Raw genomic sequence first — 57,671 nt, forward strand, 5'->3', positions numbered from 1 at the left:
GTGTCAACTACTGCTTGGCAAAAATGTTTAGGTTTGTTGCAAGATGAATTTTCTGCTCAGCAATTTAATACCTGGTTGCGCCCTTTACAAGCTTACATAGACGAGCAACGTTTAATCTTATTAGCACCTAATCGTTTCGTTGTTGATTGGGTTAGAAAACATTTTTTTTCTCGTATTGAAGAGTTGATTAAACAGTTCTCCGGTGATGATATCAAAGCTATTTCTATTGAAGTAGGTAGTAAACCTGTAGAAGTCGTTGAGACACCTGCTGATACAATTGTTGCTTCATCTAATACAGCACCACTAAAATCCGCTCCTAAAAAAGCAGTTGACTATAAAAGCAGTCACTTAAATAAAAAATTTGTTTTTGATAGCTTTGTCGAAGGTAATTCAAACCAACTGGCTAGAGCTGCATCTATGCAGGTAGCTGAGCGTCCCGGGGATGCTTATAATCCTTTATTTATTTATGGAGGGGTAGGCTTAGGTAAAACACATCTAATGCATGCTATTGGCAATAGTATTTTAAAGAATAATCCTGAGGCTAAAGTATTGTATTTGCATTCAGAACGTTTTGTTGCTGATATGGTTAAAGCATTACAAACAAATTCTATTAATGAATTTAAACGTTTTTATCGTTCTTTAAATGCTTTACTTATTGATGATATTCAGTTTTTTGCTGGAAAAGACAGATCACAAGAGGAGTTTTTTCATACTTTTAACGCTTTACTGGAAGGTCAACAGCAAATTATATTGACCAGTGATCGATATCCTAAAGAAATAGAAGGGATGGAGGAGCGTTTAAAATCTCGATTTGGATGGGGGTTGACTGTAGCAGTGGAACCTCCGGAGTTAGAAACGCGTGTAGCAATATTAATTAGTAAAGCAGAGCAGTCAAATATTGAATTGCCCTATGAGGTAGCCTTTTTTATAGCCAAACGCATTCGTTCAAATGTCAGAGAACTCGAAGGTGCCTTGCGTCGAGTTATAGCCAATGCTCACTTTACTGGAAAACCTATAACTATTGAATTTGTACATGAAGCATTGCGTGATCTTCTAGCTTTGCAAGATAAGTTAGTTACTATAGAAAATATCCAAAAAACAGTAGCTGAATATTATAAAGTTAAGGTCGCTGATTTACTTTCCAAACGCAGAAGTCGCTCTATTGCAAGACCAAGGCAAATGGCAATGGCCTTGAGCAAGGAATTGACCAACCATAGTTTACCTGAAATTGGTGATCATTTTGGAGGTAAAGATCATACGACAGTCATACATGCTTGTCGGAAGGTTAAAGAGTTAATCCAGGATGATAGCGATTTTGCTGAAGATTACAAAAATTTAATGCGAATATTATCTTCTTGATACGGAGTCTATCTTGTTTGAGCTAACCATTAAAAAAGAAGATCTGCTTACTCCATTGCTTACTGTTTCCGGAGCTGTTGATAAGAAGCAGTCTTTGGCTATTTTATCCCATTTTTTATTGAAACTATCAGATGGACTATTATTTATTACTGCTACAGATTTGGAAATTGAAATGTCCGCACAAGTGGCATGTGACTCCAAGCAGACTAATGGTTCTATTACAGTACCAGCTAAGAAATTCATTGATATTATCCGGTCATTGGATGAAAACGCTACTCCATCTATTGTTTTTGATAAAGCTTTAGTGACGATAAAACAAAACCGAAGTACATTTAAACTGGCTACTTTACCTGCTGAAAATTATCCCAGTAGTGAAGATGAATGTAATGATGTTGAGTTGACTATCCCACGTTTAGTCTTATTGCAGCTGTTGCAATCTACTCATTTTGCTATGTCTCAGCAGGATGTTCGTATATTTTTGAATGGATTATTGCTAGAGTTTGACAGTAATCTTATTTCAGCAGTTGCTACTGATGGACACAGAATGGCGATATCGAGATATTCTTGTAATAATGTTGCGCAAGCAAAGTTGCTTATACCCAAAAAGGGAGTGCAGGAATTATTAAGATTATTGAACTGTATTAATGACGAACAAGTCCTATTGGCAGCAGGGAAGTCTCATATTAAACTGATTAGTAATCAATTTGTATTTCTGTCTAAATTAATCGAAGCACGCTTTCCTCCTTATGCTAAAGCTATACCAAGAGAGCAGGATAAACATATTATTATTGATTGTGCCACACTCAAGCGTGCATTATCTCGTATTGTCATTTTAGCTCATGAGAAGTCAAAGGCTGTTTTGTTGCATTTACAACAAGGTCAGCTCACTTTAATCGCTAATAATAATGAGCAAGAAGAAGCAATTGAAACATTGAGTGCCGAAACACAAGGCGATGAACTCAAAATCGGACTTAATGCAACCTATTTGCTGGATGTTTTAACTCACTTTTCTGAAGGACAAATCAGGTTATCAATGTCTAATACTGAAAGCAGTATTTTAATTGAGTCATTGGCCAATGATAATTATCAATACATCATTATGCCTATGAAAATATGATTTTATCTGAAGTAAGAATTCATAATTTTCGCAATATCGCTTCGACTAATTTAATCCTAAACCCAAGTTTTAATTGTATTACAGGACCTAATGGCAGTGGTAAAACCTCGCTATTAGAAGCTCTTTACATGTTGAGCTGCGGGCACTCTTTCCGGTCTCGTGAAGTAGCGCCTATTATTTCTTATGGACAAAACCAGCTTAATGTTTTTGCCCGGGCTTACGATGAAAGCACTATTAGCGTTCAGAAATCTATTGCTAATGGCACACAAATTAAATTGAATAATCAGTTTTGTTGTACTACAAGTCAGCTGGCCTATGCGCTTCCTTGCCAAGTTATTTACTCAGATATTTTTGAAATTATTGATGCAGGTCCCTCGGTAAGAAGAAGTTTGCTTGATTGGGGATTGTTTCACGTGAAACATGATTATTTAAAAATCTGGAAGGAATATAAACGCATTCTTAGCCAAAGAAACGCCCTATTAAAGTCCAGAGCCACTTACGAACATTTTATTCCTTGGGATCAACAGCTAGGTCAATTGGCAAATCAACTGGATAAATTTCGGAATGATTACTTTTTGCAATGGCAACCTAAATTTAATCAAGTGTTAAGTGAGTTAACCAACATATCCTGTACAATACAGTATTATAAAGGCTGGGATAGAAGGAATACAGGGCAAAGTTTGAATGAAATACTTCACAAATCATTTGAAAGTGATAGGAATAAACTATATACACAATTTGGACCGCATCAAGCTGATTTGATAATAAGTATTGAACAGTATAGAGTAAAGTATACACTCTCTCGTGGACAACAAAAAATAATTCTAATCTCGCTTAAATTGGCTCAAGGTCAATTACTGGACAAGGATTGTTTGTACCTTATTGATGATTTGGCTGCTGAGCTAGATGACTATCACCAGAGAAATTTAATTAAGTATCTGACGCAGCAACGCGGTCAGTTTGTCATAACAAATTTAATTAAAGGTAACAATTGCGATATCCTCCCAATTAACACGGGTTTGCTTGAAGTGAACTGCGGCGCAATTAAAATGCTATAGTATGGAATGTTTCACGTGGAACAGGAATTAATTGAATGCAAAGTTATCGCTATTGAATAATAACATCTTAATATTGCATGAAATTCTAGAGATAAACATATGATGATCTAAAAATTGCTGTTCAAATGTGCTGGTATGGGAATCAAATAGACAAACCGATATCCATAAAAATCAACACGACTAATTCAGAATACTCAAACGTAAAGTTCTCTACTTAAGATATAAACCAAATATAAAAGATGATATAATACATTCATTTTAATACCATAATACGGCAAGAGGGCAGCTGATGAGCGTAGACGCCAGTTATGATTCAAATAATATTAAAGTCCTAAAAGGTTTAGACGCGGTAAGAAAACGACCAGGCATGTACATTGGGGATACAGATGATGGAACTGGGTTGCATCATATGGTTTTTGAGGTTGTAGATAATTCAATAGATGAATCCCTGGCAGGATATTGCAAGGAAATTTTTGTTACTATCCATAGCGATGAGTCAATTACAGTTAAGGATGATGGTCGTGGTATTCCAGTCGATATTCATAAGGAAGAAGGAAAATCAGCTGCCGAAGTCATTATGACAGTCCTGCATGCCGGAGGTAAATTTGATGATAACTCTTACAAGGTATCTGGTGGTCTACATGGAGTAGGGGTGTCTGTGGTGAATGCCCTTTCAGAAGAGCTGCATTTGCTAGTGCGTAGGCATGGAAAGGTGTATGAACAGCACTACAGGCACGGTGTTCCTGAATCTCCTATTGCTGAAACTGGGGAAGCTAACTCTACTGGTACGCAAATATGGTTTAAACCAAGCGCTGAAACCTTTTCTAATATTGAGTTCCATTACGATATTCTAGCCAAAAGATTACGGGAATTGTCTTATCTAAATTCAGGTGTATGTATTCATTTATTTGATGAAAGAACACAAAAAAAAGACACATTTCACTATGAAGGCGGTATCAAGGCTTTTGTGGAGCACCTGAATAAAAATAAAACACCAGTTCATCCAGTTGTTTTCTCAATGACATCGGAAAAAGATGGCATCGTCATTGAACTGGCAATGCAGTGGAATGATGGTTATCAAGAAACCATATTTTGCTTTACTAACAACATACCGCAAAGGGATGGTGGAACACATATGGCTGGCTTTAGAGCAGCATTAACTCGCACCTTGAATAATTACATAGAAAACGAAGGGTATGCTAAAAAAGCAAAAGTCTCTCCAACAGGAGATGATGCTCGTGAAGGATTAACAGCTGTTCTTTCAGTAAAAGTACCTGATCCCAAATTTTCATCGCAAACGAAAGATAAACTGGTTTCATCTGAAGTTAAACCAGCAGTAGAATCTTGTGTTGCAGAAAAATTTAACGATTTCCTTTTAGAAAATCCCACTGCAGCGAAAGCCATCGTAGCAAAAATTATTGATGCAGCCAGAGCTAGGGAGGCAGCGCGGCGTGCCCGGGAAATGACTCGACGTAAAGGTGCTTTGGATATTGCCGGATTACCAGGTAAATTAGCTGATTGCCAAGAAAAAGACCCATCACTTTCTGAGTTGTATTTGGTTGAGGGTGATTCCGCAGGAGGATCAGCAAAACAAGCGCGAGACAGGAAATTTCAAGCCATTTTACCACTCAAAGGTAAGATTCTTAATGTTGAAAAAGCCCGGTTTGATAAGATGCTTTCCTCTCAAGAAGTAGCCACTTTGATTACTGCTCTAGGCTGTGGAATTGGTCCTGATGAATATGATCCAGACAAAGTACGTTACCATAGAATCATCATTATGACAGATGCTGATGTGGATGGATCTCACATAAGAACATTACTTCTGACCTTTTTCTATAGACAAACCAGAGAGTTATTAGAGAGAGGATATATTTATATAGCACAACCACCTTTGTACAAGGTAAAGCGTGGAAAGCAGGAGCAATATGTTAAAGACGACGAAGCTTTGTTTGATTATTTGACTCAGTGCGCTCTGGATGGAGCGACATTTTATCCTGCTAAAGAGGCTCCGCCCATATCAGCCAAATCGCTGGAAGAATTGGTTCAGCACTTCAGGAGAGTTGAGAAGATTATAAAGCGGTACAAGAGAAGATACCCCAGCGATATACTCAAGCGAGTAGCTTATATGCCGATGCTCCATCAAGAAGATTTTAACAATCAGCCAAAAATTGAAAATTGGTGTAGACAATTACACTTAAGCTTACAACAAGTAGATAGCAAAACAGAACAATACAAAGTAGATATCCAAAAACTGACAGAGGGCAATCAATTCACCCCAAAAATTACCGTGTATCAGCATGGCCTGGAAAATGATATTCCAATGCAGGTTGAATTTTTCTTCTCTAAAGATTACAAAGAGATGGTTGATTTAGGACATAAATTGTCGAATTTAATAGAGGAAGGTGCATATATTCAACGTGGGGATAAAGCTTTGCCAGTGGAAAATTTTGAACAAGTACTTAATTGGCTAATGGATGAAGCAAAAAAAGGACAAACAATTCAACGCTACAAAGGTCTTGGAGAAATGAACCCTGAGCAGCTATGGGAAACCACTATGGATCCCGAGGTTAGACGGATGCTACAAGTGAGCATTGAAGATGCAGTGGCTGCAGATGAAATCTTTACCACTTTAATGGGTGACAATGTAGAGCCAAGAAGAGATTTTATTGAAACGAATGCCTTAGACGCTGAAAACATTGATATTTAAACAAATATTCTTGATGGTTGGAGTGAAGGTTGCCCCACTAATGGCAACTGTCCTCTAACTCACAGCATATTCACGCAATAATTTAACTTATTTTCCTATGAAGATTATGAATCTCAATAACATGGCTTCTTGATTGCTTTAAAGAAAAATTAGAAGAGGTAAACTACCCAATCGAATAATAAGTGCTGCGTCCTTGCAGCGAAGTACATCCTTTGTACTGGTCCCTTAGTTGACTTCCTGTCAGACATATCCTTGTCATCCCTGTATGCTTTAAGTATAACCAATTGGTGATTTATGTCATTGAGTATAATGAGCAGTGATATGTAAGAAATTTCTCAATTCAGAAGTGGTATTATCTTCCTCATTGAAAGCAGCACTATCCTGCAATGCCAATGGATTTAGGTTGCTGTTGAGTAATACAGTGTATACCGCCGCCACCAGAAAATACATCGAGCGCATCAATTTGTGTAATTTTATATCCTGGAAATATCTGTAGAAATAGCTGATAAGCCAATCTGTCAAAAGACTCATATCCAAAAGCAGGCATCACAATACCTTGATTAGCCATGTAAAAATTTATGTACGAGAGAGTGAGCCTTTCCCCATCAAGGTAAGTTGGAGGAGGTTGTTCAACAGTATACACCTCAAGTGTTCTCCCTCTAGAATCCTTAGATGATTTAAGAATTTCAAAGTTCTCTTGCAGACGATGATAATTAGGATCTTCTTTATCATTGGTAATAAGGCATAATACCTTTCCAGGAGCAATAAATGTAGCTATTTCATCAACATGACCATCTGTTTCATCGCCTATCAATCCCATATTCAGCCAAATAATGTGCTCGGCTCCCAGGTAATTCAAAAGGTATTGCTCGATTTCCTGCTGAGTTAAATGAGGGTTTCTATTGGTATTTAATAAACATTCTTTGCTTGTTAATATTGTCCCCTCACCATCGACATGAAAGGATCCTCCTTCCATAACCAACTGTGCATAGAAGTATTGAGCACCAGTGTATTTTATTAATTGAGAAGCTATTAAATTATCTAAAGCGCAGTCAGCGTAATTACCACCCCAGGCATTATGTATCCAATCTATTCCAGCAAGTTGTTTTGCTTCATTAATTAAAAAAGTAGCACCCGTATCACGGGTCCATGAGTCGTTAATTGGTAAAGAGATAATTTCAATATTAGGGCCATTGCATAATTTTTTAGCTGAATCTTCATCACCTGGATTGACTAATAAAGTGACAGGCTCAAATTGAGAAATAGCATTTGCAACCCGAGCATAGGCAATTTTTGCTTTATCTAATCCGATTTTAGACCAAGTGTTTTGATGACAAGGCCATGCCATCCAGCATCGCTCATGAGGATACCATTCAGCAGGCATATAAAAACCATTTTGTTTCGGAGTTGTATTCATAATCACTGTGCTATATTTCCATCAAGGTAAGTTAATTGAGAAAAAATACTTCTTAATTCATTTAGGTAAGAGAGAGCCTTTTCCTTAGGAAGTTCAGATTTTATTAATTGCTTTTCATAAGATTGAATTAATTTCTTGGTATCGAAATGGGCTAAATTCAACACGTTTGTGACAGTGTCACCACTGACTAAATCATCCAGCTCAAAATGCCCATCATCAGAAAGTTTTACATCCAAAGAATTGGTATCTCCAAACAAGTTATGAAGATTACCTAATATTTCCTGATAGGCGCCAACCAGGAAAAATCCCATATTATAAGGGTTGTTGACATCATAAGAAGGGAGCATCAATGTGGTTGTAACACAGGAACTACCAGGATATTGTTTAATTGTACCATCTGAATCGCAGGTTAAATCTTGCAGAATGCTATGCATGCTAAGCGTTCTATCAAGCTGAGAGATAGGGGCTACCGGGAAAATCTGGCCAATGGCCCATGCATCAGGAATAGATTGGAAAAAAGAAATATTACAAAATATCTTGGCAGCCATGCATTCATTGATTCGCATCAGTAAAGCTTTTTCACTTGGATTTTCTTCATCCAGTTTATCTTTTATCTCCATACAAATGTTTGTGTAAAAAGCTTCCACTTTGGCTTTTTCCTGCAGACTGATTACCCCATGTTTAAAAAGGGAGTGTGCTTCATTAAGCGAATGTGCTGCATAATTATATATTTCAGTAGGTGAGCTGTCTGTTATTGCTTGGTAAGTATCGTAAATATCGCGAATGACATGTGAGTCATCCTCCGATATTTCAGGAAGGACAGGCGCCTTATTGATGATTTCTATATCCGTAATATTGGAAATTAATACAGCATGATGAGCTGTTAATGCTCGTCCTGATTCGGAGATAAGATCAGGTTCTGGTATCTCAGCTTCCTGACATAAGTGTTTTAAAGCTAACATGATGTGCGTAGCATACTCAACAAGACTGTAGTTCATTGAGCATCCTTTATTAGATCGAGTTCCCTCATAATCCACACTCAGACCTCCACCAACATCAATTGTGCTTATTGGAGCATTGAGCTGACGTAACTCAATATAGTATCTCGCTACTTCCTGCATGCAATGGCGTATGTCATGGATGTTGGCAATTTGAGAGCCTAAATGGCAGTGCATTAACTGTAGACAATCCAGCATATCATTGGCTTTTAATTGTAAAATCAGTTCAAGTACCTGTTTGGCATTCAATCCAAATTTTGACTTAACCCCACCTGTATTTTCCCACTTGCCAGCACTCTTGCTGACTAGCCGAATTCGTACGCCTAATGTCGGTTTTACTTGAAGGCGCGCAGATTCCTTTAAAATAATGTCCAATTCGGATTTTTTTTCAATAACAATAAAAACCTTATGACCCATTTGTTGAGCAATTAGCGCTGTACGAATGTAGCTTGTATCTTTATAGCCGTTACAAACGATGGTACTTTGATGATCACCCAGCATACCTATAACCGCCATCAATTCAGGTTTGCTGCCTGCTTCAAGACCTATCCGATTATCAGGCGATTTTAACAATTCCCGCACCACACTTTGTTCCTGGTTAACTTTAATCGGATAAACCAGTTGATAATTACCGGCATAATAGGTATCTTCTCGAGCCTGGGTGAACGCCTGATAAATTCTATGGACTCTATCATGCAGAATATCACTACAACGGATCAATAAAGGCAAATGCAATCCCGCACGGTCAGCTGCGTCAACTATAGTTTGCAGTTCAACACCTTGTTTACCTGGTTTTTTACTAATCTCAATATTTCCCTTGGAGTTAATTCGGAAATATCCTTCACCCCAATTTTCTATGTTATAAAGATTTCCATCTGATAGGGTATTATTGTTCATTCTAACATTCCAAAGAGGATTAACGGGATTTAACTAATTCATGATAAGTCTCGGGCTCCCGTTGTTGGGGAAATGGGAATAATCGTCCCCACAATTCGCGTTGACTGAAATCCAGTTCTGCAACCAATACAGCGGGTTCATTGCGCGGTGCCTGAATTAAAACTTCACCCATAGGGTTACTGATAAAGCTGCTTCCGTAAAAAGTTAAACCATCTTCGCAGCCAATCCGGTTGACAGCAATAATGAAAGTGTTACTCATAATTCCCTGTGCTACCATAACTTTTTGCCACATGGGTTGGCTATCAAATCCTGGTGCTGTCGGTTCCCCTCCAATAGCCGTGGGATAAACCAAAATTTCAGCTCCCTTCAATCCATAAATCCTTGATAATTCCGGGAACCATTGGTCATAGCATGTCGGTAATCCCAAACGGTGATCAGCAATGCTATGGACGGGGTAATTGGAATCGCCTGGTTTGAAGTAAAAGTTTTCATGATATTTTTCACCGCTAGGGATATGTTGCTTTCTGGTAACAGCAATCAATTCTCCTTGGGGATTAAAAGCGACTGCGGTATTATAACCTTCCTTTTCAAAAAGTGACGCGGTAATATGAATTTGATTTGCCTTTGCCATTTGACCAACAAATTGAGCAGTAGGGCCTGTGGCAATATCCTCCATATAGGGAGCAGGGTCAACATCATAGCGGGTACAGAAATAAGGGCTTAATGTAAGTTCTTGTAAACAAACAAGCTTTGCTCCTTGCTGGGCAGCTGAAAATATTCCGGAAGCCAATCTATCTTGATGCTCTTTAGGATTTTCATACCATTGTTCCTGAACCAGTGCTACCGTTAGTTTGTTTTCTTTCATTAGAGTTCCCAATAAATGCTGTTAAGTAATTTTTTATCTCGAATTCAAATCGCCTATTCTTGCTTAAATTAAATCATCAATACAGATTAAAAATATGGCTATGTTATCAAAAAAAGCTCTCATTGTACTAGCATTAATTTCAATTCAATGCTCATTTTTGCTGCTATTAACTGCTAATGAAAATCGATAACTGCAGCTGTTCTGAAGATATTGAAGTATTCCGACTATTGATTAGAAGCAGAACTTTCTCTTCATTTAAGACAGCATACTCTGTTTTCCTTAGGTTTTTGCGAGGTAAGGGTCTTGCTTATTTGTTTTAAAACTAAAATAAACCTGTTCAATAGCATTCTGTTCGAATCCTATTAATTTTAAAGTGCTGTTTTATTCCTAATTCATTGCTTTAACCTGAGCAGATTGCAATAAGTGAATGAATTTATGGGAAAATACTAACATGAATTGTCGCTTCATGATGTGTAAAGAATGGGTAAAAAAGTGTAAAGTTGCCCTTAGCTAAGTAAGGGCAAGGATATTGATCCTTTATCTGCCAAATAATCCGCAAAAATTAGTCCAGCAATTACTTTTCTCTTCTTCCTCTTCAGAATCTGAGGCAATGGGTTCTCTCTGAGAGTTTTTCTTCTTTTGTTCTTCTGATTGCTCTTTAAATAAAACGTTTCTGTTGCGTAAACTGGTTGGTGTTTCTTGCTTTGGTAAAATTTCCTCTGTAGATGGTAAGGCAATGGGTGTGGGCTTTATCAGGCAAAGCTCTTCTTTAGGCACCATAGCACTGGCTATCATCCTGAAAGGGCTTGATTGCTCGTGAGCTGCTCCATTGATCATTTCCAGTTTTCTACTGATATCTGAACGTACTTTAGCATCCAGTTTAGCTAATTTTTCTCCGATAGCTTGCTCATGCCCTTTTAATAACTCCGGGAATAAAACTGCAAATTCAAGGCATAAATCAACGCTAAAATCACGGCTATTGAAAAATTGCTCTGGATTATCACCTAATAAGTTACGGTCTATATCCCTTCTTAATGCAAAAGCAGATTGGACTTTTATTGCAAGCTCACTATCTTCGGCACAGAAACCCTTAATTTTCCTTAATACATCCATGCGATTTTCAGCAGGGGTTCTCAGTGCAAGTTTTCCGGCAATTGAAGATTCTTTATCTTTAATTACACTGAATAAACTTGCAAATTCAATACAAGAGTCGATTGTGAATTCACGGCTTGAGAAGAATTGATCGGGCCTGTCACCTAACAATAATCGTTCTATGTCCCTGCGAACGGCAAAAGCGTGGCCAACTTTAGCGGCAAACAGAGATTGTGGGAAAATATTGTTAATATTTTGAGATACCCGGGAACGATCTTGAGCAGGAGTGGTTTCAGCCAGCCTCAATGCAATGGCTACTTCATTGTTATTTAATACATCGATAGCCAACTTATTAAAATTATTAAATAGCTCATCATCAAATTCTTTTTCCAATATCATGGAATGAGGGTTTTTATTGCGCGGATCGAGTAAGGAAATGATTCTTTTTTTTACTTGATAAGCTTGGAATAAAACAGAATGAAAGGTATCGCTATCATCTTGTGGCATTCTTGCTGCTTCAATGGCATGTGCAAAATCTTTTAATTCATTAACGGGGCATTCCAAAACCAGGCGGCAGGCTAAAACTAATTTTTCATCATTGGTTAATTTGTTTAGCTCTTCACGGTTTTCTGCCAGTGCGTCACCATTGCCAAGTACTTCATAGGGATGCTCTAATCCTTTTAATTCATCGCAAGTAAACGTCATTAAAATCTCCTTATTAACTCATCAGTAGCCTGATTCTAGATGTGCAAAAATATTTTGATTGACTATATTAACGAATTCAAACCACGCTGTCATGAAAATATACTAAAGTTTTATTATGGGGTGTCGAATAAATAGTTAGATACCCGTTTTTGCCTTTAAAAATTACAATAACAACAAGGAGTAGGCAATGTCTAAAAATCATTTACTACAAGACCCTTTCCTAAATGAATTGCGCAAGGAAAAGGTACCTGTTTCAGTGTTCCTGGTCAATGGTATTAAATTGCATGGGATAATCGATTCTTTTGATCAGTATGTTGTGATGCTTAAAAACTCTATAACCCAGATGGTTTATAAGCATGCCATTTCAACAGTTGTGCCTTCTCGAATGATCAAAGTTCCTACTGAGGAAAGCTCTGGTGGGGAAGAGGGAACTGTGGCAGACTAATCAATTTCTTGTTTGGGGATTAGGGTAGTGTTTGAACGTCCACAAGGCGGTGAGCGAGCTGTTCTGGTGCAGTTGGCTCTCCCCGGGGTTGATGCAGATAAGGCATTGGCTGAGTTTGAAGAATTAGCGCTTTCAGCGAAGGCTGAGGTGTTGGATTGTGTATTAGGTGCCCGTGCTACTCCTGATGCCAAATATTATGTAGGGAAAGGCAAGGCTGAGGAAATAGCCCATTTGGTAAACGTACTCGATGCGGATTTAGTGTTAGTCAATCATGAACTGTCTCCTTCTCAAGAGAGAAATCTCGAACGATTATTTGGATGTCGAGTAGTTGATAGAAGTGGTTTAATTCTTGATATTTTTGCTCAGAGAGCCCGTACTTTTGAGGGTAAACTTCAAGTTGAGTTGGCTCAATTGCAACATTTATCAACAAGGCTTATTCGTGGATGGACCCATTTGGAAAGACAAAAAGGAGGGATTGGTTTAAGAGGCCCGGGAGAAACCCAATTGGAAACGGATCGGCGTTTGTTAAGAGAGCGCATTCGGTATATCAATAAGCGATTGGAAAAAGTACGCTGCAGCCGCGATCAAAACAGGCAGGCCAGACGAAAGGCGTCTATGCCTACTGTTTCTTTAGTAGGTTACACTAATGCCGGAAAATCCACCTTATTTAATGCCTTAACAGGGGAAAGCATTTATGTGGCTGATCAATTGTTTGCAACCCTGGATCCGACGATGCGCAAATTGGAATTGCCGGGGTCATCAGCCGCAATTTTAGCCGATACAGTCGGGTTTATTCGAGATCTTCCTCATCACTTGGTAGAAGCATTCCGCGCTACTTTAGAGGAAACCCAACAGGCTGACCTTTTACTGCATGTTATTGATATTTCTGACCCAAATTGGCGCGAGACTGTGTTTGAAGTACAAAAGGTGTTAGATGAGCTAGAAGTGAGTAATATCCCGGTAATTCAAGTGTTTAATAAAATTGATTTGCAGGAAGGTTGGCAACCAAAAGTTGATTATGCTGAGGGTTCTAGCAAGGTGTGGTTATCAGCAACAACAGGAGCAGGTCTGGATCTTTTAAAAGAGGCAATAGCAACTCAATTGCACGGTACGATTTTAATAGAGAATATTGTAATTAAACCTGGCCAGGCAAAATTACGTGCTCAATTATACCAATTGGGTGCTGTACTTAAAGAGTCTGTAGATGAAAACGGCGATTGGTTAATGAAAATTAGAATAACGGTTGATCAAAAACGACGATTGCTTTCATGAACAAACAAATCAGGATGCGGGCGAAAGTATCGATTCAAGATTTGATTAGTTGCGAGAAAATATTTAATGTATTGATTAAAAAATAATTTTTATTTATTTTTTAGGAGGTCCTATACTTTTCGATGATTTTCTCTAATGTTTCTGCCGTTTGTCCTCCGTATAATTTTTTAATTAATTGCCCTTTTGGGTTAAATACAAAAGTTACAGGGACTCCTGTGATATCTCCTAATTGTAAATCCTGGGCGGGATCCTTTAACAAATTAGGATAGTTAATATTAAATTTCTTAATTAGTAATTTTTGCTCTGGTAAGGGAAGAGCATCGTAATTGACTGCGTATAAGGCTACTGCATCTTTTTTATGATTTTTGTAAAAGCGATTAAACTCAGGGATTTCATCAACGCAGGTTTCACACCAGCTTGCCCAATAGTTGATAAAAACCCATTTCCCTTTAAGTGATGAAAAAGGAATATTGTGTCCAAAGTTATCTTTCAAAAGCGCCTCTGCATGAGTAGAGAAGGGGGTAATTGCTAAAATCAGCAGGTATATGAAAATGGGTATTAAGCGCTTCATGATCACCTCTTGAATAATTAAAGTTGCCTATGGTTATTATTGCTAGCCAAGTTGAACATAAGAAAATGATTGTATTTGCTTATGTCCAACTTACTAAGTTTAAGACAGATTAAATGGGTTACTAAAATTTAAACAGTAACAATAGGCCACTAGTTTATCAGGAAACAATCAGACTCCCAAATTCAACTGAATCTCTTCTTCCTCTTGAATGGTCGAGGGAGCTTGTTTTGCTCCCAAAATGCTGTGTTTCTTTAACCCATCCAAAATATCCAGTGAGTCTTTATTATTACGCCAACTCGCTTTTGTTCGCCAATCGAATACAGTTGGATCGCTTTCCGGAAGGCATGTTGGTGTGGGGATGGGGGCTCGTTGCGGGTTTCTGCGTTTTTCATCTGCGATAATTTCGGCGAGCTTTTCATCAGAAACAGGCATAACCGAGCCGTCATAAACATAAGGAAAGAGGCGAAGTTTGGTAACTAATTTAAACGCAGCCCATTTATTGGTTAGCTCCCTATACCCATGTTTTTCAGGATTTTGTCTGAGCTCCTCATATTCTGTAGGAGAAAGTATTTCAATTTTACTGAGATTGTTGCGGTAATATACTTTTCCTTTACTTAAAACCAGCAGTGGTTGATGTTGTCTTGAGTTAAAATCAACATCGGGCATATGCACCAAACCGCCAAAATCTTTTTGCTCCGGTATTTCACTTCCAGATAATACTTGATTGATGTCTTTTAGTGATGCGGTCATACCATTTAAGCAAGCTAAACGGTTAAATTGATTAAGGCATGTATCAAATTTTCCATCCCCACGAGCTCGAGAAGGGGCTTCTGTCGTATTAGGGGTTGGGTCATAGGGCCTTACTGTATAAACTCCAACTCGATTTACCTCATCATGAAGATTATTAGCCAGAATATTGCCCCATACTCCAAAACGCTCTTTTAATACGACACGTAAATCACCAATCATGGACATATGGCCTGTAGCAAAATGATCAGAATAGTAATGAAAAGTAAATAACTCTATAGAATAAGATTGGGCATGATAGCGATTCGCCAAATCAAGCAGGGTATTACTTGAAAGAGGTGCATTTTTATTTTGTAAGGAGATTTTTAAAGTACTCAAATCAGGGTTATCTGATTGATAGTTTTTGTCAGTAGCTAATTGTTTTAATTCATAGGATAAGCGAGCATATCTTAAGGCAATAGCGTGACCCAGGATATAAACTCGAATAGACCAAGGTGTAAAATGGGTTTGATTGCGAACAAGCATTTCCCCGTAATCTTTGACACGAAAATAATACATCAGCTGTTGAACATAGAAATTCAAGGTAGGCGAAAAGGGTACATAGTTAGCATTATTAATTGAATAAATACGGTCAATTTCCTTTCGAGTTACATCAGGAGCAGCCAGGTTATTGTACGCTGTAATTAAAGCGCTTTCTTCTTTAGGACCTATAGGCTTGCGAATGAGGTGTTTTCCCAATTCTGTCGGGGAATTAAAGAACTCGCATTTGGGTAGATCCAAATCCATAGTCCAATCAGCCTGAGTAAAGTAATCACCCGCCATGGCAATAATTTCGCCAGCGGACATCTCTAACTCCATTGGTTCAGGCAGGTTGTCTTCACCGAATCGTTGGAGTCGCAGATGGAGCACACCAAACTCATCTATTCGTAAGTAAGGATTGCCTTCGATTTTATCCATGAGCAAACCATTGCCCAGCTCTGTATGTTCCGTTGTGTTCATAAGTTCCGCTCCTATCCCTAGAGTCTATTTTCATCATATCCTTGATAACCGAACCTGCCAATAGGTTAAATAATAGTAATTCCATTAGGAAACCATACTATTTTGAACTATCTTATATAGAATGGTAATAATGAGTAGTTCATATGAAAGCAATAGAAGTAGAGCGGTTAATCCAGGGAACATTAATACGGGAAGGTGGAGGTGTTAAGTTACGTCGGTATATAGGTGCTGATAAAACCAATCATTTTGAACCTATACTGCTTTTTGATTATTTTGACAGCTCAGATCCATTGGATTATCTTGCCGGATTTCCGCCTCATCCACATCGCGGATTTGAAACAATTACTTACCTTCTGGAGGGAACCATTACCCATGAAGACAATAAAGGCAACAAAGGAGTAATCAATGCAGGTGGTGTGCAGTGGATGACTGCGGGAAAAGGGATTATTCATTCAGAAATGCCTTCCTCTTCAACGGGTCGCTTGCATGGTTTGCAGTTGTGGTTAAATTTGCCTGCTGCAGAAAAATGGCGAGAACCTCGTTATCAGGAAAAATCATCGGATCAACTACCTATTGAAGTCATGGAATCAGGTGCAACCATCAAAGTGATTGCAGGAACAATTGATCAAGGCTTGAGCTCACCCATTGTTGAAATTGCGACGCGACCTTTATTTCTTGATATTATTCTCCCAGCCAATGCAACTATCCAACAAACGATTCCTGATGATTATCAAGCAATTCTTTTTGTCATAGAGGGTGTTGTGAATATAGGAGGACAGCAAGTTACTGCAGGGACTTTAGCTAGCCTTACAAACGGCGAAAGAATACAAATGGAAGGCAAAAACAATCAAAATAGAAATCATTGTTTATTGATAGCTGCGGCTAAACTTCATGAACCTATTGTTCGCTACGGGCCTTTTGTAATGAATACCCAAGAAGAAATTATGCAGGCAATGCATGATTTTCGTACAGGACATTTTTAGTTGTTTGTTGTGTTGATTTTAGCTGGATAGTTAAAATTATTCAGGCCGATCTTCATATATTATCTTGGTTGCTCAAGGGAATATGAGTACAATGTGAATGATTAAACACTTATGATTTCTGCGAAATTTATTTAAAGTGAGTTATGGATACGTTATCTTGAACGTTCGGGCTGAGGAGGCATTTATGCCGTCTCGAAGCCTTGTATGGAATTTAATGTTTCGTGCCAAGGCTTCGAGACGATGCTTACGCATCTCCTCAGCCCGAACGAACCCGGGATATCGACAGCTTCCTATATAGTCCTATCCATAACTCACGTTATTTAATAACAATGTATTCATCAATCTAATTTTGGACAGTGTTATTAAACGGAAGTAAGTATACCCAACATTTCAGCCAGGATGCGATGGCCAACTAAAGTGAAAAAGGAGTTTTTATGAGTTTGGAAGTGGAGTCTAAACCGCACGGTAATAATCCTTATGCCAATCGCTTTGATAACTTACCCCCAAAGGCTCAAGGGCGTTTCCCTAGAGTGGCTTATGTACTGCAAGGCGGCGGATCTTTGGGAGCCTATCAATTTGGTGTGGTTAAAGGACTTCTTGAAGCTGGATATGAACCGGACTGGATTGCAGCAACTTCTATTGGTGCCATACAGGCAGCGATTATTGTAGGAAATCCTCCAGAAAAGCGTATTGAAAAACTCGAAAAATTTTGGGATGAAATTGCGCCGGGTAATTTTTTCGATTTTTTAGGTGAGTCCGATATTACTTTAGATTTTTATAATAAATTAAGCGCCGCTTTTGCTTTATTATTTGGTCAACCTGAGTTTTTTTTTCCAAAATGGTGCACTGGAACAATTCCTTTGTGGGGTGATCCAACGACTCTGAGTTACTATGATACAACCCCTCTTCGCAAAACATTGCTGGATCTTATTGATTTTGAATTACTAAATTCTTGTCCCATTCGCTTGAGTCTTGGTGCTGTTCAAATCAGCAATGGCCATTTAATCTATTTTAATAATATCAATTATCGTATAGAAGTGGATCACATTATGGCAAGCGCCGCTTTACCTCCTGGCTTTCCTGCAGTTAATATCGATGGAGAATTATATTGGGATGGCGGTGTGCATTCTAACACCCCATTAGAAGTTATTCTGGAGGCTATTCCACCAGAAAATACCTTGTGTTTTCTAATTGATTGTTTTGGTGGACGATCGTTTATTCCCAAAAACATTAGTGAAATTGAAGAGAGAAGGAAAGATATTTCATATGGAACCCATGCTCAACGCACTATTTATAATTATTTGCAAAGACAAAAAATGCGAAATTCAATGATGGAATTAAGCCGTATTTTAACGGACGAACAAAAGAAGAAGAGCGCTCATTTATTAGATATTGGCAGCCCTCATCACTGTACTTTGGTACATTTGGCTTACAGTTCAAGAATAGTGAAAGCAGCCTCGAAGGATTACAACTTTGGCCGAGTGGTCATTAAGAAGAGAATGGAGTCAGGATATTTAGATGCCAAGGCTGTACTGGCAGAAGAATCTCAATGGGGTTATTTACCTGAAGATGGAAAAAGCCGATTATATGAGTCACCCAACAATCTTTCCCGATTGTTTCGAAAACAAAAAAAAGAGGTATTTTAGTTTCAATGCCGAAAAAGGGAGAGACCTGGTTGTGGAAACTCTCTCTGTGGAGGATAAACTGATGTTGAATCATAGAGTCATTATCAAAGAGGCGCTGCATTGTGAAAGAGAAGTTTGTCACATGGTATAAAATAGTAACGAAACATATCCGGCTTTTCTTTAGTTATTCTATCCCTATGTTTTTTAAAAAGGGCAAAAATTACATTAATCTTCCCATCATTGTCGTTGGCCTCGCTCTTGTTATTGGCCTTTTTCATTTATTTTCCTATTTGATCCCTTTCACTGACAATGCGTTTGTTGTCACTAATGTGACCCCTGTAGCTGCTGATGTATCTGGTTTTATTACTGAAATCTATGTCAAGAATGGCCAAAAAGTAAAAAAGAATGATCCTATATTCAGTGTTTACAGGGTTCCTTATGAGTTGGCTTATCAACAGGCAACGGCTGACTATAAGGAAGGATTAAAGAAAATAGACGTGTTCCAAAAGCAGATTGAAAGAACTGTTGCTTTGATTAAAGCAACGGATGCTGAACTTGGAAAAGCCCAATTTGCTCTTGGTCTTAAAAAAAATAAGAATGTGGCTGAAGCAGTATCTGTTCTTGAATTAAAAAATCTTGGTTATGATGTTTCTACCTTAACTAACAAAAGAAATGCTCTGCAACAGGAAGTGGCGGTTTTGCAAGCCAAGATTGAGCAACAAAGACATACTGTCGCCAGCCTTAAGGCAAAAATGGATAATGCCAAGGTTAATCTTGATTTAACCATTGTCAGAGCTCCTGGTGATGGAGTGATAGATAATATGTATGTTTCTCCGAATACCCCTATCGAGATCCACAAACCGGTGTTTTCTTTTATAGATACTGCAAATTATTATATCCAGGCTAATTTTAATGAAACGGACTTACGCAATGTTCGCCAAGGTGATAAAGCGTATATCATTTTACGTATGTATTATTTCGACAAAATATTTCATGGGGTTGTTGTCAACTCGTTATGGGCTGCTGAACGACAAACAACCGCCCCCAAGAGCCAAATTCAAGTTGTTGCAAATCAAAATGAATGGTTGTTGCTTCCTCAGCGATTTCCATTACAAATCAAGATATTGGATCCCGATCCTGACTATCCTTTAAATCCTGGTGCCAGTGCTTATGTTTATATCTCAACTAAAAGATAAGCTTGCATCCTACGATAGGTATAAAGAACATCGTATTAATGGATTAAAAGCAGTGTTTGTTTTGGAACTTATGATTTTATTTTACTTTTTTTCTTCCATTGATAATCCGTATTTCTATTATTTTTATGCTCCAATCACCTGCTTTACTGTGGAGGCGGCGGGAACAACATTAAAAGAAAAGTACATGCTTTTACTCTATACTCTTTTAGGAAGCATACTCTCTATATTCTTGTTCGGCGTAATTTCCATATACAACGTACTTTTTATTTTTTTTGTTTTTTTCTATACCTTGGCGCTTTATTTCCTTGTGCTTCACCATTTTAAAAAAATGCTTGTTATTGTTCCATTGATGCTAAGTTTGGCATCCTATTCCCTAATTTATGGTGTGGAGGCAGACAGCAATTTTTATGTCGCTATTAATAATGCTTTATATACATTAGCAGCCATGGCAGTAATATTCGCTGGATTATTTCTTTTTCCCAAAAAATATTATTTTGATATTTGGGAGCGTGCCTTTTTTGAGGTCATTTCCGGCCTGGAGTCTCTATCTGCCAAGATTTGTAAGGGAGAGGTCAAAACCATCGCTATTTTTTCAGGCATTATTGTGATGGAGCGCTACTCCAAAATGCTGCCAAGAAATATTAAGTGCTACAGTATACTAAAGATAACCATTTTATCTTTTGAGTTAATCTTGACCATGTCTTACTTGCTGTCTTTTCAAAAACAACTGCGTAAGGAATACGTTATCGTTTTACATCAATATCTTGAACGTCTTTGCCAAGCATGTAAAGCGAGACAACCGGTGATACTCTCAGACCAGGAGCTGCCTGCATTTAAAGAAACACATGAGCTGGAAGTCTTATATCAATTAATTTTAAGCTGGAATTACTTATGCGCCGATGGCTAGGAGTACAAGCATTTTCCTATCTTGAGCTGCGCTCTATTCAGATCAGTACGGTCTTTGCGTTTACTATTTTTGTCCAGGAATGGCTGCGTTATCCGCGGGCCGGGTGGACGGGCTTTGCTGTGATGATGATTTATGCCGGTTTTGATAATGGAACAACCATATTCAGGACGTATCATCGTTTTTTAGGAGTGCTTTTAGGCTTATTTACCGGATATTTATTGTGGTTTATAGGTCATCTGGATTATCGAACGTTAATTCTGATTATGCCTTTAATGGTTTTTTTCGCGTTTTTTCTGGTAGGAAGAGCATACAGTGTTCCGACTGTATTTACGGTCAATGTGTCAGTACTTGGTTCCGGTTACTTTAGTACGGAAGACACCCTTCCAGTCACCTATTTTATTATCGATTATACTCTTTGTACGTTGATCGCTTTTACTATTATTCTAGGTTTTGAATACTTTTGGTTTAGGCATTATGGACTGATGCAGCGATTTATCAAAATTACTCAGGCTGAAGTGATTGATGATCTTTACAGGCTGGTTCGTTTGTTAAATCAAGGTAAAATAAAAAAAACAGAATGGTTCCAAGCTTGTATCAAGTTGACTGACAGCTTGTTTGAGGTCAATAAGCTCATAACAAATTCCCAGTTTTTAATCAGTTCAGAACATGCTGTTGGGGATGAATTTAATCAGTTTGTGGAACTGACTAATCGTATTTTTATTGGCTTGAAAGCCTTGTATATGGCTTATTATACGAAACATTATCATACGTTTGATTATTATCAACTATTTCAACAGGTTCAAAAAGATTTGGTGCACTTAAAAGATTTTGTTGCAGGGGAGCAAACAATTGACCTTAGCGAGGGAGTAAAGAATGCTACGTCCGGTTAAAATCATTTTATTATCAGTCTTTTTAGTCGGATGTTATAGTGAGCCTTATCACAGACCCAATGTTGAAGTGATTAATAAATGGTCGGTAACGGACAGGAATGTTAAAAATGTTGACAGCAAGAATATTCCTTACATGGCTTGGTGGCGTGATTTTAAAGACCCCACTCTCAACCAACTGATTGAAAGAGGTTTGATTTCCAATACAAGCCTTGGTATGTCAAGAGGGAGCATTGAAGCGGCAGAGGGAGAGCTTAAAAAAATTCGTTATCAGTGGGTGCCTACCCTGGATCTTATGACCGGTTATTCAAGAAATCCGGCAACGGGGTTTCCTGGCGTTCTGATTGTTTTTATTCCTAATTATACAATAAATATCATCAATCAAATCAGAGAGCAAAAAAGAGCAAAATATACTCTTGCTCAGGTAAAAGCAGAAGACGATGCTCTCAAACTCACTATTATTTCACAAATAGCAGCAAGTTATTTCACCTATCTTGCAGAAATAGAGCGCAAAGAATTTTTACAGGCATTAGCTAATGATCTAACTCAGCTGGCAAAGGTTGCCAGCAAAGTTTACCAAGGAGGATTAAGTTCTGAAATTGAGCAGGAAGAGTTGTATAGCCAGGTTAATTTGATACAAGGCGAACTGGAGGTAACAGAGCGTAATATCGTTATAAGTCGCAATGCTCTCCGATATTTACTAAACCAAAATCCAGGTGAAATAAAAACAGTTAAAAAATTATTACAACTTAAAAATCATAATTTAATACCTGGTTCTTTACCATTAACAGTTCTTGAAAATCGGCCTGATATGCAAGTGGCGGAAAACCGTTTGCGTGCTTCCCATGAAGGAATAGGCGTTGCAGAAAGTAATCTTTTACCTACTATACAATTAGATTATATTGGTGGTTTGGCTGCTGGAGATAGCCGCTACGCATTACCGAAAAAAACGGTGAAATTTAATGATCAATTGTTGAAAGCCCCCATTATTGATATGCCTGTTTTAGGTGCAGTAGCTAAGGCTAAAGGCGTAAACAAGGTTTCTTATTATAATTATATTGATACTTTACAAAAAGCATTAAGAGACACGACCAACGCGTTATCAGAGAATGAGCGTTTAACTAACAAGCTCAAACAGACTGCTTCCGCTCAAAAGCATTTGGCAAAAGCCTATAATTTGAATGATAGGTTGTATCAGACGGGTATTCAAAGTTATATAGAAACCTTAAATAGCAAAATTTCGCTCGATAAAATCAATATCAGTTTAAATCAGGATAAACTGCAAGAGTTACTAAGCATTGTCCGCTTATATCAAGAGCTGGCTGGAGGTTATCGCGCCAGACCTGAGTCTGAAGTAAAATCTTCAGGCTGATCAATCATGGTTCTATTATAAATTATTACAAACATGGATGCCTTGCAGCTTTTCTCAGGACACTCAGCTCATAAAAAAGTGACTTATTTCTCACAAGAGCCTTTCTAAAATTGGGTCTTGACATTCACTTGTAATCCATAAGAGGTTGTCAAAAGGGTGAAATAAAAACATGAGCATGAGAACAAATATTGCATAATGTTTAATTTTATGCCATTATTTGCGCCATTGTGTATCCTGTGAGTGTTCTGTATGTCAAAGAAAATAATGTTTTTTATTTTGTCGATGTCTTCTTCAAGTATTTTTGCTGTTGACAATGTAGATTTGTATCAAGCCCCTCTCAATAGCATCAATAAATACCCCATACTGCAAACACCAAAGAATACGATTATATTAAAGAGCTCTTCTGCAGTTATTGATAATTCATTACAAAAATTGAATCAAACAAAAGAAGATAATCAAATGACAGTTCGTTATCAGCAGTTGTATAAAGGAATACCTGTTATTGGCGCTCAAGTGATGATTACTAAAGGAGCTAATCCTGGGGTTCAATCCAATGATGATGTAGAGGTCAACGGGCACTTATTGGAAAATATAGAACTTAATACGAAGCCTGCTATTAGCGCACAACAAGCTAAGGAATATGCAAAAAAGTCCTATTTTCAATTCAGCCCCCAGTCTAACATACAACAGGAAGCCACTGAACTACAGATTCGACCTGATCAGAATAACCAATTAAAGCTGGTTTACTTGGTTTCCTTTAAAAGCGTGCAGCAAGACGGCAAGCCAGATTGGCCTTTTTTTGTTATTGATGCTCAAACTGGAGCTTTGATTAAGCAATGGAACAATATTAAAAATTATTTGGATACAGGGCCTGGTGGCAATGAGAAAGTTCAGGAATATTGGTATGGTAAAGATGGGTTACCCGCTTTGGATGTGACTCAAAATGGCAGTCAATGCGTCATGGAAAACTCAAAGGTTAAGCTGGTTAATCTCCATTCTCAGTGGGATTGGGAAAACAGTATAAGTACCCCTTTTGAATACGTTTGTAACAATAATACAGAAGAGAATATTAATGGAGGATTTTCTCCCAGCAATGATGCGTACTATTTCGGACATGTTATTGTTGGTATGTACAAGGACTGGTATGGAGTTAATGCCTTACAACACTCTAATGGTGCGCCAATGCAATTGGTCATGCGAGTTCATTTTGGGCAAAATTATGATAATGCTTTTTGGGATGGACAAGCTATGTCATTTGGAGATGGGCTGGATTTTTATCCATTAGTTTCTTTAGACGTAGCAGGTCATGAGGTGACTCATGGTTTTACAGAGCAGCATTCTGGTCTTGAGTATCATGATCAATCGGGTGCGCTTAATGAATCTCTATCTGATATGGCAGGACAAGCGTCAAGAGCTTATCTTTTGGAAAAAAATCCTCAGTTGTATAACAAAGCTTACTTACAACCAAATGAAGTAACATGGGGTATTGGTGAAACAATAGTTCGTGATTCTTTTGGCAAAGCTTTGCGGTTCATGGATTACCCTTCTTCTGATGGAAGCTCTGCAGATTGTTTAGACAAAGGTGTTGCGCAAAACAATGGCAGTTATTGTGCTATCAGCTATGATGAGGTAGTAGCTTATGCCAATACACATATCGCACTTCCTCAAGAACGCCAGAGCTTCATAGTTCATACAGCCAGTGGTGTGTTTAATAAGGCTTTTTACTTAATGTCTAAAGATATGGGGATTAAAAACGCTTATCACATCATGGTTGTTGCCAACACAAAATATTGGACCCCTACGACGGACTTTAAAAATGGGGCTTGTGGAGTTATTTATGCTGCCAGGGATTTAAATTCCGATATCAACAAGGTTAAGTCTGCTTTTGGTCAAGTAGGCGTTGACACAGCAGGGTGTGCTATATAGCGGGAACAAAAGCTCCCGGCAAGTTTTTGCTTCGAGCAAATGGGTGATCTCTGGTGATTCATCGCGAGCTATTTTTGCTCGCATTGTTGTTTGCCGTGCATAGAAATTAGTATATAATCAAACAGGACCTATCTTTTAGATTTCTTTGGAATTGAAATCTTAATAAGCTCTGATTTTAAAATCATTAGGATTAAATATTACTTTCGTATTAGGAACAGAATGGCATTTTTTTTAATCACGCTTTGCATACTAATATTGAGTTTTTTCTGCCTGGCCGTAATGGTTTTAAAGTTTATGCAGCAGCCCTCCTTGCCTCTGTCTTTCTCCCAATATGTTAAGTTAATGTGTAGTGGAGTTATTGCTTTTATTGCAGATACAGTAGGCGTTGGCAGTTTCGCTGTTAATGTAGCCTTGGCAAAATTATTAGGTACCTTTCGTGATGATGAGTTACCCGCTGTAAATAATGGCGCTCAAGTTATCCCTGGGGCTATAGAATCTTTATTTTTTATAAACATGGTAGATGTTGATTTAACTACGTTACTTACTTTAGTCACCGGAACCTGTATTGGTGGGTTAGTAGGCGGCTTTGTCGTGAGCCAGTTAAGCAAGCAAGCCATTAGACTGGCAATGATTTGTTCATTTGCTCTGATCATTGTTCTTTTAATCTCCCATCAGCTTCGCATATTACCAGTTGGAGGTGATTTGACAGAATTACATTCCTGGAAACTGGTTATTGGTTTTTTTGCCATGGTAGTTTGTGGTTCTCTTACTTCTGTCGGAGTGGGGCTTTTTGTCATGGTGCAAGGTGTTTTATTTTTAATGAATGTTTCACCAGTTGTGGCTTTTCCAATCATGACAACTGCAGGGGCTATGCAGCAGCCTCTGACCACATTGGTTTTTTTACAAAAAAATAAAATCCCGTTAAAGAAAACATTGATTTTAAGTTTTTCAGGATGTCTGGGTGTTATGATCACCATTCCAATTTTTACAAAATTAACAATAACCTGGCTGCATTTTTTACTTTTATTTATCCTTATCTATAATTTTTTAGCTATTGGCCACACTTATTTACGATCAAGGCCAGTCAAACAATATGTTCAATCTTCTATTAAGCTCGCTGCAGCAGACTGAGTTTCTCAGTTTGGAATTCTTCTTTATTGTTTTTTCAGGTGCAGAGCTTTTAAAGCTATGGCTAACTAATATGATGAACCAGGTTGATTTTTGACGGTGCTGGTATTTGCTTGTTTTCATTCAAATTTGATTAGAGTCTATCCTATCTGGATAGGCACTTATATAGTATAATCGATGTTATTTTAAAAAATATATTGCCCTATGGATGAACAAATCAGTAAATCACAGAGAAAAAGAGATGCTCATTATCTACAAGATCTAGGCGTGAAATTTATTGATCTAAGCCCATTCAAGCTGGATTCTTTACCCCTTCCCGATAATTTACGTCAAGCAATTATTGATGCCAGATCAATCAAAAGCCATGGGGCTAAAAGACGACAGGCGCAATTAATAGGCAAGCTAATGCGTGCAGCCGATTTTGAAGCAATTCTTGCTGCCTATGAAAAAATCCTTGAAGAAGAGAGTTCAATTACTGCCTCCTTTCATGAGATAGAACTATGGCGCGACAGGTTATTGCAAGATGGAAAAGAAGCTTTGACAGAGTTTATTGATGCCTATCAACCTGACGACGTGCAACAATTAAGGCAACTGATTAAAAAAGCACTAGATGATCAGATGAAAGAGAAAAATACTGGCGCTGCTAAAGCACTGTTTCGCTATTTAAGGTCTTTAATAAAATGAATTACTCACTATTCATTAGTTGTTCAAAGGGTTTGGAGTATTTGCTGGAAGACGAACTCAAGGGATTGGGTCTTCATGTGACTCAGGTAAGTCCGCAAGGTGTGTATGGTGAGGCCAGCCTGCCTGTAATTTATAATTTATGTTTATGGTCAAGGCTTGCTAACAGAATACAACTCATTTTATTTAGTGGCCATGCTGCAAAAGAGCAAGCCGTACATCAGTTATGCACAGATTTTCATTGGCAAACTGTTTTTACCCATGACAAAACCATAGCCATTGAATTTCATGGTGCATCAGAGCAAATTCGTAATACTATGTTTGGCGCTCAGATAGTCAAAGATGGAATAGTGGATCATTTTCGCCGATTGAATGGTTCAAGGCCTTCGGTCGACAAAGAAAAACCGCAAATTTTAATTCATGCCCATTTGAAAAATGATATTTTAACGGTGAGCTTTGATCTGGTTGGATATAGCTTGCATCAAAGAGGATATCGTAAAAAAACAGGAAAGGCTCCTTTAAAGGAAAATGTTGCAGCAGCCATGCTACTAAGAGCCAAATGGCCAGAGTTAGCCGCTCAAGGATATGGTTTACATGATCCGTTTTGCGGTTCGGGAACATTAGTTATAGAAGCAGCCATGATGGCAGCTCATATTGCCCCAGGTTTATTACGACAAGATCAATCCTTACAGTATTGGGCTCGGCATCAGAGCTCTTTATGGGAAAAATTGCGAACTCAAGCATTACAGCAAGTTAAACCGCTGGCAGTTAAGCTGGTTGGTACTGACTCTGACAGCAAAGTAATTACTCTTGCGCGTTCCAATGCCGAGAGAGCAGGAGTATTACCTTTGGTTGAATTTAAAACATTATCGCTAAATGCTTGTAGGCCAGCGACAAAAAGAGGATTAGTTGTTTGTAATCCACCTTATGGTGAGCGACTGGGTGAGGTAACTCAACTTGTTCCTTTATATCAACAATTGGGTACTACATTACATACTCATTATCAAGGTTGGCAAGCGGCTATTTTAACTTCCAGTTCCGTTTTGGCTAAAGCATTAGGATTACGAGCTGATAAGCAATATACTTTATATAATGGCCCATTAGAGTGCAAACTCTATTGTTTGGCTCTTTCTGCTGCAAACAAACTTAAAAATACTCCGGATGCCCCGCTTTCTGATAATGCACAAATGTTATTTAACCGATTGGAAAAAAACAGAAATCATTTACAGAAATGGGCTAAAAAAAATCAAATTTCCTGTTATCGAATTTACGATGCGGATTTACCCGAATACGCCTATGCCATAGATATATATAATGACCATGCTGTACTGCAAGAATATGCGCCACCAGCCAGCATCCCGGTTCACAAGGCAGAAAAACGTAGTCTTGAGATATTGCAAGTCGTTCCACGGGTGTTAAATATTCACCCCGAAAAATTAATAGTTAAACAAAGAAAGCAGCAAAAGGGCTCGGAACAATATCAAAAAATAGGGAAAACCAGCCACAGGCTGATAGTGACAGAAGGCAAGGCAAAATTGATAGTGAATTTGTATGATTATCTCGATACAGGGTTATTTCTGGATCATAGACTTATGCGCTTGAAATTCGCTCAATTAGAGCCGGGAACTCGATTTTTGAACTGTTTTTGTTATACCGCCAGTGCAAGTGTCCATGCTGCCTTGGCAGGTGCATTAACCACGAATGTTGATTTATCCAAAACGTATTTACTTTGGGCAGAAGACAATTTTAGATTAAATGATATTAATTTATCCAAACATCAATTTTTGCAATACGATTGTAAAGAATGGATGAAAATTACAAGGGATAAATTTGACGTTATTTTTTTAGATCCGCCCAGCTTTTCAAACTCAAAGCGTATGACTGATATTTTAGACATTCAAAAAGATCATGTTTCTTTGATTAATATGGCAATGCGGTTGCTAAACCCTAATGGTATCTTATATTTCTCAACTAATCTGCGCCAATTCAAGTTAGAGCCAATGCTGAAAGAGAAATATGCAGTACAAGACATTACATCGCAGACCATCGATCAGGATTTTAAACGAAATAGCAAAATTCACCATTGTTTTAAAATTGTAATGCCGCATTTTGCAGATAACTGATTCAGGACTTACGAAAAACCCCAATCTCATCGTTAAAAAATGTTTTTAATTCGGTCATTTAGTTTATCTAAACTCTCTCATTAAAAACATTTTTTGCCTTGACCTTGGGGTTTTTCGTAAGCCCTGTGATTGAAGCAACTGAATAATTCAGTTATTTATTATTTAAGATTTGGATTTTGTTTTGCTTTTGCTTTCTTTTTCAGAATGGATGTTTCCTTCTTCATTCCCATAAATTTGTTCTTTTAGAGAAGTCATGAGTCCTGCCATAAAAAATAATTCTGCTGTTAAATACAAAGGTGCGATAAGGGCTTGGGTAAAATTAACCATAAAGGCAGGTTTTTTTCCCTCAATAAAGTGACCATATAATTGCAATCCCCAACCCACAACAAAAGTAATAATAAATACCCAAAGTCCCAATTTCGTTGGACCATCATAATTAAACCAACTGGCTAGCCATAACAAAAAGAGCAAAATAGGAGTTAATGCCAAGGCAAGTTGCCAATTTAACAGAAAGTAATAAATGAGGGCGGCCAAGGTCGCCAGACAGGCCAGGTTAGTTGCATAAACACCTGGGATAACTATTTTAACAAATCCCAAAAAGATCATGATAGAAAGTATAATTAAGGGGACTCCTGCCATGTGCGTGTAGCGGGTCGCTGTATTTTGATGGTAGCTTGCATAGAATTGAGCTTGCTCAATAAATGATTTCATTTTCTTTTCGTCCTGAAGTTAGGGTTATGAAGAAAACATAGCACATAAAATAAAGAAGTACCAAAAAGAGTGAGAAGTCTTAATTATTCTTGGTTAATAATCATTGAGTTTGATTTGCTCTATTAATTACCAGGATTTTATTTGAATGATAAAATCGAAGGGTGTAATTCCAAATATAGATTGGTTTTGAAATCCCAAAAATTACGGAAGCAAATCATGCTTCCGTATCCGGGCAGTTGTTATACGCTGTTCAGCGGATTGTTCTGAGATATCTCATCATTTTCAATGGAGAGATCATATCATCTGCTTCTATCGCAAATGCTATAATGTCTTTGGATTTGGTCGTATACTGACATATCCAATTGCCTTCTCCATCATCTTCTGGGTGGGGTGATCCTGATATAGTTGAGAGTAATTTATTGCTTTCTGCCAATGCTATATCATCATTTTCAGCTGCTATTGGTCCTACAATAAATACCCAGCTTGAACTGGTATTGTAATGACTTAAATTATAGGTGATATACATGCCCTCCAAAATTTCAGCAGACATGGACATCCCTTCTGTTTGAATAGAGGATACACTGGGACATACCTCAGGTTTTATTGGATTTGCTAAAGAAGAGCCAGCCAAGATTACAGCACCGATAAAAGCAGTCAACTGGGTTTTCAACATCATGTTACTTCTCCTTGTTACCTAGCAGTTAAAAATCTTCAAAAGACTAACAAGTTGAATTTTCAGTTGCAACAGTTTTAAAATGGTGTTGATGGGAATTGTTTCGGATTATCTTTTGCCGCATGACTAATCCATATTTATAAAGATATTTTTCCAAGCATATACAATACATTCCCATTTTCATGTCCTTCACGACTAGACCCAGGGATGTAGGTTGCTGCAATCGTTATTCTTTTGTAGAAAATAGCTGCCCACGGTAATGCTCCAGGGATGGGGACATTATCGTAATCAACGCGAGATGTAACCAATACCGAGTATCCAAGGCCTGCTTTTAAATCTTTGTTTACCGAAGCTGTTTTGAGATAGGCATAACCAACTGCGGGTTCTAAATGGCGATGGGAATCCAGGAAGGCAATCGCGTAAAGCCCATGCCAGTTTCCTTTTTCATCAAAAATACTTTTGCCTAATCCACCACCCCATGCGGTTTCATTGTAGGACTTAATTTTCTCACTACTGTAAACATAGCGGTTATGCCAAGCATACCCTGAAAAATACATATCATCATGGCCTTCTGTCCATGTTTGATGGATACGTTGACACACGGGCTTGAGGAAACTTATCCAGCGAGAACAAGGATTGGATGTCGTTTCGTCTGCAGCGAACGCATTTAAAGAGCAAATGATGGTTAAGCTGGAAATTAATCTTTTCATTCAATTTTTAACCTTTGCAGGGTTTCTCCCAGCTATAATTTAATGATAGAGTTTAAATGTGTAAGGTTTTGTTAGATGGAAGATAACCGGAGTTTATGTTTATTGATAACTTAAATTTCGGAAATAAACAATAAATAATAAACCTGAGAGCATACTATCATGGACTTGTTTCGTAAAAAAGATATAAAGGGATCGTTAGACAATGAATCACATTTAGCTAAATGCCTTAATGTTTTTGACCTTACCTTTTTGGGAGTAGGTGCGATTATAGGTGCTGGTATTTTCGTTCTTACAGGAATAGTCGCTGCTACCATAAGCGGGCCAGCCGTAATATTCTCTTATGTTGTCGCCGGATTTGCTTGTGCTTTTGCAGCCCTATCCTATGCTGAACTGGCTGCCAGCATAGGAGGTTGTGGCAGTGCTTATGGATATGCTTATGCAGGATTTGGTGAGTTAATCGCGTGGATAGTCGGATGGGATTTGTTATTGGAATATTCTATTGCTGTATCGGCTGTTTCTATCGGCTGGAGTGGATATGCTAATGATTTTTTAATGGCTCTGCAAATATTTATCCCAGCTAGTTTGTTACATGGTCCTGCTGACGGTGGCGATCTTAATATATTAGCCATTTTTATCATAGCCGTACTAACTGCATTATTAGTTGTTGGCGTGAAATCCAGTTCTCGATTTAATAATATCATGGTGCTTGTAAAGCTTTTGGTTATTTTTATTTTTATAGTTATCGCATTTGGTGAAGTGAGGGTTGAAAATTGGTCTTCTTTCATGCCATATGGTTGGGCTGGTGTAATGAAAGGTGCTTCAATCATCTTTTTTGCCTACGTGGGGTTTGATGCTGTCTCTACTGCCGCCGAAGAAGCGATTAATCCACAACGGGACTTACCCATAGGGATAATTGCCTCCCTGGCTATTTGTACGGTGATATATATTCTGGTTTCTGGTTTATTAACCGGGATTGCTCATTACACTACTCTTAACGTTTCATCGCCAATTAGTCATGTTCTGCTTGTCTTGGGTTATAAAACAGCAGCTGGACTGGTCGGTGTAGGTGCAATTGCCGGTCTAACCACGGTTATGTTGGTTCTGTTCTATGGATTAACCAGGGTATTTTTAGCTATGTCAAGGGATGGACTACTGCCAAGGTTCTTATCAAAAACGAATGAGCAGACGAAAACACCAATTCGAATTATATTGTTATGTGGCTTATTGATGGCATCTCTCGCCTCAGTGACTCCTATCGGTACTTTAGCGGAGTTAGTTAATATTGGCACCTTGTTTGCCTTTATTATTGTTTGTGCGGGAGTTTTATATTTACGGCGAACGCATCCTGATATGGAAAGACCATTTAAAACTCCACTTATGCCTTATGTTCCTATATTAGGTATAATGAGTTGTTTTTATTTAATTTTGAATTTGCCATGGATAACGATATTGCGTTTTATGATTTGGATGGCGATAGGTATGGCTGTCTATTTTGCATTTAGCAGGGGAAATAGTGCTTTGAGTGTTGAGGGGGATTGTGCCGCTGAGTAAGGCTATAATCTAAACAGTTGGTGGGATGGTCATAATAGCAGCAGCAACTAATGCTGCAGCTGGAATGGTCAGCAACCAGGAGTAGAATATCCTGCGTAACACTTTCCAGTGGGCGCCACCTATTCCACTGATTAGCCCAACTCCGGCAATGGAGCCAGTGACCGTATGGGTGGTTGAGACAGGGACTCCAAATTCTGTTGCAGCGAAAATGGTAATGGCCGCTCCTGTTTCAGCGGCACAACCCTTCAGCGTATTAAGTTTGGTAATTTTAGTTCCCATGGTATGCACAATCCTCCAGCCCCCAGCTAAAGTCCCCAAACTAATTACCCCATGACATGAAATGACGACCCAAAATGGCACATAAAATACACCATCAAGCCAAGATGCGGAAAAAAGTAATACCGCGATGATACCCATCGTTTTCTGCGCGTCATTTCCACCATGAGTGATACTCAATAATGCTGAAGAAATAAGTTGAAAACTTTTAAATAATGTATTCAGTTCTTCTTCGCTCTTATGTCTTAGAAACAAAGTGAAAATATGAGTGAATAATAAGCCAATCAATAATCCTAGAACAGGTGATATGAATATCCCTGCCGCTACTTTGGCAAAACCTGTAATCTTGAGTGAAGACAGGCCGCCCTTGGCTATTGCCGCACCAGCCAATCCACCAATTAAGGCATGAGAGGAGCTTGAGGGCAGTCCATAATACCAAGTCACCAAATTCCAGAATATCGCTCCCATCAGGGCTGCTAAAATAAAATAAGTGTCCACCAGATCCGTATCGATTAGTCCGTAGCCTATTGTTTGGGCTACGGTTAAATTAAAAATCAGGAAGGCAATGAAGTTAAAAAAAGCAGCCCATAGCACAGCTTGTCTTGGCGTTAAAACACCTGTAGTGACTATGGTTGCAATCGAGTTGGCCGCATCATGAAATCCGTTGATAAAATCAAATACGAAAGCAACAAAGATGACAAACAGAATGAATATCGTATTGTAGTCCATATATAATAATACCCTGTTAAATATAATAACTGCTCTGAGTCATTAATTTTGATACAGCATTCATCAATTGTTTAATAATATAGGGAAGTTCAACTGCTCCAGCCTCCATGGCTGTATTTGCATGATGTTCTTCGTCTTCTTGCATTCTTTTTAATATGGCTTTTGTTTTTTTATCTTTTTCCGGGAGATAATGCAGATGTCTTTGTAAATGGGCGGTTACCTGGCGTTCTGTTTCAGCAACAAATCCCAAGCTGATTTTATCGCCAGCCAATCCAGCTAGGGCGCCTAATAGAATCGAACCACAATACCAGATGGGATTTAAAAGGCTGGGTTTGCTGCCTAATTCATACAAGCGTTCTTCGCACCAGGCCAAATGATCGATTTCTTCGGCCGCAGCATTAGCCATTTGTTCTTTGATGTGAGTCAGTCGCGCTGTTAAAGCTTGTCCTTGATAAAGCGCTTGAGCACATACTTCTCCAGTATGATTTACTCTCATTAGTCCTGAAATATGTTTCTTTTCCTGAGGTGACAGTACGGTGTCAATAAGGGTTTCAGCGGGAGATTTGCGCATTGTTGTACGTTTTTGTGGCAAAACAAGGGTTCGAAGCGCACTATCGACTTCACCTATTAACCTATCTAGGAAGCTTGATGTTCGCATGGATGCTTTAAATAAAGTGTTGAAACTCTATGTTAACTTGATTAGTGGGCAGTTTGAAGTCATTAGTCAATTAAATTTTATAAGATTGTTTAATATTGGTGCTTGTGATTTATGAAGTAGTTGTCAAATGATCTGATGTGATGCAGTTATTTTGATTATTACACGATTAGATCCTAAGCTTTATTATACACAAATAATGCGAATAGATTTAAATTGGTACACGATGGATAAAATGAGGAAGATTAAAAAGCCACATTCATTAAATCATCTTGCTTCAGGAGATAATTTTAACCATCTTAACCAGCTGGAACGAAGCTTAATAAGCCAATTGATTGAATTGAGTTGCGATGAAAATACCCTACATACTTTAAGCTCACACGGGTTAAAATTACTCGGTAAGCATCCCTTATTAAAAGATACAATTACCGCTGTTTGGCATCATGATGGCAGCCATATCAATATTCTGGCTTCTAATGGATTAGCATTTGATGGGTCAAAGGAATTAGAGAAATTTGTAACTGTAACCTCGGATTGGCATTTTTTGAAAATACATAAGACAAAGATCAAGGAGCATTCTCAAGAAAAACCAAAACAGCGTATCGATATTTGCCTTGATAAATATCAAGGTAATTTATTTTGTATTAGTTTCTGGTTTGAATTTATTGATTTTAATGTTGAAATACTAATGCCTTTTTTTAAAGATATTCTGGGTGTATTAAAGCTATCTCTAGCCAAATTGATGAATAAAAAAAGGGAAAAACTACTGACCACTATTTTGGAAAAAGCAGGTGATTCTGTCGAAATAACCAATGAAGAGGCGGTCATTCAATATGTTAATCCTGCTTTTGAGCATATCACTTTATATAATGCTCACGAAGCGATGAACAAAACGGTAGCCTCCTTATTGCGTTCACCGGTTGAAGACGTTCATTTATTTGAACAAATAAACCAGACCCTTAAATCAGGGAATACATGGAAGGGGCAAATACGTTCAAGGAAAAAGGATGGTAGTTATTGGATAGCTCAAACCATCATCGTTCCTGTGATGGATGATGAATTAGGGAGAATTACCCAACATATAGCAATTAAACAAGACATTACTGAACAGGTAAATCGATTCAATCAACTAAAAATCAGCGAAGAAAGATATAGAAATCTGATGAACGCTGTATCGGATGGTATTTTTATTCATAATCTGCAGGGAGCATTTCTGGAAGTTAATGAAGCGGCTTGTTTGTCTTTGAATTATAGTCGGGAAGAGCTAATTAATTCCTATGTTTGGGATATTGAGGTGGGATTTTCGCAGGAAAATTTAAATCAGTTGTGGGAGGATGTGCAAAAGGGGCCCCTTAACATAGAGGGGATGCACCGCAGAAAAGACGGTACAATTTTTCCTGTTGACGTGCGTTTAGCAGTTTTTAATGCGACTGGTGAGAAATTGGTTTTGGCTATAGTAAGAGATATTACACTTCAAAAACGCTCCGAAGCGACTATAAGAAAGTTAACACGGGCTTTAGAGCAAAGTCCCGTTTTAGTCATAATAACTGATAAATCGGGAACTATTGAGTATGTCAATGCAAAAGTGATAGAGCAAACCGGTTATCGTAAGGAAGAATTGGTTGGGGGAAATACAAGAATTTTACGATCAGGCCAAACCCCCCATGAAACTTATAAAACCATGTGGGAACAATTAGCCAATGGGGAAGAGTGGCATGGTGAGTTGCTGAATAAAAACAAATCCGGAGAGCATTTTTGGGTATCAGCAATTATTTCTCCAATTCGCAATGAGAATGAAGAGATCACTCACTATCTGGCTGTTATGGAAGATGTGACTCAGAAGAAAAGCTATGAGGAAATGTTAAAATACCAGGCAACATTTGATAATTTAACCAATCTTCCTAATCGTCTCTACGCGTTTAACAAATTGGAACGAGCCATTTCAAAATCCCACATCAACAATCAAAAATTGGCGGTGCTGTTTTTAGATTTGGATGAATTTAAACAGATTAATGATTCCTTGGGACATGCGGTTGGTGATTCACTATTGAAAGCGTTATCAGAACGTTTCCTATCTGTTATACGGCAAACCGATACTATTGCACGGTTAGGTGGTGATGAATTCATGATGATTTTAGAAAACATCACGCAAGATACCGATGCTGAAAGTATCGCAAAAAAATGTCGAGAAGTTTGTTCTCAACCTTTTGTCATTGAATCACAAGAATTACTGGTGTCTACAAGTATAGGAATTGCAATATATCCTTATCATGGCAAGGATGCCAAAACTTTAATGCGTAATGCAGACACAGCCATGTATCAGAGCAAGATGCGGGGTAAAAATAATTGGACAGTATTTCAAAATACCATGGTTGAGGAGGCAAATAACCATATTCGTATTAAGACGGAGCTATATCAGGCGCTAACACGTAATGAGTTATATATTTGTTACCAACCGATCATTGAGCTTAAAGAAAATAAGGTAGTCGCTGCGGAGGCCTTGTTACGTTGGCAAAACACAACCTTAGGTCAAATCACTCCTGACCAGATTATCCCCTTGGCTGAGGAGACCGGGATGATTATTCCATTAGGCTATTGGATTTTGGATAAGGTGTGTACACAAGCGAAAGAGTGGCAATTTATTACCAGCAGCAATATAAAAGTAGCAGTGAATATCTCTACCTTACAATTAAAACAAAAGGATTTTATTAATAAGGTACAACTAATTTTGAAAAGGACGAAATTATCTGCAGATTCTCTAATTTTTGAAATTACAGAATCTGCATTTATTGATGATTCAAAATTCATTTTATCTCAATTAAACAAATTAAGTGATATGGGTATTCATTTTTCTTTGGATGATTTTGGGGTAGGATATTCTTTCCTGCAGTATATTAAATCCTATCCATTCAAAAGTTTAAAAATTGATCGTGTTTTTATTCAAAGTGTAAATACAAATCATAATGAGTTAAGTTTGATTAATAGTATTATAGCCATGGCACGCAATCTGAAACTGTCGGTTATTGCTGAAGGAATAGAAACGGCAGAACAACTGGAATTAATGCGCTCAATGAACTGCGATATGGCACAGGGATGGTATTTTTCCAAACCATTAAGTGGGGATAAGTTTTTGTCGGGACTTACGAAAACCTCTAACCTACTCGTTAAAAAATGGTTTTAATTGAGTCGTTTAGTTTATCTAAACTCCCACAATAAAAAACATTTTTTGCCTTGACCTTTGGGTTTGTCCTGTTTGCTTTATTTAATCAATAAGTAAGAATGCACCAGCTGCCGTGACTAATTTAAAAATTTGGCAGGGATGTCGATGGCTGGTACTACTTATTTGTTTTTACTTCAGGAGCAAAAAACAGAATATCCTTGTTATGATCATTTTAAATGATTAAGAGATGAATTTTGTGCTATCCATTTGTCAAGTTGGTTCACTACGTCTTCTTTCTTATACCGGCTGGCAGGATGCGATATTAATAATCCCTTTTCAGCAAGTGCATCAGCCAGGTAGGATGTGAAGGAATGATGATGATAAGCCCTGGAGGAATGGCCTAAAAAATCTTTTAATTTTTCTATGGTTTCACACAATGAAGCATTCTTTGCGTTGATAGAAGTATATAGATTATTCGCTGTAGTGATTCCAAAGCTTCCATGACGAAAAAAACTGAAAAAGCCATCGCCTTGTCCTCTGTTGTATTTGGGATTATTTTTATTTTCGGATTTCGTGTGATAATTCGTATAATTTTGAACCGCGTTGTAAACAGCAGATTGTAGGTCATTCACTGATAAGGTGATTTTGTCTAAAGCTACGTTAACTGGCTGCTCGGTTTCTCTAGTAATTAGTCTAGTGTGAGGTTTGTCCAAAGGAACCCTTTTAACTTTAGCTTGTAAATGAGAAGGCAAGCGTCTTCCCTGAGGTCCTTGTGGACGTTCTCTTACAAAATGGTTTAATTTTGTTTCTTCTTTCTTGCTATCCTTTTTTTTGTCAGGGATGATGGGTAAATTGACTTCTTGGACTCTTAGTCCTTTAAATTGCTGATATTTGCTTTGAGAGTCAATAGCAGCCCATGCCTCTTGTATCTCTTTGGCAGTGATAATCCTGGTGTTATTATGGGGGATTTTGGGAGCAAAAGGATTAATACCCCCCATTTTTTTTATGCGCTCTTCTTTTTCTAAGGCCTCAAGTCTTAGTTGATATTTACTTCTGATAGAATCATAGGATTCATTGTTTTCAACATTTAACCATCTAAGTAAGGCTTCTGTTTTCATTAATAAACTCCAATTGCAGAGCACCATTAAATTAGCATGAACTCTATTGTTTTCATCGCTAATTTAAACCAAGCTCTGTTATAAAGGCCAGGCCTAATTTAGTAAAATTAACCATATGTTCCAGATTCAGAATATCCAAAGTATCATCGGAGGTATGAACATAGGGATTATCATCGTCTAAAGTAGTAGCAGATGGATAAGTGGTTTTAAAACCTTCATTGGTCCAGTTCACATGATCACTGCAGGCATAACCACATTTAGTGTAGCCAACAGGAATTTTTATATAGTGAGTTAATAATTGTGCTGTAAATTCAGTTAAACCCTTATCTACATAATCCTTTAACAGCCAAATCGTTTGATCTTTGGCGTTAGCTCTATACCCTGCCTGGTCTAATTGCATTACTGCTTTCACTGGAATTTTTTTCTGTAAAAAATCTTGTACTACATATCCTGAACCAATAAGTCCTCTTTCTTCAGCAGCATAGGCTATAAAATAAACTGGTCTATTGAGCTCAAAGTTCGATAAAAAGAGAACTCTTGCCACTTCAAGTTCAACCGATATTCCGCTAGAGTCATCATCGGCACCAGGCATATTGCCGTCCAGTGTGTCAATATGTGCTCCTAAAACAATTGCCTCACCTGGTTTATCTTTTCCAATCACAGTGACAACTGAGGGCTGTACGAATTTGTTGCCTGTTTTGACAAAGTAGCTATCTACGTCCTTTCTTCCATAATCTTGGGCTAAGGTATCAAATTGTTGCTTAAACCATTGTGCAGCGTCAACTCCTGTTCTGGATTTGGCAGATCGGTTGATATAACTGGTTAAATGTTGATTGGTCTGCCATATTTTGGCTGGGTCAATTTGTTCGAACAATCCAAGGACTTGTGCGTCATGATTAATAGGGTATGAGTTTGCGGGCGAGATGGGGTGGTAGCGGGTCAGTTTATCTAATAATTTTTGCGAATCAAGGAAACTATTGTAGCTATTTTTGATATAGGGCTCAGCATTAAGGTAATGTCCGCATACCGGTCTCATTTTTTGTAGAGTATTGGCAATATTGTCATCAATGGAAATGGCAATGAAGCTAAAGCGATCAGATTGCGTAATTAACTTGACTTTGTCTTTTAGTTGCTCATAAAGGCAGTTTGACACAATGATTCTATCCTCCCCATAAGACTGAGGCAGACACCACCCGGTAACACTTGAAAAGCACAATAAAATAACGCAAGCTAGCCTTGATTTAAATATCATGAAAAACTCCATTTCATTTTTATTCATTGCAATATATTACATGAAGAAGATTTAGGCCATTCTTTACTGCAACGAATGGACTTGTTCATGTTTTTCATCGCCCTTTGCCTCTATGTCATTCTTATTATCCCAAAAAGTGCCTGAAACTATGGAATAGCTCGATGATCTTGAACGCTGAAGCCTTTCATCACGTTCCCGCAAGACTTTCCTGCCAAAAAAAGTGCCTGCCAAATAGGTGCTGATACCAATACTTGTAGAAGCAGCCAGAAGAGGGGCGCTTGATTGATGGCTGGGCTTTAAAAGCACTCCTCCACCATAAGTGACATTGGTCATCGCATTGGCTTTCACTTTTTCATTGACCAACAGGTTTAAATAATCTGCGTGGATGGTTGTATTTTGAGACACAAAAAAGTCAAGAGGGAAAAATTCTGAAGTAACTGGTCCAGTATAATGAGGTGTATTCACTGAACCAGTTATATTTGTTCCATTAAAAGGATAAGTCAAATGATACTGGGATAAATCCTTGATTGAGAAATCCAGAACATTTTTTGCTAAAAGACTGCTGAATGAAGCTATTGCCAAAGAATTACAAAAGGATTCTGCGTTGACATACAGATATTCTTTGTAAGAAGGTGACTCCAGGTCAGTGCCGTACTGGGTATTAAAGTGATATTTGTCTTCCCTGTTCTGTTGCCATTTTTTAAGATTGGCCCCAAAAGTTCTTAAAGTAGTTCCGGAAAGAATAGCCAGAGAACTGATCATAAAAATAGTACCTGGATTGGCAAAATCATTCAATGCATAGCTGCCACCGCCAGATTTTTCCAGTAAATCTCTGCGAAAAGGAATGGTTTGATTGAATCCATAATTAAATTCTACCGCAGTCACATCCAAATTAACTGTGCCAGCTACTCCAACTGATCCGAAGTATCCTGCTTTTATTGTTTCAGACATGGAGTAAGAGAGAGAGACCCCAGCTCCTCCGACCAAGCAGGCTAACGAGCCTGCTGCATTTAAAGAGTTTGCTGCGCCTTCGATTACGGTATTAGTAACCACGCGATATGCATTCCAAAATCGATCAGTCCATCCCATATTTAAAATCTTTTGTTAAGTTATAAAAAATAGATTCGACACTTTGATTAAGTACGAATCAAAAATGATGGAAAGAATATCATATTTCTTTTAAAAGCAAGATTTATTTGTGATAAAAAACGGCATTTGGTGTAAAAATAGATCTTTTGTGGTTTTGTTTTGTCCATTATGGAGTGATTTTGATGCCAATCAATCTTGCTTACCATTACATATAATCGAAAGTAGTTGCTATATTTAAAATAGGTCATTAGCAATAATACGAAATGAAGCTACACTCTATCAGCACAAATAAGATGCGCCTCATCATCAGCATGTGGCCTATATATCTATTCGCAGTTTTGTTTCTTGTAGCAAGTCTTTTTACAATCCTTATTCTAATGATGGAGTACACTCTCGTTTGCAAAAACAAAGAGTATCATTTGGCTAAGGAGTGTGTTTTACAAAGCAATATTTATGATTTATATCATTCCAGTACCGACTTGGGGGATTTAAAGGCAGCCGTAGTTAAAAGCAGTCGTTCAAGCAAAGGAAATACGCTTTATTATGTGGATTTGTTAACGGATAAAGGTTCAGTCAACCTTACGGGGAGTAGTTCCAGTGGTCGAAGCGACAAAGACATTGTTGCGAATAGGATTAACAACTATATAAGCAATAGTTTGGAAACGACTTTTAAAGTGAGTTACCCAGCCTCGTGGTGGATGTATGGGTTATCCGGTTTTTTTCTATTGGTAGGTGCTCTGTTGCTTACCGTTAGAGGGGCTATCATTGATTTTGACAGAATATTAAAAACAATTGTAATCAAAAGAAAGGGATTATTTAAGACAGAGGAAACCAAATTATCGTTTTTTGATGTAGATAAAATTATAGTCGAAGAGTCTATTGGGAGCAGAGGCGCGAAAACTTATAGACTTGCCATCACTCTAAAGGATAAACCGCCTCTTCCTTTAGTAACAATCTATGATTCTTCTTTTGCTAAAAAGGAAAAGATCGCCAATCAATTAAATCAATTTATCCATGAGAGTTGATTGCTTAATTGGATACTCCAAAAAATTATAAAAGCCCTTAATAAAATCTTAAGTAAATCTGCATATAATATACACATATTGTAACAAAATAATCAGATCCTGGATCCTGGAGAAGGAAAGTAGCATGCCTAAATTTTTTGCTTTGTTGATATGTATTTCAATTGGTTTATTAAGCTTCCCAACTTATGCTCAAAAAACGATACGACTTAGCCCTAATGAAACCAAGACGCTAAAAAATAGTACTTTATGGACTTTGAATGCGACCTGTAACGTGCAGAGCAGCACGCAGATTAATGGTAAAATAAAAATCATCGTTTTAAAGAACAATGGTAAAGTAAATGGTAAAAGTCTTTCAACTGGTCAGGGAACTTCTATTGCAATAAAAAATAATAGCAGCATCTCGGTTAGCGCAGAATCAGGGACTCAGATTAATCTGATTAACTTGGGTAATCAAGAATTACAAGCAGTTTGTTCTTCTTAATTGCAAGAGATCAGCCCCCTACCTGGAACTCAATAGTTTGCGGGGGACGGCTGTTTCCTTATTCTGTTAATAATAGAGCCATAGATAAATAGTCTCCACGATAGTCAGGGCTATTTACTCGCTTAATCATTTGATTGAGATACCCAATTTCTATCGTGCTGTTTTTACTGGTTCTATAACCTAAGCCAAGAAATAAACGGTTTTGATCAAAGCCTTGATTAGGTTGAAGATTAAAATCATTCAGGTGAAAAAAAACTTCATCAGTAATCACTGCTGCGTATTTAGGATGTTTGGGGATAAAAATACTGGTTTTAAGTAATTGTCTATAACGCCAGGCGGTATGAATAGCTCTTTGGATGAAGCGTTCTTCCAAACGCGAACGGGCCGTAAGCCTGAAGCGAGTATACTCCTTGCTCCACAATAACTGTTGCCAAATTCGATTTTCATTTACAGGAGGGTTGGCAAATGGTTGCGCTGTATAGACTCTATCATATCCGAGCCAGATGGATGTAGTAGGCCAGAGTTCGTATCCCAAGCCTGGGCGTAATAGCTGTTGAGAGAGTTGTGAAATATTTTCACCAATCCTTTCTTGTATTTCGAGCCAATAACGTATTTTGCGATGCTGTTTGTTGATTGGCCCTACCGCGTTCATAAGAGTCCATAATTGAGTATCTCTTGTTGATGCTCTGACAGGAGCAAAAGTGGACATTTGTACAATAAACAAAATAGAAAAAGCGGACAGAAATTTTTTCTTTAAACTAAAGGAATGCTGGTAGTTCATTGTTTTAAACGACTTGTAAGGTTATAGTGCATGAGGTTTGAGGAGCTCTTGCCAATAGGTTTTTTTATTTTAGCGTTCCATTTTTTTATAAAATAGCTGAGAGTCATATCTTTTATAATATTGATGGAATGATATTGCCTTTTTATTGTTTCCCAGATTATAGGCCAAAATCAATAGATTTATTAAGCATTTGGGTCATTTCTCTGTTTAAATGGTATTTAAGGCTGAAAGTAAAGATTATATATTTTAATGTAGGTTCCATCATTTTCAATAGCAATTAATGCTTGATTAATTTTTTCAATAAGTGCAGCTTGATCTAATCTGGCGACAACCGCAAATCCTATTCCAAAAGGAAAACTGTCTCCCAATAACTTACAGTCAGGTGTATTGGACACCCAGTATTGCGCTTGATCGCTATTCGTTACTATCGCGCTAACTTGTGGATCAGTCAGTCCATTAAGCAAATCCATGAATGTTTGATAATATTTAAACTGAATATTATTGTCAAAATAGACCGTTAAATAATCGGCAGTAGGTGAACCTAAATGAATTCCTATAGTCTTTCCTTTAAGATCCTCAATTTTTTTTATATTCGAGTTAGATGGCACAAGAAACTGGTGATAGCTGGCTTTGTAGGGAAGGCTGAATAAAAATCGCTCACTTCTTTCAGGCGTAATATTAATGCTTCCAATGCCTAAATTGATTGCGCCGGAATTAACTTCCGATAAAATTTGTTCAAATAATAATGGCTTGTATTGGCATTTTGCATTGATGCGTTTGCAAATCTCATCCATGAGTTCAATTTCAAAACCATAAAACTCATTTTTCTTGGAAGAATTGTTGACCTGAATTTCAAAAGGAGGATTATAAGACAAGGTACCTATGGTTAAAGTCAGGGCATACCCTTTATAAAAGGGAATAACCAGTAGCAAAGAACATAAATAAATTCTGAGGCGAACCATTTAAAGATCCTTTTTATATAGTTATTTATTATTTTAGCTTCATTTTAGCAAAATAAAAGGCCATAAAGGTCGTTTTTTAAACTATTTTGAGACAATCTACCTTACCCATAAGAAAATTAAGGCAGATTGCAATGCCTGCTAATTGATAAAGTTGATGATGCCACACGGATCAACTGTGGGCCGATACATGATGAATAGTTTGCTGTTCCAGCTCATTTTGTTTGTCTAACCAGGCAATTAATTTTGGCCGGAATAATTTAAAAAACAAATAGAACCGGTTGCTTGAACGAATTTGGGCCATTTCATCCCTTGCGTACAGTTCTGCAATCTCTAATGGTGTTGTTAATTTTAAATTCAAGGCTATTTTATCCATATGGAAAGCAATATCAGTTAGCGCACAATTACTTAATTTGAATTCACCATCAATGATTTCTTTGCCATTTAATTTTAAATCGTTCATAGTGAATTGATGTTGATAGAAATATGCACAGTTTTTCCCATTGGCTGCTTTTAATTGGGGATCCGCCCCAGCAATCTCCAGCTCCCTGATTAGCTCATCAAAATGATAAAAATTAGCCCAGTGCAAGGCGGTCATGCCATGATGATCTCTTTGATTGACATCACAACCTAATTCTTGCATTTTCGCCAAAATCAATCGGGCTGCCTCTTTGTCAGCAAGTTTGCAAGCTAATAAAAGTGCTGTATTTTCATAAGAGCATTTTATTAGTAAATTGCGATTGGCAAAGGTTAACGTTCGTTCCAGATTCGCTTTGTTACCCTCAATAACGGCCAGATGCAAAGGCGTGTTTGTTGGTACCTGGTCGTCATAACTTTCTTTACTGGAGAGGCTCATTTCGCAAAAGAATGGCAAAGTTTCTCTCAGGAAATACAGAGCGCGGCTGTGCAATAGTTCTTCCTGATAGAGAGAAAAAAAAGCATTAAGAGCATCTAGTTGTTTGAATAGTGGATAGATTGTTTCTAGAATTTCCTTGGTTAACAAGTCGTTAATTTGTAATTTAAGCAAGAATGACTCGTATTTTTCTATAATTTGCTCATTACACAAATGAGGAGTGATTTTTTCCATAAAACCCTGGCTTAATATACCTAATTTATCCGTAGTGCTCATGAATTTTGAAAGTGCTTTAAGCTCTGGGATACCAAGATTGTTGCTAATTAATAAATGAGCAATAGCAGGGATTAACTCGCTGGGCGTTGCCTGGGTTAATCCGAACAGTTCAAAAAGAAGAATCCATTCATCGTATTGCTCAAATACGCCATCCCCCTGATAAATTTGCAGAGGAGGGACTTTCGTTATGTTTGTATATCGTTCCAGTTTGTTTTTTTGAGCCAAATAGGTTACCAACTCATAGGTTTTATTATCTCCAGGCGGAAGCATCCTGACTGCTTCAACCAATGCGGTTCTTGATAGAGAGCTTGTATTTTCATCAACATATATACGGAGAGCCAAGGTAGGATTGGAGAAGTTCCTGTGCTTAATGAAACTAATTAAATGGATTAATTCGGTTAATTGTTGAAACTGCCGTTCTGTCAATTCTCTCTTAAAGCCTTCAGCTGCTCTTGTTTCAATTTCATCGATGCGAATGCCTGGCGTGTTAATGATAGCGAGGAACCAGTCGGTAAATGTGATTGTTTCAATATGGAGACTTGTTGCAGCCATAATCATTCCTTAAATAAATTGTCAATATTATAAACAAAAAGGATTGTTTTGATAACAATAAAATGACATTTTGTAAAATAAATACGACAAAAGATCTGTAAAAATCATAGAGTCCAATTTCATGGTGTCTGGTGGTTATGGGGAGAAAATGGATGAAAAAATTGCAGGAATTAATTATTCATTTTGTAGATATTCAATCTTTTTCTGGATTACTATTGATAAGTGAGATAAATAGTGTGAGTAGCCATCTTGAAATTTCGGTTCTGTTTTTATCTGGGTATTATTCTTTTAATTTTGGCGGTAGTTTGTCCTTTGCTGATCCCGTTAATTGTGCAATCCAATTTCTCGGTGCTGATAAAGAGTTTTCTATCTTCAATATTGGTGTTTGGTCTCCCAGAAATTTTAATTGTCTTAGCTATCGCTTTACTTGGAAAAGAAGTGTATGGCCATATCGAGCAAAAAATTAAAAATATTCTTTTTAAGGAAAAAGTCTCGAGAGCTCGTTATCGTTTAGGTTTGGTTTTCTTTGCCTTCCCACTGGTTATAGGGTTGTTGGAGGTCTTTGTAAAAGAAATTACCTTAGCTTATGGACGTTATTATTATTGGATAGAAATCATATGGACTACGATGTTTGCTTTAAGCTTCTTTATTTGTGGCAAACAATTTTGGGATAAATTTAAATCTTTATTTATTTATGATTCTTATGTTGTTTTTGAAAAAGCTAAAAAATAAGTTTATTAATTGGAATTGTTTCTAGTTTGGTCTGTCCTCCTTATTGTTTTCGTTATCTGGCGATTTACAATATTCATTGATTTTAGGCAAACTTAATTTATTAATATGCTCTTGCCCTGGCAATATCTCTATTCCCCAGAGTGAGAATATGGGGTTGTCATCTATCGTATATCTCGCGTCCGCGAGGATTAATGGATTTTTATTGGCAACAATTAGAAATCCATCAGTAAACCACTGAAATGTAACCAAATCATTTTTTTGTCCGGATGACAAAGTGAAAGGAATCATTGATTCATTAAAGCTTAAAGCCTGTCGAATCAGCCTGATTGTGGTTGGATAGAAAAGAGAGGTTTTTGCTTCTGCGATAATTAAACAATCTTGCTGTTTGGCGATGATGCGCCAATAAGCAGAGCTGGCTAATTTAGGCAGAGCACGTGTATGGTTTAATTTGAGACTATTAGTCGTGGCGTATTGATGCATGCCATCGATAGCTCTGTTATGTAATATCGTATTAAAAATCAGAAAAAAAATGCAGAAAAATAAGCTTGCTGTTACTGCCTTTTGATTTTGATAGATGACTGACCAGGCTGTTCCTAGCAGTAGCGGCAAGGTGAATGCAGGATCAATAATGGAAATAACATCCCAACTAATACGACTATCGCTCCAGGGCCAAAATAAAACGGTACCGTAAGAAGTCAATGAATCCAATAAACAATGAGTTGCATAACCAACGAGGGAGGCTCCAATCGTTACTTTCCAATATTTTCTATATTGTGAAAAACATAATAGAAACAATGCAACTATCAGGCCTCCAATTGGGATAAACATTAAGGAATGCGTAAGGTAACGGTGCCATTGCTCAAGACTCAATGGTTCTTGGCTAAAACGAATAAAAACATCCAAATCCGGAGCCATTCCAGCTAAAGCACCTGCTTGCCAGGGAATTCTTTTGTCATATTTTCCAAAAGCCGCTTGTGCGCAAGCAGCGCCTAAAGCACCGTGAGTTATAGGGTCCATTTTTTACTTAACAGGCTGTGTTTATACAATGAAAATGCACTTCTTCTATGGGAGTGTGGGCTTTATTTCATTGAAAAAATGAGTATTATAAGCTGCAAAAGAATTTTTATAGATATTTTTTAAAAAATAAAAATAATTTTTTCAATTTTAATTGAACTTATTGTTCTCGTGATAATTGGTTTTACTCAACTTGATGGGTTTTACAATGATAAGGATGTTTCTTACAGCATTTCTAATGCTGCTTTGTTCAGTTGTTTTAGCACAAGAGAAGGTTGTCACTCATTTTTTTAAGGAGGTTAATTCTTCCATCGCAATTTCAGAAGGAAAAGCGAATATTCAAGCAAGCCGATATCGTGTTGTTGATATCGATATTAACCAACTTTATGCAGAATTGGAAAATGCGCCTCATCGTGATGATATTAGCACAGGCACAACCATTCAGTTCGAACTTCCTCAGCCGGATGGAACTGTAAAACGTTATCAAGTGATGGAAAATAGCACTTTAGCTCCCGAATTAAGCATAAAATTTCCAGAAATTAAAACATATGACGCCTATGGAATTGATAATCCAGGGGAATTAGCAAAATTTGATCTGACGCCACAAGGTTTTCATGCCATGATTTTAAGTCCGGGCAAAGATACTGTCTTCATTGATCCTTTAATAAAGGGTAATACGCAGTACTACATGATTTATTACAAAAAAGATTTCATTACTTCCAAAAGAATGAAATGCGGTGTCAACAGTCAAAATCAAGCTCTTATAAATGCCGCTTCAAAAAGAGATTTCACTGATTTTAACCCCTGTGTATTAAAAAAATATCGTCTTGCATTGGCGGCAACGGCACAATATACCCAATTTCATGGGGGTACAGTAGCTCAGGCACTTGCTGCAGAGACAACTACCGTCAATAGGGTCAACGGTATCTATGAAATCGATATGGCAATCACGATGCAAATTATTGCCAATAACAATTTGATTATTTATACGGACCCGAATAATCAGCCCTATACCAGCGGGGATCCTGATAAAATGATTAACGAAAATCAAGCTAATGTTGATGCAGTGATTGGATCAGCTAATTACGATATAGGTCATGTGGTTGACGCTGCTGGTAGTGGATTGGCTCAAACGCCAAGCGTGTGTATCAACGGTGAAAAGGCGATGGGAGTAACTGGCCACAGCAATCCTGTTGGAGACCCATTTGATGTGGGGTATGTTGCCCATGAAATAGGACATCAATTTGGTGCAAATCATGTACAAAACAATAATTGTCAAAGAAATAATCCTACCGCTGTAGAGCCTGGAAGCGGCAGTACGATTATGAGTTATGCTGGAATTTGCGAACCTAATGTGCAAGATGATTCTGACCCCTATTTTAATGGTATTAGTTTGCAAGAAATGGGGAATTTTGTTTCTGATGCAACCCATACTTGTCCCGTAAAAACATCAATACCCTCTGCTCCAATGATTCAAGGAACGAATGGTGGGGTTAAAATACCAGCACAAACGCCTTTTGCTCTAACTGCTACAGCAACTAAAAGTGGAGGTAATGAGGTATTAACTTTTACATGGGAGCAACAGAATAATGAAGCATCACAGCAGCCTCCTGTCAGTACCTCACGAGGAGGGCCAAATTTTAGAAGTTTCTCTCCTCAAGTATCGGGGACACGTTTTTTCCCTAATTTAAATGCCTTGGCTAATAATGGTCCCTTTACCTGGGAAGTTTTACCTTCAGTCTCTCGTACCCTGAAGTTCAGGGTAACCGTACGCAGGAATACTCCCGGAGGTTCTTGCAATGCTTATACTGATACTACCGTATCTGTAGAAAGTAAGGCTGGACCTTTTGTAGTGACGAATCCTACCGAGTCAGGTATTATATGGACAGGTATCTCACCAAGGACAGTAACTTGGGATGTAGCCAATACTAACCTTTCTCCAATAAATGCCCGATTTGTAAACATTCTATTATCAATAGATGGAGGGCAAACTTTCCCTTTTACCCTCTTGTCAAATGTCAACAATATAGGAAGTGAGGTAATCTGTGTTCCTAACCTGAACACGTCAACAGCAAGGATTATGGTGCAAGCATCAAATGGGACTTTTTTTAATGTTTCCAAAAACAATGTGACAATTTCTTCAGTTCCACCTCGGCCGCCAGAGTTAACGCGCGCTGATCGAAACCCTATGGATACTTCAGAGGCTTTTGTTCTCTTTGCAAATTGCATTCCGACTAGCAATGATGTGTATACAGTGAATGGATTGCCCCCTGGTGCAACAGTAAGATTTGATGCAAATAATCGACGATTTGTCATTGAGAATATTAATACACCGAAAAGAGTGCGTAATGTGACCATTACCGCAACGGATGAAAACGGTGTTAGTAGAACTTCGAATGCAATTACTATCCCCAGTATTTTATAAAAAGGGCTCAATATGAATAGATATTCCATATTTTTTTTAGTTTTTTGTACTTTATCACTGGAATCTCATGCCAGTTTGTATTCTGGAATTAATTTGGGAATTAATGCTGTTAAGATAAATAAAGATCTGGTCTACCCGCTGGAAGATCCTGTGCCAACAACTTCTAGTTTCAATAGTTCTTATACTGATTTTCATGGACAACTGATTGCAGGTTATGATTTTTCTCTTACTTCAAAAATATCTGCTGCAGTTGAAGCAAATATCGACCTGTTTACGGGTAAGGCAAAACATAGAATTACTGAATGGTATTTTAATGAGGATGTATATGCAGAAGAGCAATTAAAATCAGGATATTCATTATTTTTATTACCCACCTATCATTTAAATGATATGGTTCAATTTTTTATAGGCCCAGGCGTGTCATCAAGCCGATTTAATATTGCTTTTAGTAATACTGCTGGAAACGTAGGGGTCAGTGATAGTTTGAATGAATGGCTAACTGGGGTAAGTATTAAGGCGGGTTCAATAACGAAGCTGACTCGTAGTATAGACTTACTTTTAACTTATCAATTCACACAATATAACAGTGTTACTGGAGTTCAAATGGAACCTTTATCCGAAGATACGTTGAGAGGGCGCTATAAGCCGAACGTTAATATCGTGCTCCTGGGCTTTAAAGTACATCCTTCAGATGAACTCACAAATGCCTCTTAATCTCAGTTATGGATAAGACCTCAATTGCTGATATTTGAGGTTTTCTATCCTTAACTGATTTTAATTTAAATAATCAAACTGAGCACACCATATCGTGACCGCAGCAAACAGGAGATTTGATTTGACCGCATCCATTGGGGCATTTTGCTACATGAACCTTGTTCCCATCATTTTTAACTAGAGTGCCACTAACCAACAATGCGTCACACTTACTGCAGGTTAAATTTTTTACGCCCATACCACATTGATTGCATTTACATTCCATTGTAATGACTCCTCATTTAAGTAGAAATTTTTATTAAGCATAAACTATGTTCAATTAAATTGAATTCTAAGAATACTCAAGGACGGTTTTCAAGTCCAGATTCTTCATTGGAGTTCTGTCCTAATAAGACTTCATTGACACTCTCTCTGATACTTTCTGTTATTGAACCAAGGTTTAAGTGATCTTCTGTTAAGCCAAATGGTTCTTCTAAATTTCGAGCAATTCCCTCTATGGCGATGATTAAATAGGTAATAATAATGGTAGCAGGTATTGCCCAAACTCCAAGCGTATCGATTAGGCTGCAAGGTAAAAAAAGGATAAAAATAATGAATACATGCTTTACAAAAACCCGAAATGAAAGCGAGATAAATGTATTTTTAATGCGCTCGCAACCGCCGCAAATATCCATAAATTTGCTAAATTCGTTATCCAATAACCATAGATTCAATCTTTTCGATGCTTTGGTCTTGTCAGAAAGCTCACGATACAGTTCTTGTGCAACATAAGACGGCACATGACTGGGAAGACTTGCCATTTTTAAAAAATTTTTAAAATCATCCCGAGTACTTTTTTGCCTCAAATGGATGGCCAATACTTCACAAAACGTATTGATGAGTCCAGAGAATTTTTTAGCCTCATCGATATTGGGTGATAACAATACCCTGATTTTTATTGCTAAATTACGACTGGCATTGACTAATTGACCCCACAGGGTTCTCGCTTCCCACCAACGTTCATAAGCCCGATTGCTTCTAAAAACCAAAAGCAAACCTAAAATGATACCAAATACACTTTGCGAATAGGATAGCCAGTTACTGGAATGCAAGTTATCTTGCTCAAACCAAAAATAAATAATGGCGCTGTAAACACCAACCAAAACGCTAATTCCAAGTACTTTCTTTAGAGCATGAGTGAAATGTACTTCTGAAAATAAATAGCTAATCATGGCAGTCCATTTGATTGTTTTGTTTTTCCAGAATAATAGAAACCGATCTTTCTATAAAGGGCTTTGTCAAAAAAACGCGAGAGCAAAATAAGTAATAACCAGAGAAGCCAGTTATTACTTATTTTTCAGTCTAAATTCTTAAAGAGTAATAGTCTGTTTGTTAACAGTTACCACCATTTATGGGTGTTGATGAGTATTGGGTGCTGGTTGCTGGTGATAATGCTGATTCTGAGAAGCGTAATAGGGTGAGTGATGATGCGTTGTAAAAAAACTATTGGGGTGGTACATGGGCGGTTGGCTTGGAAAATAAGGTGGGTTTGGATTAACAACTACAGTTTGTTGTCCATTGCTGACTTGAACAGTAGCATTTGATGGGTGAGAGTGTGTTGCAGGGTGATGATGTACTCGTTTCATAGATTATTATCCTTATAAAAATACAACCGCATTACATACATAAAACTGACGCTATTCAGGCTATTTAAAAATAACCTGAGTGCAAGATTGTAATGTAGATAGTTAAACAAGTACAGATAGTATTAAAAATTTACTGTTCTTGCTCGCTTGGCTTTCTTTTCCCCAATATTATTGGCTTTTTGTGCTATAATTATCCACATGTAGTGGGATGCACAAACACACTATTCTAGTCAAGATAATTAACATAACTTAATAAGCTAAGGAATAAGCACCAAGGGGATGGCTTGTTTTTCTTTGTGTTTAACCAGATTTATTAAGGTTTTGTTATGGATTCTTTAGATTTAGATTTTTATGCCATTACCAGAGCTTTTTTATTTTTTACACTTGTTGGTTTGATGGTACTTCTTGAATATTTCTTTAGTTATCATCATTTAGGCAAAGCAGGAATTCGAAAGCGTAGAATCAGTAATTGGTGTCTGGGAGTGGTTAATATTATAGTTGCTTTTCCTCTTAGCACTTTAACTGTGGCGGCCTGTTGTGAATATTATCAAATAGGATTATTTAATGTGCTGAAGATGCCCTTTTGGCTTGCCTTTATTTTATGGTTCATAATGTATGATTTGTTCGTGTACTTATTTCATCGCCTAAGTCATGCTACTTCCTTATGGTATTTTCATAAAATACATCATTCCGACAAATCGCTTAACGTAACAACAAGTTTTAGATTTCATCCCTTTGAATATGTTTTATTCAATGTTTTAAAAATAGTTTTGATTATGTTGTTAGGTCCTTATTTCTTTGTCTTACTAATCTCCGATTTTATTCAAGCGGTTCTAGTATTCTGGGGACACAGCAACATTGGTCTGAATATTAAACTTGAGCGAGCACTATCTCGAATAATTATTACTCCGAGATATCATGTGTTGCATCATACTCAAGATGAATGCAGAAGAAATTATACTTCAGGATTAACGTTATGGGACTATTTATTTCATACTCATGCAGAGCCTCTTTGGAATAAAGATGATACCAATAAATTAACTCTCGGAATCCGAACAAAAACAAATTGGACTGAATTAAATATAAATAAATTAATCCATTTTTTTGGCAAGCTACAATTTGTCTATTTCAAATTTCCGCTAATTACGATAGTAGTTGCAATAACTTTTGGAATGGTTGAGTTTTATTAGTTGCTTTAGCATGTGGGCTTTAGTTAAAAATATAGCCGGTTTTTTTTAAAGACTTATTTCCGGGAGTCATAACTTATGGTTCCCTGAATATAGATTCTTATCAAATCCCGGCATCTTCTAATCATGTCAAAAGAAGTTTATTTCCCATGCTGAAAGGAAGTAGCAGGTTGATGTTGTTTGGGTGTCTCTTCACCATGGCAAAGTCTATAAAAAAAACAATAAAGATTATAATAGGGTGAGGCGCCAGGAATAAAGTCGGGGGCATTGTCTCTTTTTTTTCCCTTTTGTTTTTGTTCTAAATCCGGCTCGTTAGTCTCTTTTTTCCGCATGTTGTTAGTTGGCTTCATAAATCTTATCCTTGATTAAGAAAATAAATTGAATTTTTAGTCTCGCTCAAACCAAGAAAGACAATTCCTGGTTTGTTTATAAATAAACGGTTTTATTGCTCATGGCTTGGTGATTCTAGCTCAGATAGGTGATCAATTGTAGTAGTTGTTCCAGATGTGTTATGTTTATCTGACTAATAGGAATTGAGGTGCCAGAACAAGGAATAGATGATGAACTGTTTTCCTTTCTTTGCCAAAAAAAATAAAAAAAATAACGAAGAAAAAGCAGGAGGAACATTAAGCGTGCTTCCTGTAAGTACTTCTACAAATAAAACAGCGGTAAGGGAAATTTGTTTCACAGATATATTTTGTGACACTCATCCTTTTGTTTGGTATTACTATCCGGAACATAACCTAGCCATTTGGACTTCAAAACTTGCGGGAACAACCCAAAAATACCCGGCGGATTACTTGCTTGAACAACTTGCAAAGATTCCTGGGGTTACCATCAATCAGGGTGATGCAGCCATCAAGGATGTTAGTGCTTTTCTGCAGAGTCATCAAATGATTCCTATTAGAACTTGCGAGAGCTGGCAATACATCAAGTCCTCGTCTTTCTCAATGAGCTAATAAACAAGAGAAGAGATGGAATGCAAGCTCAGGTTTGCAAATAGTGTGTTAGGGTAATTCAGATGACTTCTCTCATGTCATTGATTGGATAGAGAGACACTTAATGAAACATTAGAAAGTTATCAGTATAATAATATACAATGAGCTCATTTAACTTCCTAAATGAGCAAGGCATGAAACCCACTGATGAAAAACACTGGTCTAAAATCGAGTATCTACATCAAAGCGTAAAAAATCCAAACATTCATATCAAGGGTAAACACAGCTATTATAGCGATGCCTGGACTGGAAGTTTTGAAGAAACCGTCGTTCGATATCTTTATGGAGATGAATACAGTTTAAAAACCTGGCAACCACAATGGCAGATTGATCAATTATATATCGGTGATTATGTCTGTATTGCTGCTGAAGCGATAATCCTGTTGGGTGGAAACCATAATCATCGGGCGGACTGGTTTTGTTTGTATCCATTTGCAGACAAATATGTAGATGCTTATCAGGGCAAAGGCGATAGTATTATTGATGATGGTGTCTGGATTGGGATGCGTGCTGTTATTATGCCTGGTGTTACTATTGGCGAAGGAGCTATAGTGGCGGCAAACAGTATTGTAACCAAAAATGTGGAACCCTATAGCATTGTCGCTGGAAATCCTGCGAAACTAGTTAAAAAAAGATTTGAAGAGAATGTGATTGAACGAATTCTGGCCTTAGGTATTTATTCCTGGAGTGAAGCTAAATTTAACTTATTAAAAAACTATATTTGCGGCAATAACATAGATCAATTAGAGCAGGCTAGCAGGAGCTATGATCAAAACCTTACAATAGAAAGCTAATGATAAATATTAGGCAATTAAGATTAGGTGACGAAACCACCTTGGAAACTTTTTTAAAGTCTCACTCTGATGAGAGCATGTTTTTACGAAGCAATCTTTATCATTCCGGTTTGTCTTATCATGATAAACCTTTTCATGGGGATTATTTTGCTTCATTTGATGGCATCAAAAAAATTACCGGCGTATTAGCCCATTATTGGAATGGCAATGTCATTGTGCAGTGTCCTGATTTCAATGTTTTAACAGCACTAGTGGAGACTTTTCAAAAAACTGCTACCAGAGAAATTGCAGGTATTCTGGGTGAAGAGCAGCAAGCCGACATGGTTATAAAACAACTCCAACTGGAGCACATAGATTATTCGGTGAATTATCCGGATGGGTTGTATGCGCTTAATTTACAGAATCTGGCAATGCCAGGTAATACGGACAGATACCAACTGAAAGAGGCTAAACACTGTGATAAACGTATATTGTATGAGTGGTTTAGAGCTTATCAAATCGAAGCATTAGGTGCTGAAGATGACAGTTCAACTTTAAAAGATCGAGTAAAGAGTGAAGTTAAAAGTACTCTCGAAGGCAATGATCGTTGGATTTTAGAGGAGGATGGCAATCCCGTCTCGTTATGTGGTTTTAACGCAAGACTATCGGATACTGTCCAAATTGGACCAGTATGGACACCAGTTAAGTTGCGGGGGCGAGGGTATGCTCGAACAGTCGTTGCGCTTAGTCTTGATGCAGCCCAAAAAAATGGGGTGAGTCGAGCCGTATTATTTACTAATAATCAAGCCGCCGTGCGAGCTTACCAGGCAATTGGTTTTAATAAAGTAGGCAATTATCGATTGGCCATATTAAAAAAGCCAATATTCTTAATGCGTTAATGAGGAATACCGTTTAAACAGAAAAGGTATTTTAGGAAATAAAAAAGATGGATATGGATATCAAGCATAAGACTTTGAAACGAGAGCTCACCTTATTCGGCGCCACAATGATGGGGCTTGGCTCTATTGTTGGCACGGGTGTTTTTGTCAGCATCGGAATTGCAGCGGGTGTCACAGGACCGTCCGTCATTCTTGCTATTGCTTTGGCTGCCCTTGTTGCTACCTGTAATGCGTTCTCTAGCGCTCAACTTGCTGCAAATCATGCAGTTAGTGGAGGCACTTATGAATATGGATATCGTTATTTACATCCCGCTTTTGGTTTTACTGCCGGTTGGATGTTTTTATGCGCGAAGAGTGCTTCCGCTGCAACGGCAGCACTTGGGTTTGCAGGTTATTTTATTCACCTCTCAGGTTTAGAGACGGCGCCTGTCATACCTGTCGCTTTAGCGGTGTCTATCATGCTAATACTTTTAGTCTTAAGTGGACTCAGAAGAACAAATACAGTGAATATTATTATTGTAATGATTACATTAATAACCTTAACTGTTTTTATAATAGGGGGGGCGCCTGATTTCCTGCAATCGGGAACTGCCAATCTGAAGCCCTTCTTTCCGGTATCAAACCAGGAAGGATTAAGTCATTTTTTTTATGCTACCGCTTTAATGTTTGTGGCTTATACTGGTTATGGGAGAATTGCAACATTAGCGGAAGAGGTTAAAAACCCAAGGAAATTTATTCCTGCAGCTATTATTATCACTTTGATTGTTAGCGCCATACTTTATATCCTGGTGAGTCTTGTTGCCATTGGTGCTGTTGGGGTTGAAAAGCTGGCCCAAGTGACTGAAACAAACGCAACCCCTTTGGAGAGCGCAGCACGGGCCATTGGTATCCCCGGATTGAATGTCCTGGTCTCCATTGGGGCATGCACGGCCATGTTAGGAGTATTAATCAATTTAATACTTGGGTTATCTCGCGTGACTTTGGCTATGGGTAGAAAAGGAGATTTACCGAAAATTTTTTGTCATGTATCAGAAATAAGACATGTTCCTGTTTCTGCTGTCCTTGGAGTTGGAGTTGTAATTATTGCTCTGGTATTAACTGGTAGTGTTGAAACAACATGGACATTCAGTGCGTTTACAGTTTTAATCTATTACGCAATTACCAACCTTGCTGCCTTGCGTCTGCCCAAAGAGGTGCAATTGTATTCACCCCTGTTCGCTATCGGAGGGTTATTGTCCTGTCTTTTCCTAGCGTTTTGGGTTCCGATTGGGGTATGGATAACGGGGGTCAGTTTACTTGTCCTGGGACTTATTTGGAAAGTGACTGCCAATCGATTTTTATAAAGGCAAGGAAAAAGGAACTGCCATGATCGATTA

General features: G+C 37.7%; 50 protein-coding genes. 29 read left to right on the top strand and 21 right to left on the bottom strand.

The genetic code is table 11. The features are described from left to right. From dnaA to gyrB, 4 genes are all read left to right on the top strand, one after another. Positions 1 to 1,359: a chromosomal replication initiator protein DnaA gene (dnaA, locus tag OQJ02_RS00005; protein WP_416209879.1), complete on the top strand. Its 1,359-nt coding sequence runs from the start codon at positions 1 to 3 to the stop codon at positions 1,357 to 1,359. Between the two features lie 13 nt (positions 1,360 to 1,372). Next, a complete protein-coding gene (gene dnaN / locus OQJ02_RS00010) occupies positions 1,373 to 2,476 on the top strand; it encodes a DNA polymerase III subunit beta (RefSeq protein ID WP_265717306.1) in 1,104 nt (367 codons plus the stop codon). After that, positions 2,473 to 3,534, top strand: a complete 1,062-nt coding sequence (gene recF, locus OQJ02_RS00015; RefSeq protein ID WP_265717307.1) for a DNA replication/repair protein RecF — start codon at positions 2,473 to 2,475, stop codon at positions 3,532 to 3,534. Before dnaN ends, recF begins: the two co-directional genes overlap by 4 nt. Positions 3,535 to 3,823: 289 nt before the next feature. Continuing rightward, positions 3,824 to 6,241 carry a DNA topoisomerase (ATP-hydrolyzing) subunit B gene (gene gyrB, locus OQJ02_RS00020; protein WP_265717308.1) on the top strand — a complete coding sequence of 806 codons (2,418 nt, stop codon included), beginning with the start codon at positions 3,824 to 3,826 and terminating at the stop codon, positions 6,239 to 6,241. Between the two features lie 376 nt (positions 6,242 to 6,617). Here gyrB and OQJ02_RS00025 read toward each other — a convergent pair whose 3' ends face one another. The 4 genes from OQJ02_RS00025 to OQJ02_RS00040 all read right to left on the bottom strand — a co-directional run bounded on the left by OQJ02_RS00025 (position 6,618) and on the right by OQJ02_RS00040 (position 12,215). Next, positions 6,618 to 7,658, bottom strand: a complete 1,041-nt coding sequence (locus OQJ02_RS00025) for an agmatine deiminase family protein (RefSeq protein WP_265717309.1) — start codon at positions 7,656 to 7,658, stop codon at positions 6,618 to 6,620. Positions 7,659 to 7,660: 2 nt separating this feature from the next. After that, positions 7,661 to 9,553 carry a biosynthetic arginine decarboxylase gene (gene speA, locus OQJ02_RS00030; RefSeq protein ID WP_265717310.1) on the bottom strand — a complete coding sequence of 631 codons (1,893 nt, stop codon included), beginning with the start codon at positions 9,551 to 9,553 and terminating at the stop codon, positions 7,661 to 7,663. Positions 9,554 to 9,572: 19 nt separating this feature from the next. Further along, the gene (locus OQJ02_RS00035; protein ID WP_265717311.1) at positions 9,573 to 10,418 is read right to left on the bottom strand and encodes a carbon-nitrogen hydrolase; all 846 of its coding nucleotides are present in this window, start codon (positions 10,416 to 10,418) and stop codon (positions 9,573 to 9,575) included. A 537-nt stretch (positions 10,419 to 10,955) separates the two neighbouring features. Then, positions 10,956 to 12,215 (bottom strand): lpg0008 family Dot/Icm T4SS effector, encoded by a 1,260-nt coding sequence (locus OQJ02_RS00040; protein ID WP_265717312.1) that lies wholly within the window; start codon positions 12,213 to 12,215, stop codon positions 10,956 to 10,958. A 187-nt stretch (positions 12,216 to 12,402) separates the two neighbouring features. On the opposite strand from OQJ02_RS00040, the gene hfq reads away from it, so the two are divergent. Further along, entirely contained in the window at positions 12,403 to 12,660 is a 258-nt protein-coding gene (gene hfq, locus OQJ02_RS00045) for an RNA chaperone Hfq (protein WP_265717313.1), read from the top strand. A 27-nt stretch (positions 12,661 to 12,687) separates the two neighbouring features. Continuing rightward, complete coding sequence (gene hflX / locus OQJ02_RS00050) at positions 12,688 to 13,932, top strand: ribosome rescue GTPase HflX (RefSeq protein ID WP_265717314.1); 1,245 nt, start codon at positions 12,688 to 12,690, stop codon at positions 13,930 to 13,932. A gap of 100 nt (positions 13,933 to 14,032) precedes the next feature. On the opposite strand, the gene OQJ02_RS00055 is transcribed toward hflX, so the two are convergent. Both OQJ02_RS00055 and cegC1 read right to left on the bottom strand, forming a co-directional pair. Next, positions 14,033 to 14,503 (bottom strand): TlpA disulfide reductase family protein, encoded by a 471-nt coding sequence (locus OQJ02_RS00055; protein WP_265717315.1) that lies wholly within the window; start codon positions 14,501 to 14,503, stop codon positions 14,033 to 14,035. A gap of 168 nt (positions 14,504 to 14,671) precedes the next feature. Beyond that, positions 14,672 to 16,249, bottom strand: a complete 1,578-nt coding sequence (gene cegC1 / locus OQJ02_RS00060; protein WP_265717316.1) for a Dot/Icm T4SS effector CegC1 — start codon at positions 16,247 to 16,249, stop codon at positions 14,672 to 14,674. Between the two features lie 143 nt (positions 16,250 to 16,392). Between cegC1 and OQJ02_RS00065 the strand changes: the two genes are divergently transcribed. The 10 genes from OQJ02_RS00065 to rlmKL all read left to right on the top strand — a co-directional run bounded on the left by OQJ02_RS00065 (position 16,393) and on the right by rlmKL (position 29,077). Further along, complete coding sequence (locus tag OQJ02_RS00065; RefSeq protein WP_265717317.1) at positions 16,393 to 17,232, top strand: pirin family protein; 840 nt, start codon at positions 16,393 to 16,395, stop codon at positions 17,230 to 17,232. Between the two features lie 434 nt (positions 17,233 to 17,666). Next, positions 17,667 to 18,878, top strand: coding sequence for a patatin-like phospholipase family protein (locus OQJ02_RS00070; RefSeq protein ID WP_265717318.1), 1,212 nt, complete (start codon positions 17,667 to 17,669; stop codon positions 18,876 to 18,878). A 101-nt stretch (positions 18,879 to 18,979) separates the two neighbouring features. Then, complete coding sequence (locus OQJ02_RS00075; RefSeq protein WP_265717319.1) at positions 18,980 to 20,053, top strand: HlyD family secretion protein; 1,074 nt, start codon at positions 18,980 to 18,982, stop codon at positions 20,051 to 20,053. After that, entirely contained in the window at positions 20,028 to 20,960 is a 933-nt protein-coding gene (locus OQJ02_RS00080; RefSeq protein ID WP_265717320.1) for an FUSC family protein, read from the top strand. The genes OQJ02_RS00075 and OQJ02_RS00080 overlap by 26 nt, the downstream gene beginning before the upstream one ends. Continuing rightward, entirely contained in the window at positions 20,945 to 21,850 is a 906-nt protein-coding gene (locus OQJ02_RS00085; RefSeq protein ID WP_265717321.1) for an FUSC family protein, read from the top strand. The genes OQJ02_RS00080 and OQJ02_RS00085 overlap by 16 nt, the downstream gene beginning before the upstream one ends. Beyond that, the gene (locus OQJ02_RS00090) at positions 21,834 to 23,219 is read left to right on the top strand and encodes a TolC family protein (protein ID WP_265717322.1); all 1,386 of its coding nucleotides are present in this window, start codon (positions 21,834 to 21,836) and stop codon (positions 23,217 to 23,219) included. Before OQJ02_RS00085 ends, OQJ02_RS00090 begins: the two co-directional genes overlap by 17 nt. A gap of 249 nt (positions 23,220 to 23,468) precedes the next feature. Further along, complete coding sequence (locus OQJ02_RS00095) at positions 23,469 to 25,145, top strand: M4 family metallopeptidase (protein ID WP_265717323.1); 1,677 nt, start codon at positions 23,469 to 23,471, stop codon at positions 25,143 to 25,145. A 219-nt stretch (positions 25,146 to 25,364) separates the two neighbouring features. Further along, positions 25,365 to 26,276 carry a sulfite exporter TauE/SafE family protein gene (locus OQJ02_RS00100; protein ID WP_265717324.1) on the top strand — a complete coding sequence of 304 codons (912 nt, stop codon included), beginning with the start codon at positions 25,365 to 25,367 and terminating at the stop codon, positions 26,274 to 26,276. Between the two features lie 201 nt (positions 26,277 to 26,477). Then, complete coding sequence (gene yjgA / locus OQJ02_RS00105) at positions 26,478 to 26,957, top strand: ribosome biogenesis factor YjgA (protein ID WP_265717325.1); 480 nt, start codon at positions 26,478 to 26,480, stop codon at positions 26,955 to 26,957. Further along, positions 26,954 to 29,077 (top strand): bifunctional 23S rRNA (guanine(2069)-N(7))-methyltransferase RlmK/23S rRNA (guanine(2445)-N(2))-methyltransferase RlmL, encoded by a 2,124-nt coding sequence (rlmKL, locus tag OQJ02_RS00110; protein ID WP_265717326.1) that lies wholly within the window; start codon positions 26,954 to 26,956, stop codon positions 29,075 to 29,077. The genes yjgA and rlmKL overlap by 4 nt, the downstream gene beginning before the upstream one ends. Positions 29,078 to 29,239: 162 nt before the next feature. Here the strand turns inward: rlmKL and OQJ02_RS00115 are convergent, their stop codons facing one another. The 3 genes from OQJ02_RS00115 to pagP form a co-directional block, all read right to left on the bottom strand. Next, positions 29,240 to 29,788 (bottom strand): DUF962 domain-containing protein, encoded by a 549-nt coding sequence (locus OQJ02_RS00115; RefSeq protein ID WP_265717327.1) that lies wholly within the window; start codon positions 29,786 to 29,788, stop codon positions 29,240 to 29,242. Between the two features lie 250 nt (positions 29,789 to 30,038). Continuing rightward, positions 30,039 to 30,464 carry a DUF4949 domain-containing protein gene (locus tag OQJ02_RS00120; protein ID WP_265717328.1) on the bottom strand — a complete coding sequence of 142 codons (426 nt, stop codon included), beginning with the start codon at positions 30,462 to 30,464 and terminating at the stop codon, positions 30,039 to 30,041. Between the two features lie 134 nt (positions 30,465 to 30,598). Next, positions 30,599 to 31,171, bottom strand: coding sequence for a lipid IV(A) palmitoyltransferase PagP (gene pagP, locus OQJ02_RS00125; RefSeq protein WP_265717329.1), 573 nt, complete (start codon positions 31,169 to 31,171; stop codon positions 30,599 to 30,601). A 159-nt stretch (positions 31,172 to 31,330) separates the two neighbouring features. Between pagP and OQJ02_RS00130 the strand changes: the two genes are divergently transcribed. Next, complete coding sequence (locus tag OQJ02_RS00130; protein ID WP_265717330.1) at positions 31,331 to 32,722, top strand: amino acid permease; 1,392 nt, start codon at positions 31,331 to 31,333, stop codon at positions 32,720 to 32,722. 9 nt (positions 32,723 to 32,731) lie between these two features. Here the strand turns inward: OQJ02_RS00130 and OQJ02_RS00135 are convergent, their stop codons facing one another. Together OQJ02_RS00135 and coq7 are read right to left on the bottom strand one after the other, a co-directional pair. Next, positions 32,732 to 33,727 (bottom strand): inorganic phosphate transporter, encoded by a 996-nt coding sequence (locus tag OQJ02_RS00135; protein WP_265717331.1) that lies wholly within the window; start codon positions 33,725 to 33,727, stop codon positions 32,732 to 32,734. Between the two features lie 16 nt (positions 33,728 to 33,743). Next, positions 33,744 to 34,385, bottom strand: coding sequence for a 2-polyprenyl-3-methyl-6-methoxy-1,4-benzoquinone monooxygenase (coq7, locus tag OQJ02_RS00140; protein ID WP_265717332.1), 642 nt, complete (start codon positions 34,383 to 34,385; stop codon positions 33,744 to 33,746). Here coq7 and OQJ02_RS00145 point away from each other — a divergent pair. Next, positions 34,291 to 34,500, top strand: a complete 210-nt coding sequence (locus OQJ02_RS00145) for a hypothetical protein (RefSeq protein WP_265719850.1) — start codon at positions 34,291 to 34,293, stop codon at positions 34,498 to 34,500. The two genes, coq7 and OQJ02_RS00145, sit on opposite strands and share 95 nt — an antisense overlap. A 117-nt stretch (positions 34,501 to 34,617) precedes the next feature. Beyond that, positions 34,618 to 37,563, top strand: a complete 2,946-nt coding sequence (locus OQJ02_RS00150) for an EAL and GGDEF domain-containing protein (protein ID WP_265717333.1) — start codon at positions 34,618 to 34,620, stop codon at positions 37,561 to 37,563. 206 nt (positions 37,564 to 37,769) lie between these two features. On the opposite strand, the gene OQJ02_RS00155 is transcribed toward OQJ02_RS00150, so the two are convergent. From OQJ02_RS00155 to OQJ02_RS00165, 3 genes are all read right to left on the bottom strand, one after another. After that, a complete protein-coding gene (locus OQJ02_RS00155; protein ID WP_265717334.1) occupies positions 37,770 to 38,660 on the bottom strand; it encodes a hypothetical protein in 891 nt (296 codons plus the stop codon). A gap of 58 nt (positions 38,661 to 38,718) precedes the next feature. Next, complete coding sequence (lapB, locus tag OQJ02_RS00160) at positions 38,719 to 39,912, bottom strand: aminopeptidase LapB (protein WP_265717335.1); 1,194 nt, start codon at positions 39,910 to 39,912, stop codon at positions 38,719 to 38,721. A gap of 63 nt (positions 39,913 to 39,975) precedes the next feature. Next, a complete protein-coding gene (locus OQJ02_RS00165) occupies positions 39,976 to 41,001 on the bottom strand; it encodes a hypothetical protein (RefSeq protein ID WP_265717336.1) in 1,026 nt (341 codons plus the stop codon). Positions 41,002 to 41,264: 263 nt separating this feature from the next. Here OQJ02_RS00165 and OQJ02_RS00170 point away from each other — a divergent pair, with 263 nt between their 5' ends. Together OQJ02_RS00170 and OQJ02_RS00175 are read left to right on the top strand one after the other, a co-directional pair. Then, the gene (locus tag OQJ02_RS00170) at positions 41,265 to 42,026 is read left to right on the top strand and encodes a hypothetical protein (protein ID WP_265717337.1); all 762 of its coding nucleotides are present in this window, start codon (positions 41,265 to 41,267) and stop codon (positions 42,024 to 42,026) included. Between the two features lie 124 nt (positions 42,027 to 42,150). Further along, positions 42,151 to 42,507 carry a hypothetical protein gene (locus OQJ02_RS00175; RefSeq protein ID WP_265717338.1) on the top strand — a complete coding sequence of 119 codons (357 nt, stop codon included), beginning with the start codon at positions 42,151 to 42,153 and terminating at the stop codon, positions 42,505 to 42,507. A 58-nt stretch (positions 42,508 to 42,565) separates the two neighbouring features. Here OQJ02_RS00175 and OQJ02_RS00180 read toward each other — a convergent pair whose 3' ends face one another. From OQJ02_RS00180 to ankQ, 3 genes are all read right to left on the bottom strand, one after another. After that, entirely contained in the window at positions 42,566 to 43,288 is a 723-nt protein-coding gene (locus OQJ02_RS00180; RefSeq protein ID WP_265717339.1) for a DUF2490 domain-containing protein, read from the bottom strand. Positions 43,289 to 43,506: 218 nt separating this feature from the next. Next, complete coding sequence (locus OQJ02_RS00185) at positions 43,507 to 44,250, bottom strand: transporter substrate-binding domain-containing protein (RefSeq protein WP_265717340.1); 744 nt, start codon at positions 44,248 to 44,250, stop codon at positions 43,507 to 43,509. A 169-nt stretch (positions 44,251 to 44,419) separates the two neighbouring features. Beyond that, entirely contained in the window at positions 44,420 to 45,934 is a 1,515-nt protein-coding gene (gene ankQ / locus OQJ02_RS00190) for a Dot/Icm T4SS effector AnkQ/LegA10 (RefSeq protein ID WP_265717341.1), read from the bottom strand. Positions 45,935 to 46,240: 306 nt separating this feature from the next. Here ankQ and OQJ02_RS00195 point away from each other — a divergent pair, with 306 nt between their 5' ends. After that, entirely contained in the window at positions 46,241 to 46,660 is a 420-nt protein-coding gene (locus OQJ02_RS00195) for a transporter suffix domain-containing protein (RefSeq protein WP_265719774.1), read from the top strand. A gap of 21 nt (positions 46,661 to 46,681) precedes the next feature. Here the strand turns inward: OQJ02_RS00195 and OQJ02_RS00200 are convergent, their stop codons facing one another. After that, positions 46,682 to 47,677 (bottom strand): metal-dependent hydrolase, encoded by a 996-nt coding sequence (locus OQJ02_RS00200; RefSeq protein ID WP_265717342.1) that lies wholly within the window; start codon positions 47,675 to 47,677, stop codon positions 46,682 to 46,684. Between the two features lie 205 nt (positions 47,678 to 47,882). On the opposite strand from OQJ02_RS00200, the gene OQJ02_RS00205 reads away from it, so the two are divergent. Next, positions 47,883 to 50,099 (top strand): reprolysin-like metallopeptidase, encoded by a 2,217-nt coding sequence (locus tag OQJ02_RS00205; RefSeq protein ID WP_265717343.1) that lies wholly within the window; start codon positions 47,883 to 47,885, stop codon positions 50,097 to 50,099. 12 nt (positions 50,100 to 50,111) lie between these two features. Next, the gene (locus OQJ02_RS00210) at positions 50,112 to 50,813 is read left to right on the top strand and encodes a porin family protein (RefSeq protein WP_265717344.1); all 702 of its coding nucleotides are present in this window, start codon (positions 50,112 to 50,114) and stop codon (positions 50,811 to 50,813) included. A gap of 341 nt (positions 50,814 to 51,154) precedes the next feature. Here OQJ02_RS00210 and OQJ02_RS00215 read toward each other — a convergent pair whose 3' ends face one another. Both OQJ02_RS00215 and OQJ02_RS00220 read right to left on the bottom strand, forming a co-directional pair. Then, positions 51,155 to 52,024: a bestrophin family protein gene (locus OQJ02_RS00215; protein WP_265717345.1), complete on the bottom strand. Its 870-nt coding sequence runs from the start codon at positions 52,022 to 52,024 to the stop codon at positions 51,155 to 51,157. 177 nt (positions 52,025 to 52,201) lie between these two features. Next, entirely contained in the window at positions 52,202 to 52,438 is a 237-nt protein-coding gene (locus OQJ02_RS00220; protein WP_265717346.1) for a hypothetical protein, read from the bottom strand. 326 nt (positions 52,439 to 52,764) lie between these two features. On the opposite strand from OQJ02_RS00220, the gene OQJ02_RS00225 reads away from it, so the two are divergent. Beyond that, positions 52,765 to 53,628 (top strand): sterol desaturase family protein, encoded by an 864-nt coding sequence (locus OQJ02_RS00225; protein ID WP_265717347.1) that lies wholly within the window; start codon positions 52,765 to 52,767, stop codon positions 53,626 to 53,628. A 137-nt stretch (positions 53,629 to 53,765) separates the two neighbouring features. Here the strand turns inward: OQJ02_RS00225 and OQJ02_RS00230 are convergent, their stop codons facing one another. Further along, positions 53,766 to 53,975 (bottom strand): hypothetical protein, encoded by a 210-nt coding sequence (locus tag OQJ02_RS00230; protein ID WP_265717348.1) that lies wholly within the window; start codon positions 53,973 to 53,975, stop codon positions 53,766 to 53,768. 210 nt (positions 53,976 to 54,185) lie between these two features. Between OQJ02_RS00230 and OQJ02_RS00235 the strand changes: the two genes are divergently transcribed. The 4 genes from OQJ02_RS00235 (at position 54,186) to OQJ02_RS00250 (ending at position 57,638) form a co-directional block, all read left to right on the top strand. Then, on the top strand, positions 54,186 to 54,584 hold the full coding sequence (locus tag OQJ02_RS00235; RefSeq protein ID WP_265717349.1) for a hypothetical protein: 399 nt from the start codon (positions 54,186 to 54,188) through the stop codon (positions 54,582 to 54,584). 173 nt (positions 54,585 to 54,757) lie between these two features. Further along, positions 54,758 to 55,417: a CatB-related O-acetyltransferase gene (locus tag OQJ02_RS00240; protein WP_265717350.1), complete on the top strand. Its 660-nt coding sequence runs from the start codon at positions 54,758 to 54,760 to the stop codon at positions 55,415 to 55,417. Further along, entirely contained in the window at positions 55,417 to 56,295 is an 879-nt protein-coding gene (locus tag OQJ02_RS00245; protein ID WP_265717351.1) for a GNAT family N-acetyltransferase, read from the top strand. Before OQJ02_RS00240 ends, OQJ02_RS00245 begins: the two co-directional genes overlap by 1 nt. A 47-nt stretch (positions 56,296 to 56,342) precedes the next feature. Continuing rightward, a complete protein-coding gene (locus OQJ02_RS00250) occupies positions 56,343 to 57,638 on the top strand; it encodes an APC family permease (RefSeq protein WP_265717352.1) in 1,296 nt (431 codons plus the stop codon). The last annotated feature ends 33 nt before the right edge of the window (positions 57,639 to 57,671 follow it).

Origin of the sequence: Legionella sp. PATHC032 (assembly GCF_026191185.1) — a bacterium.
Classification (GTDB): Bacteria; Pseudomonadota; Gammaproteobacteria; order Legionellales; family Legionellaceae; genus Legionella.

Bases quoted from the DNA above. Each gene is read 5' to 3' on its own strand.
- gyrB (WP_265717308.1), top strand. From the start codon at position 3,824: ATGAGCGTAGACGCCAGTTATGATTCAAATAATATTAAAGTCCTAAAA.
- OQJ02_RS00170 (WP_265717337.1), top strand. From the start codon at position 41,265: ATGAAGCTACACTCTATCAGCACAAATAAGATGCGCCTCATCATCAGC.
- OQJ02_RS00095 (WP_265717323.1), top strand. From the start codon at position 23,469: ATGTCAAAGAAAATAATGTTTTTTATTTTGTCGATGTCTTCTTCAAGT.
- OQJ02_RS00250 (WP_265717352.1), top strand. From the start codon at position 56,343: ATGGATATGGATATCAAGCATAAGACTTTGAAACGAGAGCTCACCTTA.
- OQJ02_RS00025 (WP_265717309.1), bottom strand. From the start codon at position 7,658: ATGAATACAACTCCGAAACAAAATGGTTTTTATATGCCTGCTGAATGG.
- OQJ02_RS00230 (WP_265717348.1), bottom strand. From the start codon at position 53,975: ATGAAGCCAACTAACAACATGCGGAAAAAAGAGACTAACGAGCCGGAT.
- OQJ02_RS00035 (WP_265717311.1), bottom strand. From the start codon at position 10,418: ATGAAAGAAAACAAACTAACGGTAGCACTGGTTCAGGAACAATGGTAT.
- OQJ02_RS00245 (WP_265717351.1), top strand. From the start codon at position 55,417: ATGATAAATATTAGGCAATTAAGATTAGGTGACGAAACCACCTTGGAA.
- OQJ02_RS00100 (WP_265717324.1), top strand. From the start codon at position 25,365: ATGGCATTTTTTTTAATCACGCTTTGCATACTAATATTGAGTTTTTTC.
- OQJ02_RS00135 (WP_265717331.1), bottom strand. From the start codon at position 33,727: ATGGACTACAATACGATATTCATTCTGTTTGTCATCTTTGTTGCTTTC.
- lapB (WP_265717335.1), bottom strand. From the start codon at position 39,912: ATGATATTTAAATCAAGGCTAGCTTGCGTTATTTTATTGTGCTTTTCA.
- OQJ02_RS00120 (WP_265717328.1), bottom strand. From the start codon at position 30,464: ATGATGTTGAAAACCCAGTTGACTGCTTTTATCGGTGCTGTAATCTTG.
- OQJ02_RS00205 (WP_265717343.1), top strand. From the start codon at position 47,883: ATGATAAGGATGTTTCTTACAGCATTTCTAATGCTGCTTTGTTCAGTT.
- OQJ02_RS00210 (WP_265717344.1), top strand. From the start codon at position 50,112: ATGAATAGATATTCCATATTTTTTTTAGTTTTTTGTACTTTATCACTG.
- OQJ02_RS00055 (WP_265717315.1), bottom strand. From the start codon at position 14,503: ATGAAGCGCTTAATACCCATTTTCATATACCTGCTGATTTTAGCAATT.
- OQJ02_RS00115 (WP_265717327.1), bottom strand. From the start codon at position 29,788: ATGAAATCATTTATTGAGCAAGCTCAATTCTATGCAAGCTACCATCAA.
- OQJ02_RS00180 (WP_265717339.1), bottom strand. From the start codon at position 43,288: ATGAACTACCAGCATTCCTTTAGTTTAAAGAAAAAATTTCTGTCCGCT.
- OQJ02_RS00235 (WP_265717349.1), top strand. From the start codon at position 54,186: ATGAACTGTTTTCCTTTCTTTGCCAAAAAAAATAAAAAAAATAACGAA.
- OQJ02_RS00040 (WP_265717312.1), bottom strand. From the start codon at position 12,215: ATGACGTTTACTTGCGATGAATTAAAAGGATTAGAGCATCCCTATGAA.
- OQJ02_RS00065 (WP_265717317.1), top strand. From the start codon at position 16,393: ATGAAAGCAATAGAAGTAGAGCGGTTAATCCAGGGAACATTAATACGG.
- OQJ02_RS00150 (WP_265717333.1), top strand. From the start codon at position 34,618: ATGAGGAAGATTAAAAAGCCACATTCATTAAATCATCTTGCTTCAGGA.
- cegC1 (WP_265717316.1), bottom strand. From the start codon at position 16,249: ATGAACACAACGGAACATACAGAGCTGGGCAATGGTTTGCTCATGGAT.
- hfq (WP_265717313.1), top strand. From the start codon at position 12,403: ATGTCTAAAAATCATTTACTACAAGACCCTTTCCTAAATGAATTGCGC.
- yjgA (WP_265717325.1), top strand. From the start codon at position 26,478: ATGGATGAACAAATCAGTAAATCACAGAGAAAAAGAGATGCTCATTAT.
- OQJ02_RS00070 (WP_265717318.1), top strand. From the start codon at position 17,667: ATGAGTTTGGAAGTGGAGTCTAAACCGCACGGTAATAATCCTTATGCC.
- rlmKL (WP_265717326.1), top strand. From the start codon at position 26,954: ATGAATTACTCACTATTCATTAGTTGTTCAAAGGGTTTGGAGTATTTG.
- OQJ02_RS00080 (WP_265717320.1), top strand. From the start codon at position 20,028: ATGTTTATATCTCAACTAAAAGATAAGCTTGCATCCTACGATAGGTAT.
- OQJ02_RS00155 (WP_265717334.1), bottom strand. From the start codon at position 38,660: ATGAAAACAGAAGCCTTACTTAGATGGTTAAATGTTGAAAACAATGAA.
- OQJ02_RS00220 (WP_265717346.1), bottom strand. From the start codon at position 52,438: ATGAAACGAGTACATCATCACCCTGCAACACACTCTCACCCATCAAAT.
- speA (WP_265717310.1), bottom strand. From the start codon at position 9,553: ATGAACAATAATACCCTATCAGATGGAAATCTTTATAACATAGAAAAT.
- ankQ (WP_265717341.1), bottom strand. From the start codon at position 45,934: ATGATTATGGCTGCAACAAGTCTCCATATTGAAACAATCACATTTACC.
- OQJ02_RS00130 (WP_265717330.1), top strand. From the start codon at position 31,331: ATGGACTTGTTTCGTAAAAAAGATATAAAGGGATCGTTAGACAATGAA.
- OQJ02_RS00225 (WP_265717347.1), top strand. From the start codon at position 52,765: ATGGATTCTTTAGATTTAGATTTTTATGCCATTACCAGAGCTTTTTTA.
- OQJ02_RS00240 (WP_265717350.1), top strand. From the start codon at position 54,758: ATGAAACCCACTGATGAAAAACACTGGTCTAAAATCGAGTATCTACAT.
- OQJ02_RS00200 (WP_265717342.1), bottom strand. From the start codon at position 47,677: ATGGACCCTATAACTCACGGTGCTTTAGGCGCTGCTTGCGCACAAGCG.
- OQJ02_RS00185 (WP_265717340.1), bottom strand. From the start codon at position 44,250: ATGGTTCGCCTCAGAATTTATTTATGTTCTTTGCTACTGGTTATTCCC.
- OQJ02_RS00090 (WP_265717322.1), top strand. From the start codon at position 21,834: ATGCTACGTCCGGTTAAAATCATTTTATTATCAGTCTTTTTAGTCGGA.
- OQJ02_RS00175 (WP_265717338.1), top strand. From the start codon at position 42,151: ATGCCTAAATTTTTTGCTTTGTTGATATGTATTTCAATTGGTTTATTA.
- OQJ02_RS00165 (WP_265717336.1), bottom strand. From the start codon at position 41,001: ATGGGATGGACTGATCGATTTTGGAATGCATATCGCGTGGTTACTAAT.
- OQJ02_RS00085 (WP_265717321.1), top strand. From the start codon at position 20,945: ATGCGCCGATGGCTAGGAGTACAAGCATTTTCCTATCTTGAGCTGCGC.
- coq7 (WP_265717332.1), bottom strand. From the start codon at position 34,385: ATGCGAACATCAAGCTTCCTAGATAGGTTAATAGGTGAAGTCGATAGT.
- recF (WP_265717307.1), top strand. From the start codon at position 2,473: ATGATTTTATCTGAAGTAAGAATTCATAATTTTCGCAATATCGCTTCG.
- OQJ02_RS00215 (WP_265717345.1), bottom strand. From the start codon at position 52,024: ATGATTAGCTATTTATTTTCAGAAGTACATTTCACTCATGCTCTAAAG.
- pagP (WP_265717329.1), bottom strand. From the start codon at position 31,171: ATGAAAAGATTAATTTCCAGCTTAACCATCATTTGCTCTTTAAATGCG.